The 47,303-nt window shown below is 39.3% G+C and carries 44 protein-coding genes and 1 pseudogene; 18 read left to right on the plus strand and 27 right to left on the minus strand.

The features are described from left to right. Positions 1 to 469: 469 nt before the first annotated feature. Positions 470 to 1,345 (minus strand): nucleotidyltransferase-like protein, encoded by an 876-nt coding sequence (locus tag F7888_RS19870; protein WP_191782681.1) that lies wholly within the window; start codon positions 1,343 to 1,345, stop codon positions 470 to 472. 167 nt (positions 1,346 to 1,512) lie between these two features. On the opposite strand from F7888_RS19870, the gene F7888_RS19875 reads away from it, so the two are divergent. Continuing rightward, a complete protein-coding gene (locus F7888_RS19875; protein WP_191782683.1) occupies positions 1,513 to 1,881 on the plus strand; it encodes a YgzB family protein in 369 nt (122 codons plus the stop codon). A 21-nt stretch (positions 1,882 to 1,902) separates the two neighbouring features. Here F7888_RS19875 and perR read toward each other — a convergent pair whose 3' ends face one another. The 4 genes from perR to F7888_RS19895 form a co-directional block, all read right to left on the minus strand. Then, positions 1,903 to 2,346, minus strand: coding sequence for a peroxide-responsive transcriptional repressor PerR (gene perR, locus F7888_RS19880; protein ID WP_225228919.1), 444 nt, complete (start codon positions 2,344 to 2,346; stop codon positions 1,903 to 1,905). A gap of 132 nt (positions 2,347 to 2,478) precedes the next feature. Then, complete coding sequence (locus F7888_RS19885; RefSeq protein WP_191782687.1) at positions 2,479 to 3,027, minus strand: cob(I)yrinic acid a,c-diamide adenosyltransferase; 549 nt, start codon at positions 3,025 to 3,027, stop codon at positions 2,479 to 2,481. A 3-nt stretch (positions 3,028 to 3,030) separates the two neighbouring features. Continuing rightward, positions 3,031 to 3,984 carry a D-2-hydroxyacid dehydrogenase gene (locus F7888_RS19890; RefSeq protein ID WP_191782689.1) on the minus strand — a complete coding sequence of 318 codons (954 nt, stop codon included), beginning with the start codon at positions 3,982 to 3,984 and terminating at the stop codon, positions 3,031 to 3,033. A gap of 416 nt (positions 3,985 to 4,400) precedes the next feature. After that, positions 4,401 to 5,657: an erythromycin esterase family protein gene (locus F7888_RS19895; RefSeq protein WP_191782691.1), complete on the minus strand. Its 1,257-nt coding sequence runs from the start codon at positions 5,655 to 5,657 to the stop codon at positions 4,401 to 4,403. 220 nt (positions 5,658 to 5,877) lie between these two features. On the opposite strand from F7888_RS19895, the gene F7888_RS19900 reads away from it, so the two are divergent. After that, positions 5,878 to 6,564, plus strand: a complete 687-nt coding sequence (locus F7888_RS19900; RefSeq protein ID WP_191782693.1) for a response regulator transcription factor — start codon at positions 5,878 to 5,880, stop codon at positions 6,562 to 6,564. After that, positions 6,539 to 8,641 (plus strand): HAMP domain-containing sensor histidine kinase, encoded by a 2,103-nt coding sequence (locus F7888_RS19905; RefSeq protein ID WP_191782696.1) that lies wholly within the window; start codon positions 6,539 to 6,541, stop codon positions 8,639 to 8,641. Before F7888_RS19900 ends, F7888_RS19905 begins: the two co-directional genes overlap by 26 nt. 77 nt (positions 8,642 to 8,718) lie before the next feature. On the opposite strand, the gene F7888_RS19910 is transcribed toward F7888_RS19905, so the two are convergent. The 7 genes from F7888_RS19910 to F7888_RS19940 form a co-directional block, all read right to left on the minus strand. Continuing rightward, positions 8,719 to 10,023 (minus strand): MFS transporter, encoded by a 1,305-nt coding sequence (locus F7888_RS19910; RefSeq protein ID WP_191782698.1) that lies wholly within the window; start codon positions 10,021 to 10,023, stop codon positions 8,719 to 8,721. Between the two features lie 102 nt (positions 10,024 to 10,125). Next, positions 10,126 to 11,514: an aminotransferase-like domain-containing protein gene (locus tag F7888_RS19915; RefSeq protein ID WP_191782760.1), complete on the minus strand. Its 1,389-nt coding sequence runs from the start codon at positions 11,512 to 11,514 to the stop codon at positions 10,126 to 10,128. A gap of 17 nt (positions 11,515 to 11,531) precedes the next feature. Further along, entirely contained in the window at positions 11,532 to 12,002 is a 471-nt protein-coding gene (gene bcp / locus F7888_RS19920) for a thioredoxin-dependent thiol peroxidase (protein WP_191782700.1), read from the minus strand. A gap of 58 nt (positions 12,003 to 12,060) precedes the next feature. Continuing rightward, positions 12,061 to 12,483 carry a potassium channel family protein gene (locus F7888_RS19925; RefSeq protein ID WP_318246329.1) on the minus strand — a complete coding sequence of 141 codons (423 nt, stop codon included), beginning with the start codon at positions 12,481 to 12,483 and terminating at the stop codon, positions 12,061 to 12,063. A 71-nt stretch (positions 12,484 to 12,554) separates the two neighbouring features. Then, the gene (locus tag F7888_RS19930; RefSeq protein WP_191782702.1) at positions 12,555 to 13,340 is read right to left on the minus strand and encodes an ABC transporter permease; all 786 of its coding nucleotides are present in this window, start codon (positions 13,338 to 13,340) and stop codon (positions 12,555 to 12,557) included. A gap of 3 nt (positions 13,341 to 13,343) precedes the next feature. Further along, a complete protein-coding gene (locus tag F7888_RS19935; RefSeq protein WP_191782705.1) occupies positions 13,344 to 14,135 on the minus strand; it encodes an ABC transporter permease in 792 nt (263 codons plus the stop codon). 37 nt (positions 14,136 to 14,172) lie between these two features. After that, the gene (locus tag F7888_RS19940) at positions 14,173 to 15,186 is read right to left on the minus strand and encodes an ABC transporter ATP-binding protein (protein WP_191782707.1); all 1,014 of its coding nucleotides are present in this window, start codon (positions 15,184 to 15,186) and stop codon (positions 14,173 to 14,175) included. A gap of 154 nt (positions 15,187 to 15,340) precedes the next feature. Here F7888_RS19940 and F7888_RS19945 point away from each other — a divergent pair, with 154 nt between their 5' ends. From F7888_RS19945 to F7888_RS19955, 3 genes are all read left to right on the plus strand, one after another. Beyond that, entirely contained in the window at positions 15,341 to 16,636 is a 1,296-nt protein-coding gene (locus F7888_RS19945; RefSeq protein WP_191782709.1) for a glutamate-1-semialdehyde 2,1-aminomutase, read from the plus strand. A 349-nt stretch (positions 16,637 to 16,985) separates the two neighbouring features. Then, complete coding sequence (locus tag F7888_RS19950) at positions 16,986 to 21,455, plus strand: glutamate synthase-related protein (RefSeq protein ID WP_191782711.1); 4,470 nt, start codon at positions 16,986 to 16,988, stop codon at positions 21,453 to 21,455. Between the two features lie 375 nt (positions 21,456 to 21,830). Next, positions 21,831 to 22,922 (plus strand): aromatic acid exporter family protein, encoded by a 1,092-nt coding sequence (locus F7888_RS19955; protein WP_191782713.1) that lies wholly within the window; start codon positions 21,831 to 21,833, stop codon positions 22,920 to 22,922. A gap of 442 nt (positions 22,923 to 23,364) precedes the next feature. Here the strand turns inward: F7888_RS19955 and F7888_RS19960 are convergent, their stop codons facing one another. The 10 genes from F7888_RS19960 to fabL form a co-directional block, all read right to left on the minus strand. After that, positions 23,365 to 24,909, minus strand: coding sequence for an AbgT family transporter (locus F7888_RS19960; protein ID WP_412096021.1), 1,545 nt, complete (start codon positions 24,907 to 24,909; stop codon positions 23,365 to 23,367). 181 nt (positions 24,910 to 25,090) lie between these two features. After that, on the minus strand, positions 25,091 to 26,404 hold the full coding sequence (locus F7888_RS19965) for a helix-turn-helix domain-containing protein (protein ID WP_191782717.1): 1,314 nt from the start codon (positions 26,402 to 26,404) through the stop codon (positions 25,091 to 25,093). Next, positions 26,373 to 27,644, minus strand: coding sequence for a M20 family metallo-hydrolase (locus F7888_RS19970; protein WP_318246330.1), 1,272 nt, complete (start codon positions 27,642 to 27,644; stop codon positions 26,373 to 26,375). Before F7888_RS19970 ends, F7888_RS19965 begins: the two co-directional genes overlap by 32 nt. A 3-nt stretch (positions 27,645 to 27,647) precedes the next feature. Then, positions 27,648 to 28,958 carry an amidohydrolase gene (locus F7888_RS19975; RefSeq protein ID WP_191782719.1) on the minus strand — a complete coding sequence of 437 codons (1,311 nt, stop codon included), beginning with the start codon at positions 28,956 to 28,958 and terminating at the stop codon, positions 27,648 to 27,650. Positions 28,959 to 28,960: 2 nt separating this feature from the next. Next, positions 28,961 to 30,160, minus strand: coding sequence for a M20 metallopeptidase family protein (locus F7888_RS19980; RefSeq protein WP_191782721.1), 1,200 nt, complete (start codon positions 30,158 to 30,160; stop codon positions 28,961 to 28,963). Between the two features lie 191 nt (positions 30,161 to 30,351). After that, the gene (locus F7888_RS19985; protein WP_412096022.1) at positions 30,352 to 32,097 is read right to left on the minus strand and encodes an ABC transporter ATP-binding protein; all 1,746 of its coding nucleotides are present in this window, start codon (positions 32,095 to 32,097) and stop codon (positions 30,352 to 30,354) included. An 88-nt stretch (positions 32,098 to 32,185) separates the two neighbouring features. Then, complete coding sequence (gene ntdP, locus F7888_RS19990) at positions 32,186 to 32,716, minus strand: nucleoside tri-diphosphate phosphatase (protein WP_191782725.1); 531 nt, start codon at positions 32,714 to 32,716, stop codon at positions 32,186 to 32,188. A gap of 217 nt (positions 32,717 to 32,933) precedes the next feature. After that, entirely contained in the window at positions 32,934 to 33,188 is a 255-nt protein-coding gene (locus tag F7888_RS19995) for a YgaB family protein (RefSeq protein ID WP_191782727.1), read from the minus strand. Positions 33,189 to 33,358: 170 nt separating this feature from the next. Beyond that, a complete protein-coding gene (locus F7888_RS20000) occupies positions 33,359 to 33,532 on the minus strand; it encodes a gamma-type small acid-soluble spore protein (protein ID WP_191782729.1) in 174 nt (57 codons plus the stop codon). Between the two features lie 256 nt (positions 33,533 to 33,788). Further along, positions 33,789 to 34,541 carry an enoyl-[acyl-carrier-protein] reductase FabL gene (gene fabL / locus F7888_RS20005; RefSeq protein ID WP_191782766.1) on the minus strand — a complete coding sequence of 251 codons (753 nt, stop codon included), beginning with the start codon at positions 34,539 to 34,541 and terminating at the stop codon, positions 33,789 to 33,791. A 107-nt stretch (positions 34,542 to 34,648) separates the two neighbouring features. Between fabL and F7888_RS20010 the strand changes: the two genes are divergently transcribed. Further along, positions 34,649 to 34,882 carry a cytosolic protein gene (locus F7888_RS20010; RefSeq protein ID WP_191782731.1) on the plus strand — a complete coding sequence of 78 codons (234 nt, stop codon included), beginning with the start codon at positions 34,649 to 34,651 and terminating at the stop codon, positions 34,880 to 34,882. 77 nt (positions 34,883 to 34,959) lie between these two features. Here the strand turns inward: F7888_RS20010 and mutY are convergent, their stop codons facing one another. Further along, positions 34,960 to 36,057, minus strand: a complete 1,098-nt coding sequence (mutY, locus tag F7888_RS20015; protein ID WP_191782733.1) for an A/G-specific adenine glycosylase — start codon at positions 36,055 to 36,057, stop codon at positions 34,960 to 34,962. Between the two features lie 232 nt (positions 36,058 to 36,289). Between mutY and F7888_RS20020 the strand changes: the two genes are divergently transcribed. Further along, positions 36,290 to 37,270: a metal-dependent hydrolase gene (locus F7888_RS20020; RefSeq protein ID WP_191782735.1), complete on the plus strand. Its 981-nt coding sequence runs from the start codon at positions 36,290 to 36,292 to the stop codon at positions 37,268 to 37,270. A gap of 45 nt (positions 37,271 to 37,315) precedes the next feature. Here F7888_RS20020 and F7888_RS20025 read toward each other — a convergent pair whose 3' ends face one another. Next, on the minus strand, positions 37,316 to 37,558 hold the full coding sequence (locus tag F7888_RS20025; RefSeq protein ID WP_191782737.1) for a YfhJ family protein: 243 nt from the start codon (positions 37,556 to 37,558) through the stop codon (positions 37,316 to 37,318). 147 nt (positions 37,559 to 37,705) lie between these two features. On the opposite strand from F7888_RS20025, the gene F7888_RS20030 reads away from it, so the two are divergent. Next, a complete protein-coding gene (locus F7888_RS20030; protein ID WP_090858046.1) occupies positions 37,706 to 37,864 on the plus strand; it encodes a small, acid-soluble spore protein K in 159 nt (52 codons plus the stop codon). Positions 37,865 to 37,902: 38 nt separating this feature from the next. Here the strand turns inward: F7888_RS20030 and F7888_RS20035 are convergent, their stop codons facing one another. Next, the gene (locus F7888_RS20035) at positions 37,903 to 38,223 is read right to left on the minus strand and encodes a YfhH family protein (protein WP_191782739.1); all 321 of its coding nucleotides are present in this window, start codon (positions 38,221 to 38,223) and stop codon (positions 37,903 to 37,905) included. 238 nt (positions 38,224 to 38,461) lie between these two features. Beyond that, entirely contained in the window at positions 38,462 to 39,280 is an 819-nt protein-coding gene (recX, locus tag F7888_RS20040; protein ID WP_191782741.1) for a recombination regulator RecX, read from the minus strand. Positions 39,281 to 39,440: 160 nt separating this feature from the next. On the opposite strand from recX, the gene F7888_RS20045 reads away from it, so the two are divergent. The 8 genes and pseudogenes from F7888_RS20045 (at position 39,441) to F7888_RS20075 (ending at position 45,417) form a co-directional block, all read left to right on the plus strand. Continuing rightward, positions 39,441 to 40,343, plus strand: a complete 903-nt coding sequence (locus tag F7888_RS20045) for a TIGR01777 family oxidoreductase (RefSeq protein WP_191782743.1) — start codon at positions 39,441 to 39,443, stop codon at positions 40,341 to 40,343. Positions 40,344 to 40,670: 327 nt separating this feature from the next. After that, on the plus strand, positions 40,671 to 41,234 hold the full coding sequence (locus F7888_RS20050; protein WP_191782745.1) for a GNAT family N-acetyltransferase: 564 nt from the start codon (positions 40,671 to 40,673) through the stop codon (positions 41,232 to 41,234). 98 nt (positions 41,235 to 41,332) lie between these two features. Continuing rightward, the gene (locus tag F7888_RS20055) at positions 41,333 to 41,455 is read left to right on the plus strand and encodes a YfhE family protein (protein ID WP_191782747.1); all 123 of its coding nucleotides are present in this window, start codon (positions 41,333 to 41,335) and stop codon (positions 41,453 to 41,455) included. Positions 41,456 to 41,551: 96 nt separating this feature from the next. Further along, positions 41,552 to 41,737, plus strand: a complete 186-nt coding sequence (locus F7888_RS20060; RefSeq protein WP_191782749.1) for a YfhD family protein — start codon at positions 41,552 to 41,554, stop codon at positions 41,735 to 41,737. Positions 41,738 to 42,907: 1,170 nt separating this feature from the next. Further along, positions 42,908 to 43,411, plus strand: a pseudogene (locus tag F7888_RS22740) (peptidoglycan recognition protein family protein); the annotation flags it as partial. Between the two features lie 138 nt (positions 43,412 to 43,549). Continuing rightward, a complete protein-coding gene (locus F7888_RS22745) occupies positions 43,550 to 43,981 on the plus strand; it encodes a peptidoglycan-binding domain-containing protein (RefSeq protein ID WP_318246331.1) in 432 nt (143 codons plus the stop codon). Between the two features lie 159 nt (positions 43,982 to 44,140). After that, entirely contained in the window at positions 44,141 to 44,362 is a 222-nt protein-coding gene (locus F7888_RS20070; RefSeq protein WP_191782752.1) for a hypothetical protein, read from the plus strand. A gap of 119 nt (positions 44,363 to 44,481) precedes the next feature. Continuing rightward, the gene (locus F7888_RS20075; RefSeq protein ID WP_191782754.1) at positions 44,482 to 45,417 is read left to right on the plus strand and encodes an acetamidase/formamidase family protein; all 936 of its coding nucleotides are present in this window, start codon (positions 44,482 to 44,484) and stop codon (positions 45,415 to 45,417) included. Between the two features lie 50 nt (positions 45,418 to 45,467). Here F7888_RS20075 and zupT read toward each other — a convergent pair whose 3' ends face one another. Beyond that, positions 45,468 to 46,271, minus strand: a complete 804-nt coding sequence (gene zupT, locus F7888_RS20080; protein WP_191782756.1) for a zinc transporter ZupT — start codon at positions 46,269 to 46,271, stop codon at positions 45,468 to 45,470. Positions 46,272 to 46,624: 353 nt separating this feature from the next. Between zupT and mntR the strand changes: the two genes are divergently transcribed. Beyond that, a complete protein-coding gene (gene mntR / locus F7888_RS20085) occupies positions 46,625 to 47,044 on the plus strand; it encodes a transcriptional regulator MntR (protein ID WP_191782758.1) in 420 nt (139 codons plus the stop codon). Positions 47,045 to 47,303 lie beyond the last annotated feature (259 nt).

Here is a 47,303-nt window from a genome sequence, read left to right on the forward strand (position 1 = left end):
TCATCCTGAGCCAGGATCAAACTCTCCAAAAAGAGTATTGATTGCTCAATAGTTTGTTACTTGATAAAACGTTGACGCTTGTTTATTGTGTTCAGTTTTCAAAGAACTTTTTCGTCATCGTCTCGTTGAGGCGACTTTATTAATATAACATGTATCATTATCTGAGTCAACATGTTTTTTCAAAAATAATCTCTGCTGGGATATCCCGCAGCGATGAAAATTAATATACCATGTATCTTAATAATGAGTCAACACTTTTTAAAATAAAAAAGCTATTACGCAATTGATTGTTCATTTAATAGAGAGTAAATACAGCCATGTGAAGTATATTTAGACGGCATCAACACAAAAACACAACTCACCAAAATCCAGGATAATAAAAAGAAGTGCTGCTCACACTTCTTCTCATCACGTTCAATTATATATTAATAAAGGAATCCATTTTCAATATACTACAATAACTTCTCTATCAATCATTCCGTACTATAGAATAGTTTCTATGATATAGATCCTTCCCCTTAGTTATCACCTTTTCAACATGAATCAGATTTTTCTCTATTAGAAACTCTAACATAAGCTCTAAATCCACAGCATAAATCTTCAGCTCCGGATGTTCAAGGATTTCACCAAATACCCACGCCTCACTTTTTTCGCCTAGCACCTCTAGTAGATGTTTGCCACCTTTCTTAGCTCGAGAATGAATGAGAAATTCGCTTGCTAGGAACAGGAGCTCAAGTCTTTTACCAAGAGCTTCTTCACTTTCTACTAATTCTTCATATAATTTGTAGATTTCTGGATCGATTTGGCGCACTTGATTCCAGACTGTTACCTCTGGATGTAACCCATTTTCGATCACTGCTAATCTTGCTAGATGATGAAGCGCGTGGATGACGTTGTTGTAGGCGTCCAAATAGTGACCCATTTCAAAAAACGCCTTGCCATCTTGATATCTTCTAATTAGCTTTCCGAATTCCATCCCCATTTTTATTTTCCGTTCTTGTTGAGGGAATTCTTCTAACTGGTTTTTTAGGTTACTTATGTATTCGTTACGGTCAAAGATGACTTTGCCATTAAGAATCCATTCGATCACCTTCCGATTGGAGCCCAGGAATAACCATTCTTTTAGCTTCGCTTCTTCAACAGTATATAAGCTTGCAATTCTACCTTCATAATCATAATGCTTAATCATTAACGGAACATCTAATTCCTTCACAATCACTAGTAGAATTGTGTCAAAGGTATCAGTTACAGGAAACGCATAACGCTTCTTCTCTATTATTATAATCCCTAACGTATTAGGTTGACTGGCTCTTTCTTGGTATACTGGACGAAGTATATTTTCCATACGGGTTCCTCCATTTAGGTAATTAAACTATAGTATTCGACAAAATCATACAAAAACCTTCTCATCCCATTATATTAATTGATTTTGAAAATTATCTTCTTTTTTTGAAATACTCTTTTCTATCAAGTGTGATGATATGCTATATTCTAGTGAGGAGGTTTTCTTTTATGGCAAAAAAATACTCAAATAAAATTAATAAAATTCGTACGTTTGCCTTAAGCTTGATTTTCATCGGGTTTGTGGTGATGTACGGTGGATTGTTCTTCAGATCTCATCCTTTAGTCATGACTCTATTTATGATATTCGGTTTACTATTTATTATCGCAAGTACAGTTGTTTATTTCTGGATTGGACTACTTTCAACAAGAACGGTGCAGGTTACATGTCCAACCTGTCATAAGCAAACGAAGGTATTAGGTAGAGTGGATATGTGTATGTATTGTAATGAACCGTTGACTCTTGATCCTGACTTAGAAGGTAAGGAATTTGATGAAAGCTACAATCGCAAATCATCTAAAAATAAAGCTGACAGCTAGAATTGCTGTCAGCATTTTATTTTAATGAACCTCGTTTTTTTGGCAATCTTGGCATGTACCGTAAATTTCCATACGATGATGACTAACCTTAAAGCCAGTAACATGCGCTGCTAGAGCTTCAACCTCATTTAATCCCGGGTAATGAAAGTCGACCATTTTTCCACATGATTCACAAATCACATGATAGTGGTCGGTAGTAACATAATCAAAGCGACTTGATGCATCACCATAATTCAATTCCTTCACTAGACCTACTTCTCGGAACACTCGTAAATTATTGTAGACTGTTGCGACACTCATATTCGGGAATTTCCCTTCCAACGCCTTATATATATCATCTGCGGTTGGATGGGCCATTGCATTAATTAGGTACTCTAAAATCGCATGACGTTGTGGAGTAATACGCACTCCTGTTTCTTTCAACGTATCAAGCGCATCCTTCAATTGATTGTTTGACACCGTCATGCACCTCTCTTCTAAAAATGTTCTTACTTTATAATGGTTATAAATAGTGTACATTGGTTTTCTTGATTTTGTCAACATATCTATCATTACTATATGAGAAATAATGCGTGTTTACGCATGTTTTTTTAATTTTTATGAATGAAGAATCGATTCTACTTCTCCAAGCTGCTGATTGACAAATCTTCCCGCAACAAATAAGAAGTCAGATAAACGATTTAAATAGGCAATGACCAGTGGATTCACATCTGGAATATCAACCGCAAGCCTTTCAGCTCTTCTTACAACAGTTCTCGCAACATGCAATGTCGCACCCACTTCATTCCCACCTGGTAAAATAAAATTCGTCAACCCTGGTAAAGCCGCATCCCATTCGTCTATTGTGTTTTCTAGGAATTCAATATTTGCTTCAGTTAACGTCCACTTCACGACCTTCCCAGCTGGTGTCGCCAATTCTGCCCCAACATGGAAGAGATCTGTTTGCACCTTATGAAACACCTTATAGACTTCTTCTTTTCCTTCGAACTCATGACTCTTCTTCAAATGACTTACTGCAAGACCAATAAATGAGTTTGCTTCATCACATGTTCCATAAGCATCGACACGAACATCAGATTTTGACACACGGTCTCCATACACCAACGACGTTGTCCCTTTGTCTCCAGTTTTCGTATAAATTTTCATCAGTTAATATCCCCTTTTCAAGTCAATTAAATTGATATACGTTCCTTCACCACTTGTAAATACCTTCATATTTTCTTTAAAAATGTCAAACGCTCGAGGCATATAGTTTTTTGTAATACTAGATATATGGGGAGTAACCGTCACATTATCCATTCCCCAGAAAGGATGTTCAGCAGAAAGTGGTTCATTCTCAAATACATCCAATACAGCATGAGCAATTCTCTGTTCCTTCATGACCTTTACCAACACTTCATCCTTCACCAAATCTCCACGACCAATATTTATAAAAATCGCTTCAGACTTCATCTGATGAAAATGCTCCTCTGTTAACAGGTATGTAGTTTCCTTTGTGCTTGGTAAAATGGAGACAACAAAGTCAGCTTCCTGTAATACTTCTTCTAATTGAGACATCGTATACATTTTATCAATGGATGGTTGGTCATTCCCACTACTGTTCACACCAATCACATTCAAATTGAACGCTTGACCAATACGTGCAATTTCCCCACCAATCGCTCCAACACCTAGAATGGCAAGTGTCTTTCCATGAAGTTCAAATGTCTGTACTGCCGTACGATCCCAGACCTTCTGTTGTTCAAGCTCATACAGCTCTTTGTTCTTCTTTGCTACCTGAAGAATCATTGAAAATGTGTACTCCGCCATTGGGATCTTATGAATTCCTCGGGCATTAGTTACGAAAATTCCCCGCTCATCAATCGCTGCAAACGGCATCTTCTCCATTCCAGCTGAAACAACCATAATCCACTTCAAATTCGTTGCTCGCTCAATTAATTCAGGAGTCAAATCCTCCCCAAGGGTAACCAATACATCAGCAACAGGCAAATCTTCCATCGCCACATCTATATTCTGACAAAATCGAAAGTCCGCCTCAGCAAACAACCCTCTCAATTCATCCATAATCCCATCCACAGGCCTCACAGTTGATAAAACAAACACCAAAAACCCCTCCCTTTTTTTTATACTTACTATCTTAGCAGAACAAGGTCAATTCTTGCGCCTCTTTTTTTGGCAGAGTGGGGACGGTTCTCACGCTTCTTTCAGTGTTCCAGAGCCCTAACTAAATAAACCGACACACCCCAGTATATTGATACACTCAAGACTCCTGCGGGAAGTGGCCAAAGTGAGACCCCACAAGACGCGGAGTGTATTCAGACTGGGTGTTCCAACGTACAAGCCATCATTCTCCAATTTTCCAGATAGATTTAGCACCTCCACTCCACAAAAAAATTGCGAGACTCTTACATCTCGCACATCCATTCGCTAACATCTGAGGAGGTATGCCCTACACTCATAACATACTCACCTACCTCCTAATTGGTATAGACACTCGCCTCTATCCAAGAAAAAAGGCTCTACACTAGCATCTGGATCTTCAGCGGCACCAACGCATGACTTCGGTCAACAAACACAAACGCATCATATCGACTCGAAACCACAGAAGGCACATAATTCCCTAAATGCTCATACTCAGGATGATACACCACCCCAATCGCACGGTGACCAATCACCTCTGAAAACTTCTCTCTATTTGACAAATCAAACAGAAGAATCTGATCAAACGCACCTGCCTGATGCAGACAATCCTCCCAGCTATCACCGGCCCCATTAGGAACCTCCATGACCTCCGGATCATCTCCCCAACGTTTTGCAGCAATCACTGGTCCACGATGAGTTCCAAAGCCAACTGCATATACCAGCTCTTCTCCATATCTTTCACGAACAATTTGACCCACATTCACAATGCCCTCGTTCTTCATATCCGTGTATCTCGCATCCCCAATATGGGTGTTATGCTCCCAAACAATCACCTTCGTATCTTGACCATAATACTCCACTAATTTATCAATCACATCTGACATATGATAATCCCTTACATTCCATGATTCCGTATCATTCTTAACCATGGCACGATAATATCTCTCTGCGTTAGCTGCCACAAGGGAATTAATATCTAGATTTAAATCTTCTTCTGCATGTGAATATTTATGCTTATTTCGTCTAACAGTCGTTAAAAGGTCAATCACTTCATCAATACAATCCTCTGAAAGAAACGAAGCTGACACACCATAATTATCTTCTCTTCTATTAAAAGGCTCAAAACAGCTATATGCTTTTTTAGCCACTTCCACATCTGGTGAGTTCGTCTTCTGCAAATACGAAATGACTTCCTCCATCGATTCCCACAAACTATACACATCAATCCCGTAGAATCCTACCTTCTGCTCCTGATCCCCGTTGTATTCCTTTAACCAATGACAAAGCTGAGCAATTTCCTCATTCGCCCACATCCAAGTCGGCCAGCGATTAAATCCTTTCAATAAAGCCTCCTCACTGCTTTTAAAATGGTTTTCATAGCCTTTAATATAGCGGTTCACTTCAAAACAAGACGGCCAATCCCCTTCAACAGCAATGACGTTAAACCCTTTTTGCTCAATTAACATTTTTGAAAGCTCTGCTCGAATCGAATAAAACTCAGAAGTGCCATGTGACGCTTCACCAAGTAATACAAACTGTTTACTCCCTATAGCATCAACAATTTTCTGCAAGTCACTTGCCGATTCAAATTTGATTGCTTCATCTCTAATGTCTTGAATGATGTTTCTGTTCATACATGATCTCCTTCAATTTAAAGAATAATTGAAGTTTCCCCATTCACCTTAAAACACATTCACAACCTTGATTATACGCAACACTTCCCATCAAAGAATATTAAGAAAATCTTAAGATTTACGTTCGGTGTTTGTTAAGATTTGATTGGTATTATTCTATTAATGCGAATACTAGAGAGGTGATGTAAGTGTTGAACGTCAGATGTAGGAGTGATTTCTCATGAATATTTTAGTTTGTGATGATGATATAGCGATTGTCGATGCGATTGGCATCTATTTAGAAAATGAAGGCTATCACGTATTCAAAGCTTTTAATGGAATAGAGGCAATAGAAGAAATCAGAGAACACGACATTCATCTCATTATCATGGATATCATGATGCCAAAGATGGATGGAATCAAAGCAACCATGGAGATTAGAAGAGAACATAATATCCCATTGATCATGCTTTCTGCCAAATCAGAGGACTATGACAAAATTTTAGGATTAAATATCGGTGCGGATGATTATCTCGTCAAGCCCTTCAACCCTTTAGAACTGATTGCGCGAGTGAAATCTCAGTTAAGAAGGTATACGACTCTTGGCGGACTGGAAACTAGAAGTAGCCACCTTCAGACAGGTGGACTCGTTATCGACGATGAAAGTAAATCAATCACCGTTGATGGTGAAGATGTTCATCTTACGCCTGTCCAATATAAGATTTTAAGGTTGCTGACAGCAAACGCTGGAAAAGTATTCACCATTGAAGAAATCTATGAAAAGGTATGGAACGAAACGTCCTTTAACCCAGAAAATACCGTAACTGTCCATATTCGAAAAATTAGAGAGAAAATCGAAATAAATCCGAAAGAACCAAAATATTTGAAGGTGGTGTGGGGAGTTGGATATAAAGTTGAAAAAATATAGCCATTCCATCGTAACAAAGCTAATCATATTTTTAATCGCAGCCCTGTGTTTAACAGGTATGATTCGGTCCTTTGTTGAGGTGGAGATTGTAAATGATGGAGAGTTTGGGAGCGTTACAGAGGAAATGTACTTAGATAGCAGTGCCTATATAGACGAAAGTGCACCTCTAATCCGTGACCTGACAACACTATTAGGAAAATATAAAAGTGAAGAACATATTTTAAGCGGCAGTTCGATTAACCAGGATGATTGGAAAGCAGTTGAAGAACAAATATACTACTCTGTATTCCCACATTCAAAAAGCTATCAACCAGAATTAGGGGAAGAAAAGAATTTCGAAAATTTCAGAGCTGAGTATGCAGACAAGCTGACTGAAGCGAAGGAGCAAATGATCAAACAAGACCTAAAGTCCTTTCATCAAATCGTACAAAATCTCGAGAATTATGAACCATTATTTTATGCGAATAATGGAAGCCAAGAGTTTGCAAACAGTTCTAATACAAAAAAAGAACAGTTTGTCGCCTTCCCTACTTATCTAATCTTTGAAGGTTATAAACAAGAAATTTATCCAAAAGAATCAGAAACAAACGAGCATTTGCACCGAATTACAGATCATATGAATGAAGTTGACATGGAAAACACCGTTATTTACGTCGCATTTACAGAACCATTATTAAGTAATAAAACGCAAGAGTGGCAAGAAGGAAAAGTCATTGCAACTAAAAGCCTTTATCAATTTTTAGGATTTTTAACAGGATTTATTCTTTCATTTATTTATCTTGTTCTCGTAGTCGGAAGAAAATCTTTTAAGGACAAAGAGGTACACTTCCTCCCGATTGATCGACTATATAACGATCTCAATATTGGATTATGTATTGTTCTAATGGGATTTTGGGTTGTATTAATTGATGATGTATTTGAACATATCGAGAAAATGATTATCCCTGTCACATTCCCGATTGTCTGCTTGGGGTTACTTCTAATTCTATCTCTCGTCAAGCATCGAAAAAATCGAACGCTAATCAAGCACACCTTACTTTTCACCTTGATCTATACAATTGTAAAATTTATTGGGGATGTCTATAAGAGCGGAGGAGTTGCAGTCAAGACTGTTCTCATCGTCATCGGCTACCCGCTATTGATTGCGTTAACGTTTTTCATGTTCCCGATTACAATCGGTATAGCAGCATGGTTTGCTTTTAAAAAGGTCAAGACATTCCAACAAATCCAAGAAGGAATTGAAGTCATTAAGGATGGAAACCTTCATCATCGCATTGATGTGAATGGCAAAGGAGAATTCGCAAAGCTCGCTTCTAATATCAATAGCATAACCGACGGACTGAAAAAAGCCGTAGATAGCGAGTTAAAGAGCGAACGGTTAAAAACCGAATTGATTACCAATGTGTCTCATGATATTCGCAATCCACTAACCTCAATTATCACATATGTTGATTTATTGAAAAACGAACAGGATCCAACAAAAACAAGCGAATACATTGAAGTGCTTGAGCAAAAGTCACAAAGACTCAAACTATTAACTGACGATTTATTCGAAGCCTCAAAGGCCTCAAGCGGAAATATTCCCGTTACTCTTGAAAAAATCGACCTCGTCTCCTTACTTACACAAGGACTTGGAGAATTAAATGACAAAATTGAAGCAGGAGGATTAGAAATCAAGCTCAACTCACCACCGAATAAGGTGTATGTGGCTGCAGATGGCAAATTATTGTGGAGATCTATTGAAAACTTATTATCGAATATCTTCAATTACTCTCTCGAACATTCAAGGGTCTACATCGATATAGAAGACTTAGGCAATGAAATGCGTCTCAGCTTCAAAAACATCTCAGCCTATGAATTAAACATCTCTGCTGATGAATTAATGGAACGATTCAAACGAGGCGATGAATCCAGAACCAGCACAGGCAGTGGTCTTGGTCTATCAATCGCCAAAAACCTAATCGAAATACAAAAAGGAACCTTCTCCATCCACGTCGACGGGGACCTATTCAAATCTATTATCCAGTTGCCAAAATGGGAAGAGAGAGAGACAGATAGACTAGAATTGAACGAATAGTGATAACACCAAAAACGACAATCCAAATTGTGATTGTCGTTTTTACTTCAAAATGTATATATCTTATGACTCCGACGCTAAGACACTCTCTTCTTACTTCCAATCCAAAGAACAACCGGTATAAGCAATAATGAAAGCACTGCCCCAGCAATTGAAAGGACTGCATAGCTTGAATGTGCTACAACCACACCAGAAATCCCTCCACCTAAAGCACCAGCCAATGCGATAAACACATCTACTGACCCCTGCGTCTTTGCTCGAGTTGAGGATGGAGTCGAATCTACAAGAATAGCAGTACCACTAATTAACCCAAAATTCCAACCCAGTCCTAACAAACCAAGAGCTATGATCAGGAGAACCATTGAATCAGCAGGACCGAGCGCTGATAACATACCTGCAACAAGTAACGTTACAGCTGAAGCAATTGCCATAACTGTACGACCTAATTTATCAACAAGGTAACCTGTGACTAAGGATGGCAGAAACATTGCACCAATATGAATGCCAATAACAAGTCCAACATCATTCAAACCATGCCCATGGTGTCCCATATGGATAGGAGTCATCGTCATAATCGCCATCATCACGAACTGAGTGAGCACCATCATTGTTGCTCCAATAGTTACACCTTGCTTGTTTCTTGACAGCACCGCTGCATCTTCTTTTAACGGTAAATCACTTGTAGTTGATTGGGCACCAGCTATAGCTCTTACCACAATAAATGGATCAGGACGGAGAAAAAGAAAGAAGACAAGACCAGCAAGTAGATACGCAGCAGCCGCTAAGATAAACGGACCAGCCAATGGTGGAATACCTATCGAACTAGCAAAACCACCCATCACATCAACTAGATTTGGTCCAGCAACTGCCCCAAGTGTCGTCGTAACCATTGCCAGACTAATCGCCTTTGCTCGTTGTGTTGAGTTCGCCAAATCAGTCCCAGCATAGCGTGCTTGTAGGTTTGTAGCCGTTCCAGCCCCATAAATCACCAAAGAAGCAAATAATAGCAGAATACTACCCATCAGAGCAGCAAGAACAACGCCAATCGCACCAATTCCTCCTGCCAAGAAACCTAGCGTAAGACCAAAACGACGTCCAAACCTTTGAGAATATCGTCCCACAAGTAGTGCCGCCCCTGCTGACCCTAAAGTAAAGAGCGCCGTTGGAATTCCCGTAACACTATCTGTCCCTAGGATACTTTGTGCCAAAAGTGCCCCTACCGTAATTCCTGCTGCAAGTCCTGCACCACCAAAAATTTGCGAAATCACAACAACAATTAACGTTCTCTTATAAAGTTGCTGCTGTTTTTCCTCAGAATGAATATAGCTTTGAATCAAAGCTGATTGACTGTCCAACGCTTCTGCCTTTTCTTGTGGCATCATTAGCAAACCTCCCCTTTTCTTTTCTGAAGCTCCAAGTAGATTTGCATCATCATAACACGCGCAAAAAAACCATACAATATAATTATTGTATGGCAAACAATATTAACTAAGTTCGTCAAGCAACCTTTTGAGGATCCTCACGCCTTGTTCTAGCTCTTCAATTGTTTTTGGTGCACAGACGGAAATCCTTACCGCCCTGTCTGGACAACTATTTCCAACAACAAAGCGTTCAGCAGCATATACTTGAACACCCTGCTTTGCAGCTATTGCTTCGAATTCAGCACCTGTTATCTTCTCAGGTAAAAGCAACCAACGAAAAATGCCTGTTTCTACACCTAGACAAGAATAATCATCCAAATAGCAGTTAACAACTTGGTTTCTTTGAATAGATTGTTCTCGATGCCCTTCGATAAGACGTTCAAACTGATTCGATACAATTGTACGTGCTGTCAATTCTGCTAATAACGGAGACACTGTTATGTTTAAGTTATAAAGCGCTTTTGAAATTGGCTCCTTGTATTGACTTGGCACAGCTACATAAGCTAGTCGTAATCCTGGTGCGAACGATTTAGACAAACTCGCAATATAGATCGTCTGCTCTGGCGCAAATGCCGCAAGTGCTGGTAGTGGTTCTTTGGCCATTAAATGATATGAGCCATCCTCAATGATGAACTGGTTATATTTTTTAGCAATGGCTGCTATCCTTTTTCTATGCTCAACCGGCATATAGGAAGCTGTTGGATTATGGTAATCTGGAATTAAGTAGATTCCTTTTATATGTTCATTTTTACACGCATTTTCAAAAGAAGTTGGACTCATCGTATAGTTCTCAGCTTTAATCGGTACAATTTGCACATTCAACATCGCTGCCACAGTCTTCAAACCCGGGTATGTGTGCTGATCTACACCAATGCGATCCCCAGGCTTACAAAGACTTGCTAATGTAGCTGCAATCGCATTTTGACCTCCATTAGCAAATAAAACGTGATCAACAGTTGTTTCAAATCCACTTCGTCGGATCAATTTAATCGCTGCATCCTTTTGCCATAGACTATCGCCTGCTCGACCATACCCAAACCACTTTTCATAACTTGTCTCCTGCAGCATACTTTTCAACTGAAGGACAAGTGGCTCATATGAAGCATCGTCTGGAAGGGTTGCCCCCATTTCAATTAAGTGCTTCGGCTTTGATTCTTCAAGTAAATACGAATTGGACAATGCACCATATGATACAAAAGTTCCACTTCCTACTGCCGCACTTAACAAACCCTTTAACTCACATACTTTAAAGGCCTTCGAAATGGTACTCAAATTCAAATCCAAATAATCTGCTAGCTCTCTTTGTGGAGGTAGCTTTGTTCCAGGCAGCAAGACTCCGTTTACGATATCCTGCTCTAATTTCCTTGCGAGCACTTGATAAATCGGTTTTTCAGTTCTATCAATTGCTGGCTTCCAGCTCATCGGATAGTTATCAAAGGAATTAACTGGCATCATCTTCAGCCTTCATGTCACAAAAGATTCTCTTTCACATAATTCAAAGCCTCTTCCACATGTCCTTTCACCCTAACCTTACGCCACTCCTTCACAAGATTACCTTCTTTATCAATCACAAAGGTAGACCTCTCAATCCCCATATACTCAATCCCGAAGTTTTTCTTTAACTTCCAAACTCCATACTTCTCCGCCACTTGATGCTCATCATCCACTAATAGTAAAAACGGCAGATTGTACTTGTCCCTAAATTTCTCATGCTTCGCTACTGGATCTGGGCTAACCCCCAAAATGACACAATCTAATTCTGAGAAATCCTGATAAAAATCCCTGAAATCACATGCTTGTGTTGTACACCCTGGTGTCATATCTTTTGGATAAAAATACATCACGACATGTTTACCTTGAAAATCTGATAACTTCACCTTTTCACCATTATTTGCCACCAACTCAAAATCAGGCGCCTTTTGTCCCACTTCAATCGTCATCTATCTCTCTCCATTCTGTTTCCTTTTATTTAAAGCGTACAGAACTTATCCTCATTTTTCAACTTTCATTGCGATCTATATTAATCACTGTCTTCACAACAAATGCCATTGGAATTGTGTAGCCAATCAACGCCTCAACAATCGCCACCCATCTTCCAACACCAACCGGAGTAATATCCCCATATCCCACAGACAATAACGTAATCGCACTAAAGTACATCGAAGACTCAAGTCGCTCTGAGAAGCCTCCTGTAAAGGCCGCACCATTTTGATTCAACACCGGAAAGCTATTTAAATCTAGGACCACATATATAATTCCAAACCCCATTAATACTGTCACATAAATTAATAGTAGAAAGACGACATTTTCAATCGATATATACTGTTTTTTACTAAACTTCGCCATGAATAATGAACGAATACTAGATATAAGACCGATAATCGTAACACTAAGCAAAAATAAAGGGACCAGTTGTCTCACCTCTCACCAATTCATTTCTACATGTATACGAAGAGGTTGGCCAACTTATCCCTTTAATAAAGAAAACTTATTTAATTCCCAGCACCACGATATTTCGTGACCCCATGATTCCATAAAACTAACGCGACTCCAAAGAAGGCAACACCAACCACTGGCGTCATAAACGCATAGACATACCAATCCGTTTTACCAAGAAAATACGAAGCTGGGTACACACCAACAAAGGCAAATGGAAGAATCCATGTTAATGTGAAACGGATCACCTTATTATAGATATCAACTGGGTATCTTCCGTAGTTCCCGATGTTATACATCATCGGCATAATGGACGTTCTCGCATCAGACCAAAAACCAATGCTCGCAATCATAATGAAAATCGCCGCATACACTAATGCTCCACCTAACACCAAGACAATAAAGATAAATGGATCATACCAAGAAATCGTTAGCCCAAGATTGGCCCCTGCATAGAACATCACCACTAATCCTGTGATTACACCAAATAAGGACTCCAGCTCCATACGCTCCAAAATGATTTGAAACAGACTATGAATCGGCCGAGTTAATATCCGGTCCATCTCCCCTTTGACGATATAACGATCGTTAAAATCCCAAATATTAAAGAACGATGAAAAGAGAGCATACGGGACAAGGAAAAAGCCATAGATAAAAATAATCTCATCTCGGACCCAGCCATTTAGAAACTGGGTATGACCAAAGACCACAAGGATGAAGATAAGGTTCACCCCTTGAAATAGCAGATCAGAAAGAATCTCGACCACTAAATCAGCACGGTATTGCATCCGCGTCTTCATATATTGACCAACATATTGGAAAAACATAGACATATAGAACATTCCTTACCCTCCTTGAACAATCAGTTGTTTTTTCGCAAGGACCCATAATGCCTGTATAGGGAGGATTAACACCACAACCCAAACCAATTGAATGAGAAGTGCATGAACAATTTCTTGCCCCTGAAAGCCCTCAGTGAAAATCATGCTTGGAATATAACTAATTGCTTGAAACGGAAGGAAATTCATCACATTCTGTGCCCATAATGGATAGAAGCTAATCGGAAGCAATAATCCTGAGAACAAATCAATCACGACTCGTTTCGCACGAATTAACCCATCATTATTAAATAAAAAGAATGTCATTATGCCTGTTAATAGATTAATTTGCGTATTCACGATAAAACTCAACATAATCGAAAACGCGAAATAACACCATGTAATGAAACTAGTCGCAAAGCTAAGCGGAAAAATAAAGCTCACAATCACCATCCCTGGCAAAGAGAAAAATAACAGTCTAAAGATTCCTTCCCCTAACCCCTGCATCGTTTTCATTCCAAGGTAATTATAGGGGCGAATCAATTCAATTGCGACCTTCCCTTCCTTAATCTCCTGCGCAATTTCCCGATCGATATTATTAAAATAAAATGCCCGTGCCATCCACGAAACAGCAATATAGGTAGTCATTTGAATCACTGATAATCCCTGAATTTCCTCCTGCCCACCATAAATAGCAGTCCACAAAAAGTAATAGGCGCCAATATTGATACTATAAATGAGAATCCCACTATAGTAATTCGTCCGATACGCAAGCATCATTAAAAAACGGATTCGAATCATTTCTAAATACTTATCCATTGAGTATTCCCTTTCTGATTATGACTGACATGGAATGCTAGCGAACAGCCATGCCTTCTTCATAAATATTTCTAATAATCTCCTCAGTAGACACCTCATTAATGCTGATGTCTTTAATTTTATAAGAAGAAACGACCTTAGCAATTAACTCTGACATCAAATTCTCATCATTTCTGACATAGGCAACCCAGACCCCTTTACGTTCCGCTTGTACCCAGTCCACATCCAACCCACTTGTTTTTGTTTCGAGATCCTGACGACTGACCTCTTGACTGAACTGGAATTGAACTTGTTTCCCCTCTCCCCAATTTCTTCTCAGTTGATCTAATTGCCCGTCATAAATAATTTTCCCTTCATCTAACATCACAACCCTCTCACATAATGCTTCAATATCTGAGAGGTCATGGGTTGTTAAGAGAATCGTTGTTTTATAACGCTCATTCATTTCCTTTAAGAACTTACGAATTTTCAATTTCACTAGAACGTCCAGGCCAATCGTCGGCTCATCTAGAAATAACAATGGCGGATTATGTAATAAGGCGGCAGCTAGCTCACATCTCATTCTTTGACCTAGCGAAAGCTTCCTCACCGGCTTATCAAGCAAGGGACCGATATCCAACGACTCAATTACATGCTCCATATGCCTTTTATAATCTTCATCAGACACCTTATATACTTTTTTCAATAATCGGAAGGATTCCTGAACCGCAATATCCCACCAAAGCTGGGACCGCTGTCCAAACACAACTCCGATTGTTTGTGCAAACTTCTCTCGTTCCTTATGTGGATTCATCCCGTTAACCGTTACAAAACCAGATGTTGGTGTTAAAATTCCCGTAAGCATCTTAATCGTCGTTGATTTACCAGCCCCATTTTCGCCGATATAACCGACCATCTCACCTTCTTTAATGGTCAGTGATATATCATCTACGGCTCTAAGCACCTTATAATTTCTTGTGAATAAATCACGAAAGGCACCTTTTAACCCCTGTCTACTAGAATATGATTTAAATTCTTTCCTAAGTGACTCTACCTCTATGACATTCTTCACTTTTCTTACCTCCACTTTTTTAACCATAACAACTAGTGTAATCAACCTACAAAGATGTTTCAAATGATATCATTTAATATCTCTCAAAGTTTTAACTACTAGCCTTTCAATGATAAAATAGAAAAAGTGATGTTACTAAGGAGGACAAATCGAAATGAATTTTACAAAATCAACAGAATTACATAATGAAGCATTAGAACATATAGTTGGAGGCGTGAACAGCCCTTCAAGATCATACAAAGCCGTCGGTGGCGGTGCACCTGTTGTGATGGAACGAGCAAAAGGAGCCTATTTCTGGGATGTTGATGGCAACAAATACATCGATTATTTAGCTGCATATGGTCCAATCATTACTGGACATGCCCACCCCCATATTACAAATGCGATTAAAGAAGCTGCGGAAAATGGAGTCCTTTACGGAACACCAACTCCACACGAAATCAAATTCGCGAAAATGATCAAAGAAGCAATGCCAAATATGGATAAGGTCCGCTTTGTCAACTCGGGGACTGAAGCCGTCATGACGACGATCCGTGTTGCTCGTGCTTATACAAAACGAGATAAAATCATTAAATTCGCTGGCTGCTATCACGGTCATTCAGACTTAGTGCTTGTTGCAGCAGGATCTGGACCATCTACACTTGGAACACCCGATTCAGCTGGAGTTCCAAAAAGTATTGCTAAAGAAGTAATCACAGTTCCATTTAACGAAATTGAGCCATTCAAGGAAGCCTTGGACAAATGGGGTCATGAAGTAGCAGCAGTTCTTGTTGAACCTATCGTCGGGAATTTCGGAATCGTTGAACCAAAAGAAGGATTTCTTGAGCAAATCAATGAGCTAACACATCAAGCTGGCGCACTTGTCATCTATGATGAAGTGATTACAGCGTTCCGCTTCATGTATGGTGGTGCACAGGATTTACTAGGTGTGAAGCCAGACTTAACCGCTCTTGGAAAAATCATCGGGGGCGGACTACCAATCGGCGCTTATGGTGGGAAACAAGAAATCATGGAACAAGTCGCTCCACTTGGACCAGCCTATCAAGCCGGAACAATGGCCGGAAATCCTGCATCGATCCTCTCAGGAATCGCTTGCTTAGAGGTTCTTCAAGAGGAAGGCTTATATGATCGCTTAGATCGTCTTGGTGCAATCTTAGAAGAAGGCATTCTCGCACATGCAAATACACATGGTATTCCCATCACCATTAATCGACTAAAAGGTGCTTTGACCATTTATTTCACCACTGAAACGATTGTGAATTATGAACAAGCTGAAAATACAGATGGCGAAATGTTTGCCAAATTCTTCAAGCTCATGCTACAACAAGGTGTGAATCTTGCTCCATCGAAATATGAGGCTTGGTTCTTAACATTAGCACACACTGAAGAAGACATCACTCAAACACTAAAAGCAGTTGACCATGCATTTAATATACTAAAAAATTCATAAATATACACTCAACAAACGGTTGAGAGGGTTTCTCCTCTCAACCTTTGTTATATAGATACAGAAAACGCTTACAATATTGTGTTATTAGTACTTACCTATAAAACCGAAAATGAATACCATATCCAACCAATTGAATATTAAATTGATTTTGTATAGTTAATATGTTAAGATAGATTATACATTTCTGAAAATTTGTTCTTTTTCGCTTTAAATGGTTAATAACAAAAAATAGAGATAGAGAGAAAAAAATCTTTTTAGGAGGTGGAGGCTATATAGTGGGGGAATTACAGCTAAGATACAGTAAGTTTGTATACAATGTAGAAAAAAGCCCTTCCTAAAAGCCACTTAAATGGAAAACAACTGGAGTCCAAGTCTATTTAAAGAATTTCACCGTCAAGAGCACGATGCATGTGGAATCGTTTCTGCGATTGAAAAGAAACGAATCCCAACAAAAGCAAATATTGATGCTGTCATCGATGCGCTTGTCAAAATGAATCACCGCGCTGGATTTATTAATGGAGAAGGCGACGGAGTAGGAATTCATATCGATATTCCTACAGCTCTATGGAAAGTAAAGCTTCAAGGGGTAGGTCAAAATCCTGAATTAGTGGACCAAGAAGAATTTACAGTCGGTCATTTCTTTATTAACAGAAATGCTAACTTTGAACAAATCAAAGAAACATTACTACAGCTTTTCACTGAAAAAGGCCTGTCTGTTATCTATTCTTCAACCAATGTCACTTCTTCAAATGCTTTAGGTCCTATTGCTTCCCAGGAAGAACCTGTTTTTTGGCAAGTAGCTTTACTACCGAATCAATCTCTTAATCTAACAAAAACTCTATTTGATCTAACAATAGAGGCTGAAAAAGACACAAATGTCCATGTTGCTTCATTAAGTAACCACCATGCTGTCTACAAGGTACTTGGTGCAGGAGACATATTACCAAAATTCTATCACGATTTAGCAAATCCTCTTGTCGCATCAACGATGACTTTAGGACATAATCGTTATTCTACAAACACATTATCAAACTTCTTCCGTGTACAACCATTTAGTGTCCTAGGTCACAATGGAGAAATTAACACGATTTCTAAGCTACGTGATGAAGCAAGAATGATTAATGTTCCACTAACTGATGGTGGTAGTGACTCGCAAGATTTAAGCCGTACCATTGAAACACTTATTTCTCGTGATGGTTATAGCTTATTCGAAGCGATGGATGTTTTATTCCCACCTATCGTCAATGAAATCAAAGCATATCCTGATCATTTACAGGATTTATATACGTATATTCGTGAGGCTTGGGGGCACTTTGCCCAAGGTCCTGCAGGAATTATCTCAAGATTTGCAGATGAAGCTGTATTTAGTGTGGATGCACTCGGCTTACGCCCTCTTTGGAAGATTGAAACAGAAACAACCTATCTGTTCTCATCTGAGCCTGGAATCATTCCTTCAACTGAATATGTAGCAGAACCAAAGCCACTTTCACCTGGTGAAAAAATGGGATTGAAATGGTCAAATGATGATTACATCAAGGTCTATGAATATGCTTCATATCAAGAAGAAGTATTCAATCGTTTTTCTAAGAAAGTAAGTCTTGAAGACTATCGTTCTCGTTTAGCTACTCCTACTCTGGATAAAACAATTACGATGTCAGCTTCTACGAAGGTGCATAACGGACAATACGCTGCATTTGGCTGGGATCGTGAGCACATTCAACTGCTTGAGCAAATGGCAGAAAAAGGAGCAGAGCCAATCCGTTCTCTTGGTCATGATGCTCCATTAGCAGCGATCGATACAGGCAGAAGAAATATTGCTGATTTCATTAAGGAAAGCGTCGCAGTTGTTACAAATCCAGCAATTGACCGTGACCGTGAAACAGAGCATTTCTCTACCCGTACGATTATTGGAAAGCGCCCTTCTCTTGTTGAGAATGCGGAAAAAGACTTAGTAATGGAGCTTACTTCTCCATTATTAATCGAGGGAAATTTAGGCTATGAATGCTCTAGCACTACTGGCCAGCCATCTTATGATCAGGTCGTAGAAGAGTTTACTAAGCATAAGCTAGTACACTATTTAACGGCAACATTCACAGAGGATGAGACTCTTAATGATGCACTAATCAGGTTGTCAAACGAAGCAAAAGAAGCGGTTGAACAAGGTAAGACATTGATTGTGATTGATGATGCAGCTGCTCATAAGAACGGACAGCTATGGATTGATCCTCACTTAATTATCTCTGCTGTGGATCAAGCATTAGTACAATCACAACTAAGACGTAATTGTTCATTATTATTACGCTCTGGTGCGATTCGTTCATTACACGATATCATTCTAGCTTACGGATTAGGTGCAAACATTATCAGTCCATACCTACTATTTGCTACCGTTTCTGAGGATACTATCCAACCAGCATCAAACCTATATAGCTCAATCATTAAAGGTCTAGAGAAAGTCATTTCAACAATCGGGATTCATGAATTACGCGGATATTCACGCCTATTCTCAAGTATCGGATTAAACGAAGAAATTTCTAACTACCTTAAAATTGTGAACTTCTTAGGTTCTGAGTCTGTTGACTTTAACTTTGAAACTCTGAAAAAGGACGCTATCGAGCGTGCTGTTGATTTTGAAAATGAGAAAGCTCGCCCAGGAAAGAGCTTCCACCTCTTCCCTCGTATTTGGAAGGCAATCGGTGAAGTTGCTCAATCTGGTTCATATGACGGCTATCGTGAAAAATTAACAGAACAAGAGGAAAATAATCCAACAACGATTCGTCACTTAACAGATCTTAAGAAAGCAGATAAGCCTGTATCTGCTGATAAGGTAAATATTTCGGTTGGTGAGCATAGCCTTCCATTCATTATTTCGTCGATGTCATTTGGTTCTCAGAACGAGATTGCTTTCCGTGCCTACGCTGAAGGTGCTGACCGCTTAAATATGGTTAGTTTAAATGGTGAAGGTGGAGAGATCAAAGATATGCTTGGCAAATACCCACGTACTCGTGGCCAACAGGTCGCTTCAGGACGTTTCGGTGTCAATGCTGAGTTAATCAACTCTTCTAATCTATTAGAAATCAAGATTGGTCAAGGGGCTAAGCCTGGTGAAGGTGGTCACTTACCTGGATCGAAGGTTACAGCAAAGGTAGCGGAAGCTCGTAACGCAACGCTAGGTTCAGATTTAATCTCACCATCTAATAACCATGACATCTACTCAATCGAAGACTTAGCACAAATGATTGCAGAATTGAAGACGGCTAACGATCAAGCAAAAGTAGCGGTTAAAGTACCAGTAGTTCCTAACATCGGTACAATTGCCGTTGGTATTGCAAAAGCTGGAGCTGACATCATTACTCTAAGTGGATTTGATGGTGGAACAGGGGCAGCAAGAATTCATGCATTACAATATGTTGGTCTTCCAGTTGAAATTGGTGTAAAAGCAGCACATAATGCTCTATTAGAGGCTGGACTTCGTAATCAAGTCGAGCTTTGGGCAGACGGTGGAATCAAGAGTGCTCTTGATGTTGTCAAGGTTATGCTCCTTGGTGCAAACCGAATTGGTTTCGGAACTTTATCAATGATTGCCATTGGTTGTACAACATGTCGTGGCTGTCACCTTGATACATGTCATGTTGGTATCGCAACTCAAATCGAATCTGAGGCTCAAGCGAAGGAGCATGGCTTACGTCGCTTCGTCCCTCGTCAATTAGAGGGGGCAGTCCAAAACCTAGTGAACTTCTTTACTGCTTTTGGTGAAGAATTAAAAGCTATTACTGCTTCATTAGGTCATGACAATCTTCAAGATCTAGTTGGACGCTCAGATTTACTAGAACAAACAAGAGGACTTAATGCAATGGATTTAAGCAATCTATTACAGCCTCTTGAAGTGAAGCAATTTGCACAAAAAGAAGTAGCTGCAAGTGTTGAAGAGCAACAATTATTAGTAGCTGCTGGCGCAGAATACCTTGATCTAAATGTAGATGACCTACAAATGTCAAGAGACTTCACAACGGTTACCTCAGAACAACGTGTGTTAGCAAGTCGTGTATCTTGTCACCGTGTAAGAGGACGTTTAGATGGATCATATAAGAAGCTTCCTGAAGTGAAATTACGCTACAAGGATGGTTCAATTCCTGGTAATGGATTAGGTGCCTATAATACAACGGGTATCGACATTCAGGTTGACGGTGGCGCACAAGACGGCATCGGAAAAACGGCATTTGGTGGAAGCATCCAGATCTTCAAATCGAAAGGAAAAGACGGCAACTACTATAACGGTTCTGTCGGAAAAGGCTTTGGATATGGAGCACAGCAAGGACTTCTACTCGTTCAAGGAAATGCCGATGCACGTGCTGGTATTCGTCTATCAGGTGCTGATATGATTATCGGTGGTCAATTAACAACACCTATCCCTGAGCATGAAAATGGAAACATTGGAGTTCATTCAAATATTAAAGGCTTTGCCTTTGAATATATGACAAATGGTCGTGGTCTTGTCCTTGGGGACGCTGGTCCGTGGATTTGTGCAGGTATGACTGGTGGAGTTGTCTACCTTCGTCACCAGCCTGAAATGGGTCTAACAAAAGCAGCGATCGAACGTCGTATTGCAAAAGGTGCAAAGGTTTCAATCCAAGCCCTTTCTGAAAAAGGAAAGCAAGATGTACAAGAGCTATTAGGCAAATATATTGATGGTCTCGTTGAACACGGACAACAGCAAGAAGCAGACGAATTAAAAGTCCTACTTGCTAATCCTGAGCAACATTTCTTCCAAGTCATTCCGACAAAAGAACAAGCAGACCCATCGGTGTCTACTGAGTGATCAAATACTGACTATAGAAAGCATCCCTATTCTTCATTGAATCGGGATGCTTTTTTTGCAGTTGTCTATCTCAATGTTTATTTAGATTTCTAGCATCCTGAATACACGTAGATTCCCGTGGGATGCGTGACCAAAAGTAAAACCCCGCAGGAGCATCGCGACGAGGAGGCTCACCAGTCACCCCACAGGACGCGGAGTGTATTCAGGCTGCGACTTTAAAAGCAGCAATTGATACAAAAACAATTTTGTTGAAAAATGTTGGTGAGATACCCCTTGTAAAGAATGCAAAACCAATGTATAGTACAGTATTGTTTCACTGTTTTTGAACAGGATAATTATATAACGATGTTCGTTTAGAAAGGAAACTTTATCAATATGAAAATTGGTGCCCGTATTTTAAAAACAGGGATTGCCATCACATTAGCGCTTATTCTCGCAAATAGTCTCAATTTATCTGCCCCGGTGTTCGCTGGAATTGCTGCAGTCTTTGCGATCCAACCTTCCATCTATCGGTCTTATTTATCGGTAATCGAGCAAGTTCAAGCCAATGTGATTGGTGCAATGTTTGCCATTATTTTTGTGCTTGTCTTTGGGAATGATCCTTTTATTATCGGATTAACTGCCATCCTTGTGATCGGTATTAATATTAAGCTGAAGATTGAAAATACCATTCCCGTTGCAATTGTAACGGTCATTGCGATTATGGAGAGCCCTGGAGAAGACTTTATCCAATTTGCTCTTCTCAGATTTTCGACCATTATGCTCGGTGTCTTATCAGCATTTATCGTTAATTTAGTCTTTCTTCCACCGAAATATGAAAAGAAATTATACAGCAAAATCGAAGAAATCACTGAATCCATCTTCAAATGGGTCCGCCTCAATACAAGGCAGGTCGTGGAGCATCATACCCTCAAAGGAGAGATTGAGGACATCAAGGATCAGCTGAACAAGCTTGATCAGTTGTACTTACTATATAAAGAGGAACGAATTTATTTCCAAAAATATAAAAAGGCAAAAGCACGAAAGCTCGTTTTATTCCGTCAAATGATTACATCTACTAAGTACTCACTTGAAACCTTAAAAAAACTACATCGCTGCGAAAACGAGCTACATCGCATGCCGATTGAATTTCAACAAACGCTCATTAAAGAGCTTGATGATATGATTCATTTTCACGAGCAGCTTAACCTTAAGGTACTAGGAAAAACAAAGATTCAGCAACCCACCCATGAAATAGTCAAAGACTTTGAATTTGATCGTAATGCCGTCATAGAGACATTCGTCAACCATCAGAGACTGTTAGATGAAAAATCTCAAAAAGACTGGTATCAACTACTCTCCCTCGTGTCTTCCATGATTGATTACTATGATCAATTACATCACTTAAACGTCTTAATCGACAGCTATCACAGCTACCACAAAGACGACGACCGCCTAGCCGGTCAACAAAAAAAAGGGCGTCCTTAAATTAGTGCTTTGCACTGATAGGACGCTTTTTTTAAGTCATTCATTTATCCTATTCTTTTGTTCCTATATTTAACCATTTTTATAAAAAGATGGTAGATTTAATTAAGTGGTAATTTGAGCTGTATATTGCGTTTCATCGTGTTAAATAATCCCCCTGCTTTTCGCTTGGCTGTTATAAATATTAGTAACAATAACAGAGTAAGATATCTTCTTCTAGATCCCTTTTTGGTAGCTTAAGACATAAATATAGCTTCTTTTTTATAGATTATTTTCTCAATATATGTTGTTTTTTATTTATAGATAACCTAGCAGCATGAATACACCGAGACTCCCGTGGGACGCGTGTATCCCCACAGGACGCGGAGTAGTGTATTCAGGTTGCGGCTTCAAAACTAAAAAAACCCTGTGCAACCACACGCACAGGGTTTTTCATTTCTATAGATTATAAGTACATTCCAACACCAGGTCCAAATGGAATTCCTAGTAAAGCAAATCCGATTAACATAATCACCCAAATCGTGTAGAAAATGATCGTGTACGGAAGCATTAATGAAATCAATGTTCCAAGACCCGCTTTCTTGTCATACTCTCTCATAAAGGCAAGAACAATCAGGATGTACGGATTAAGTGGTGTAATGATGTTTGTTGATGAATCCGCAATTCTATATGCTGCTTGAATAAATGCTGGATGATAATCAAGTAACATCAACATTGGTATGAAGATTGGTGCTTCAAGTGCCCATTGTGCTGATCCACTGAAGATGATCATATTTAAGAACGCTGAAAGCACTGAGAAACCAATAATAACCGGTAATCCAGTTAGATTCATAGATGTTAAGAAATCAGCTCCATTTACTGCTAACCAAGTACCAAGATTACTCCAGTTGAAATAAGCAATAAAGTTTGCCGCTGCAAAGATTAACACGATATAAGCTGACATATCCTTCATAGATTCAGACATGAACTTTGGAATGTCACTCTTAGATGTAATTTTCTTTGTTGTTACCCCAAATGTAACACCGACAACAATAAAGAAAAATAACACAATCGGAACAATTCCAGATAAGAATGGTGAAGGAATAATTCCACCCTCTTCGTTACGTAAAGGTGAATCTGGCCAGAATATACCTAGTAGAATAATTGCAATATAGATAAGACCTGCAATGGCACTGTTACGTAACCCTTTCGTTTCCAAAGGATTCGCTTGTTCCAATTCCTTCTTTACATCGCCTGTATATTTTCCTAATCTAGGCTCAACGAGTTTTTCCGTAATTAGCGCACCCACTATCGATAGAACAACAACTGACGCACTCATGAAGTACCAGTTATCAACCGGTGTAACAATGATATCTGGATTCACTGTTTTAGCAGCTTCTGTTGAAATCCCTGCCAATAAAGCGTCTGTTCCAGCTACTAGGAAGTTCGCTGTGAAACCAGCTCCAACTCCGGCAAATCCTGCTGCAAGACCTGCTAATGGATGGCGTCCTACTGTAAGGAAGACCATTGCTGCTAAAGGTGGAACTAGTACAAACGCCGCATCAGAAGCAATATTACCTAGAATACCAATAAATATAACTGCATAAGTAACAAGTGACTTCGGAGCATTTAAGATTGACTTCTTGATCGCCGTTTCTAATAATCCTACCTTATCTGCTAACCCAATACCAAGCATCATTGCAAGCACAAGTCCTAGTGGTGCAAAGCCAGTAAAGTTCGTTAACATCGATGATAAAATATACTGCAAGCCTTCTCCGGAAATTAAGCTCTTAATAGGAAGCTCTTCTCCTGTCCCCGGATGGACAACCGTTGTTCCAAAGCTACTAACTAGCCATGAAAGGAGCATTACAAATACCGCTAAATAAACAAATAAGAAAAATGGGTCTGGGAGCTTGTTACCGATTCGCTCAATTCCGTTTAAAAACCGTTCCATCCCCTTCTTAGATTTATTGGCTTTCACACTTGACTGCGGTTGAACCATTTTTTTCATCTCCTTTTCTTTTCGGAATTAGATTAACGGAATTATTCCTTTTTTATACCGTTAATTGGTATTATACAACATTTTTAGACACATTTCCTTAACAAATTTCAATTTTTTATAAAATTCTTATAATACTCTCTCCTTTAAATCTAGTTTATTGTTCAACCTAAAAAAATAGCCCAAAACTGGGCTATTTTCCTTGATTAAATTTCAATTCATAGATTTTCCTTGGTCGTCCTCGTTGACCTGATTCTTCCCCTTTGACAGAGGCAAGTCCAATTCGTTCCATTTCGGCAAGGATACGTCTTGCGTTCCTCTCCGTACTTTTTAACCAGCGAGCTAATTCAATCGAAGTAATTGCCTTCTGGCCGTAATGACTTGATAATGATTCAATCTTAGAAGCAAGTGATGGACTGATGCTGGCATCCTTGAACACCTTTTCCCATTCATCCCCTAAATGACGTCGTTGGTACGTAAGTAGCTCATTCTCCGCTACTAGCTCAATGACTTCCTTATCTTCCGTAATGGTGATCACTACACTACCTTGGTGAACTCTAGCGTGCTCAAAGGCGACTCTTACATTTTGCTCCGCTTCTAATACCGTCTTTCCATAACCCACGCCGACTCTAGCGTGAAGCTTACTATTTACATAGATTTTATCTAATTGGGTTTGGATCGAATTTTGTTTTAAGAATAAGTCCAATTCTCCTCTTGTCGTATAAATGTAATAAAGTCCATTTCCAATTTCGGCAAGAGAACCGTTTATTTTTTCAACAAAGCCTAAGAGCACTCGGTTAAGTTCAAGCTCTTGGTGCTTAATCTTAAAGGATAATTGCTGACCCTCTGATGAAGATGGATAGATGACCTCTATTCCCACAATCACGAGCTGGGATTTACGATACCAGCTTGTTTGTCCTCGTTCCTTAATAGATCCTAATACTCGGTGAGTCGATATTTCTGATTGGACGACACGATACGTTGGAACACCAAGCTTTTTGAGGGCTTGATAGACCGAATTAATACAGGTTATCGCTACATCAATTTTCTGCGCGTCATACAGATCCTTATGGAATTGAATAATATCCTCAGCTGGCATGTATCCAGGATAGGCGTTCGTATACATCGTTAAGTCATTCAGTGAAAATGACTCTTGTACATCCTCTATTTCATCCACCTGAATCGTATCAAAGCTTAAGCGATAGAGAATTCTTCCTTCCTTCACAAATGCCTCAAGTAATGTTCCGAGAAGACTTGAGCCTTGTAATGGTGTATAGCTCGCCTCTTCTTCAGTAATAACTCCCTTTGATAAGGCATAATAGTATGGTGCCTGACCAGAAAAGAACCATTGATCAATCCATTCCTTATTACGGCAAATGAGATCAACCGTTTCTTCTGTCCTCTCATATACATATGGGATCAGATTTAACTCTTTAAATTGTTGCCCTGCTTTCATAATCTGATAGACAGAATCTTCAGGACCTACTACTCCTACTCGAATTTGCATTCTTGTCACTCGCTTCCAATTCTAAAAAACTAGCAATGATACGGACACCCATTTCTAAATCCTCAATTGATGCATGCTCTGCAGGGTGATGACTCACCCCATCAAGGCAAGGAATAAAAATCAAGCCTGATGGCCATTTCTTTGCCATATTCATCACATCATGACCAGCTCCACTGTCGAGCTCATGATATGTTAGGTTTAATTCATCTCCAACCGTCTTTAGCTGTGCTGCTACGGTATCACTTAGTAATACAGAAGGATTATCTACTAGTTTATCTACTTGAATTGTAACATGAAATTCTTCTGCAAGCTCGATACACTTTTGGCGAATTTCTTGTTCCACTTCTTTTTTTAAGCTGTCATCTACACTACGAATATCAATTCCTAGTTCAACATTTCCTGGAATGACCGTTAATACATTAGGAAATGCTTCAATCTTACTTACAGTTGCCACCACTGGCTTAGTGTTGACCTGACTTTTTTGCAGGGCCGTTTCTGAAACAAAAGAGATGAGTGGTGCAATCGCAACTAGGGCATCCTGTCTCTTCGCCATCGGTGTCGTTCCTGTATGACCTGCTTTTCCCTCAACCGTTAACTTCAAGCGAATCGGACAAGCAACTCCATCCACAACTCCAAATTGCTTCTGGTGATCTTCAATCACAGTTCCTTGCTCAATATGAAGCTCTACAAAGCATTTGATTTCATCAGAACCACGTTCAGCCTGAGAGAAGTGCTCCCATTCAAACCCTAACGCTTCCACAGCATCCTTAATCGTCACACCCTCTGGATCAGCGACATCTCCAATCGCTAAATCTAGTAAACCTGACATCGCCTTACTTCCTAAAGTTGAGATTCCAAATCTAGACGATTCCTCACTGCGGAAATTAATGACCTCAATTGAATGCTTTGGTGTAAATCCTTTTTCTTTCAAAAGCTTAATCGCACCTAGAGCACAAAGGACCCCCGCTACTCCATCATAGCCACCACCACTTGCAACGGTATCGACATGAGAACCTGTTGCAACCGCAGGTAACTCAGGATTGCTACCCTCCCAACGAGCAATAACATTCCCCGCTTGATCTGTACGGAGAGAAAGTCCAAGCTCAGTTGCCACTCGTTTGAATACAGCAATCGACTCATTTTCAAGGACAGTATATCCTAATCTCGTAAATCCTTCAGGCTGATTCATTGTATCAACAAGGTTTAAGTCTAATAGGGTCGTTTCAAGCCACTGCTTCACCTGTTAGTTCCCTCCTTCATTTAATTCTAGAATCGTTCTAGCAAACGTATCAACAGCTGTTACTAATACTTTTTCGTCGTAATCAAAGCGTGGATGATGATGTCCTGCTGGTAATGGTGATGGGAAGAGCATAAAGGTTGCTAACCCGCCCTTATCTTGAACATGATTCACCATATAGGTTGCATCCTCAGAAGCCCCTAATGGAAGACAAGGAATCACATTGTTCACATAGCCACTCGTTTCACAAGCCTTAGAGACAATCTCTACCCACTCTTCATCACATGTCGCACTTGGTGCTTTCCCGACAATTTCATATTCTAGCTCGACATCAAATAGAGCTGCGCTCGCTTTTAAGATTCGTAATGCTTCAGTATTCATATATTCGTTCAAATCAGTCGTTTCACCGCGTGTTTCAATCTCCATTTTAGCAAGGTCTGCGATTATATTACGTCCGCTACCTGCATTAAGCTTTCCAATGTTCACTCTTGTGGCCCCGTCAGCATGTCTTGTAATTCCATTGAGATGAAGACTTGCAGAAGCAGCTGCTAAAAGCGCATTTCGACCAGCATTTGGTTCAAGTCCTGCATGAGCACTCTTCCCTTTGTAAGTTACATTAAATTTCGTGCTTGCAAAGAATTTAGAGGTTGTCGCAGAAATCTCACCGACAGGAAGGTTTTGAACACCAATATGCCCGCTCATGAACGCATCAATGTCATCTAACCAACCCTTTGCAACCATTGGCTTCGCACCTCTTCCACCTTCCTCTGCTGCTTGAAACAGAAGGGTGAAGCTGCCTGAGAGCTCTTCCTGAAAGTGGTGGATAAATTTCGCGACTCCAAGCCCAATTGTCGCATGACCATCATGACCACATGCATGCATGACACCGTCCCGAGTCGATCTAAATCCTGTTGCTGCTGGAGTATGTTCTTCATCACTTGCTTCAATAATCGGTAAAGCATCTATATCAAACCGAAGTGCGATGTTCTTACCAGGTCTTCCTGTATCAAATTGAGCAACAAGACCTGTGTGTCCACCAAGCATTTTTTCAAGAAATGCTTCTGGCACACCTTGCTTACGTGCACGTTCTTCATTTTCACGAAGCTCTTCTGGATGTGGCAAACCAACTCGTTCTGAACTCACCACAGCCTCTTTCCCCACTGTTGTCGTAAAGCCAAGCTCTCTTAACTCTTGGTCAAGCTTATACGTTGTAACATATTCAGTGAAGCCTAATTCTGGTTGCTCGTGAAGCTCACGTCTTTTCGTTGTAAGATAAGGAGTTAACATCTCAAGAAATTGATGTAACTTGTCTGCCATACTTACTCACCAGCCTTTTCATTTAATGTGTAGATAATATCTAACGCAGCCTGAGCCATCCCTTCTATCCCATAGGCCAACGCCTCTTCGTTAAAAATAAAACGCGGATCGTGCAATGGTTTTTGATTTTCTCCAACAGATGAACCTAACCAATAATAAGCACCAGGGTACTTCAATAAGAATCGTCCAAAGTCTTCTCCACCAAGAGAAGGTGATACCGCTGGAACACTTGATTCACCAAACTGATTAGCTAATGAATTCTTGATTACCTCTACCCACTCTGGTGTATTCACAGTTGCAGGATAACCATCCATATATTCGATTTCAACCCCAGCATCCATCGCTTCAGTCACACCTTCAACAATCGAGAAGAATCTTGATTTCACTTTTCCTTTCACTTCATTTGAGAGAGTACGAACCGTTCCTTCAAGTGTCACTTGGTCTGCCACAACATTATGACGAACTCCACCTTCAATTTTTCCAATCGTAATGACAGCAGAATCAATCGGATCCACGTTTCGACTAACAATCGTTTGCAATGCTGTGATAACTTGGTTTGCGACAATGATGGCATCAATCGTTTGATGTGGCATACTCGCATGTCCACCAGATCCATTAATCACAATTCGAAATTTATCTGAATTTCCCATCATTGGACCAGGAAGGATCCCGAATTGTCCAACTGGAAGGTCTGGCCACACGTGTTGTCCGATCATGACATCTGGCTTGTAGTCATCAAAGACACCATCCTCCATCATTTGCTGTGCTCCACCTTTTGGAGAATCTTCTTCTGCAGGTTGGAATACAAGAAGCACCGTTCCTTCCATCTCTTCTCTTACTTGATTAAGAAGAATTCCGGCACCTAACAGCATCGCGTTATGGGCATCATGGCCACATGCATGCATCTTACCTTCTACTTTTGAGGAAAATGGTAAATCGGTCTTTTCTGTAATCGGTAGAGCATCAATATCAGCTCTTAAAGCTACAGTTTTCCCTGGTTTTCCACCTTGAATGATTCCTAGAACACCAGTGTCTGCAAATCCAGTTTTATAGGGGATCCCATTAAGCGTTAATTGTTCTTGAATTCGCTTTGATGTTTCCACTTCTTCTCCACTCAATTCAGGCTGTTCATGTAACTCTCTTCGATACTGCTTGATGTAATCTACTATATTACTTACTTTTCCTTTAATGCTAATCTTCATTATTTCGCTTCCTTTCAACTAAGCCAAACCTATGCTGCTATTCAAAATTGATCATTATATTTAAGGAAAACTTCCCTTTTAGTTCCGTTAATGATTAGTATAATACAAATTTACATAAATTTCATGTTATTTTCAAAACTTTCTCAAAAATCATCCAAAAAACTAGATGCTCACACATCTAGTTCCTTGGTTTATTCTAATTGTTGTACTTGGAACAAATCATAGTAATGACCTTTTTTGTTCATTAATTCTTCATGGCTTCCGACTTCAATGATTTTTCCATGCTCAATCATCACAATTCGATTAGCATGTGTAATCGTTGAAAGTCGATGGGCCACAATGAAGGTCGTACGGTTTTCAGCTAGCTTCTCTAACGCGATCTGAATGATATGCTCACTCTCTAAATCTAATGCAGAGGTCGCTTCATCTAGTACAAGCAGTGGTGGATTCTTTAAGAACACACGAGCAATCGCAATCCGCTGCTTCTGTCCACCTGAGAGCTTCACACCTCTTTCGCCTACCTCCGTATCATACCCCTTCGGTAGCTGCATGATAAAATCATGAGCATTGGCAGCCATCGCAGCTGCAGTAATCTCCTCATCAGTCGCATCAGGCTTTCCTATCAAGATATTCTCTTTTATGGATTCACTGAAAAGAAACGGATCCTGAAGCACCATTCCGATTTTGTCTCGAAGACTTCTTGCCTTGAACTGCCTTATATCCGTCCCATCAATTAGAATTCTACCGCCTGTTACATCATAAAAGCGCGGAATCAAGCTCACTAAGCTCGACTTTCCTCCACCACTCATCCCAACTAAGGCAATCGTTTCTCCTTTATCGACATGCAGATGGATGTCACGGAGGACCTCTTGTTCATCCTCATTATACTTAAATGACACATGGTCAAAGGTGACATTCCCTTCAATTGACGGACATTCAATCGCATCCTTCTTATCCTTGATATCATATTTCTCATCAATGAATTCAAAGACACGGTCCATCGAAGCTAGAGCCTGTGTCATCGTTGTTGACGAATTGATTAAGCGTCTTAATGGATTATACAAACGATCGATGAAGGCAATGAAAGCAACCATAGTCCCTACTGTTAAGTCTTCTTGAACCACTTTCAAACCGGCATAACCTATAACTAGTAATGGCGCTACATCCGTAATCGTATTCACAACTGCAAAGGTCTTCGCATTCCAATTGGTATGATCCAATGCCTTTGTTAGAAATTTATGATTCGTCTGATTGAATTTCTTTTGCTCTTCATCTTCAATCGCAAAGCTTCTGATAACAGGAATCCCTTGTACTCTCTCGTGTAAAAACCCTTGTACCTCTGCCAATGCCTGTGAGCGATCTCTCGTCAGCTTCCGTAATCGGGAATAAAAATACTTCACTGAAATTCCGTAGAATGGGAATAGCAAGATCGATACAATCGTCAAAGGAATATCCATTGCAAACATAAATCCTAGTACAATAAAAATCGTGATGACATCTAACCAAAGATTCATTAATCCTGTAATGACAAAGTTTTTTGTTTGCTCCACATCATTAATGACCCTTGATATAATTTCTCCCGCTCTTGTATTGGCATAATATTTTAAGCTTAGCTTCTGTATATGAGTATACAGCTGATCTCTAATATCGAATAAAATCTTCGTACCGACCCACTGTGCAAAATATTGGCGATAATACTCAATTGGTGGTCGTAATACGATAAAAATAAATAGCATAATCCCCATAACAATCATTAATTTAGATGTTTTATCATCTGCTGTTAACACGTTATTCCCAATAATATCATCGACCACGTATTTCAATAGAAGAGGGATCAATAATGGAATTCCAAATTTAAAAATCCCGATGATAATCGTTCCAATGATTTGTAGCCGATAAGGCTTAACAAATTTCATATACCTCTTAATACTGTCCAGAATAAAACCTCCATTGTGCATAAGTCTCTGTAGTTACGAATGAAAGAAACCTGTTGTTATGAACAACAGGTGATTAAGTGAAGAGACCTTATTGACGATATGTTAAATATCTTTCATACCAGATATCAATGAAATCTGGGGCAAAAGGGCCTTTTCGTTGGCGAATCCATTGAATGAGCTTGTCCACATTATCCTTCAAGATTCCATCAATCACTTCAGGATAGTTCATTTCCACTCGATGTCTTTCATATTCATCTTCATCTAATAAAATAAATGTCATATCCGGAAATACCTTAATATCTAAATCATAATCAATGTATTTTAATGCTTCATCATCCCAGATAAATGGAGAGCTAATATTGCAATAATAATACACTCCGTCCTCACGTATCATTGCAATGATATTAAACCAATATTGAGAATGAAAATAACAAATGGCAGGCTCCCTCGTAATCCAGGTTCTCCCATCGGACTCTGTTACGATTGTTCGATCATTTCCCCCGATGACTAAGCCATGTGTCCCCTTCAAAACGGTTGTTTCTTCCCATATACGATGGATTTTACCGTTATGCTTATAGCTATGTATTTGAATTCTGTCTCCTTCCATGGGAACACCCATGCTCTCTCCCCTTCTTTCTATCTGGACGCTTTGTCAGCTAGCGTTTAGTCAACAAAGATTGACCTCTTTTCTACTATTATAACGGTTCAGTCCATAATTTAAAACAAATGAGCCATCAGTTTTCTGATGACTCATAAAAAATACATTTTTTATAACGAGAGAAAACTCACATGAACTTACCTGGAGTGATTAAAATCAAACGGTATATGTAATTTAGTTATGCAATGGGCTGGACCTTACTTTGATAGGATTTAACAACTTCTTCTGTTTGTCTTTCAAACATTTGATGAATGACCTTCAGTTCTATTTTCATCTTCATTATTTCCTCTTGAATCGATTGAAGCTCAGTTTCTCTTTCTAAGGCTTGAAGCTCTTCTTCTAACTCCTGGCATCGTTCAATTTCTGATTGAATAAATAGAAGCTTATCCATTGTTTTTAATTGCTCACTAACAAGCTCTTCAAAGTGATTCATAGACGTTCTCCTTCCAGTAATAAATACATTAAATAAGCCATTGAAGAGTATTTCGTGAAGGACCCGCTAATTCCTTTGACTTAATCTGTTGACATATAAGAAGTTTTGTCGAGAGGAGAAAAAACGCACTAAAAAACACTCCCTACGTATGAAGGGAGTGCTTTGTTCAATTATGAGTTTTGACCTTTGTTTTGTTGAGATTGTTGGTTTTGACGTCTAACTTCTTGTGCATTTGTTTCGCTAGCGAATTCAGTACCGAATTGACCAGCGCCACCTTGTGCAGAGTTAGCGTTTTGTTGTCTCACTTGTTGTACGTTAGTACCAGATTGTGTTCTCTTTGCCATTGTAATCACCTCCACGAAAATTAATTTGTCCAAGAGGTGAGTTGATTATCCTAAAAAGTTTTTAGTTTTTTTGTGAATATTTTATTAAGTACTGGCATAGGTGAAAACAGGATCTTAAACTAAGGCTGTTTTCGTATAGATTGTTGCTTTTAATACCCGCAGCCTGAATACACGGAGACTCCCGTGTATTCAGGCTAGTAGAAATCTCATTCTCAATAATTCATCTCAAAACAACAACAAACTTTGAGAAAACAGCCTAAACTAATAGTGATCTTCCTCCATCAACGATTAGCGTTTGTCCTCTAATCATTGAAGCTTGATCAGAAATCAGGAACAGAACTGCATTCACTAAATCCTCTGGCTCAACCATTCTTCCAGCAGGTGTTAATTTCTTTGCATCCTCAAGAAGTTCTTCTCTGTTTGGAAAATGCTTCAATGCATCAGTATCAACCGCTCCACCTGAAACCGCATTGACATTAATATTCTTTGAAGCAAGCTCAACTGCCAAATATCTTGTTAATGCTTCGACTGCCGCCTTTGATACACCTACAGTTGTATAATTTTCTAAATAGCGAATCGATCCAAGAGAGCTTAAGCTGATGATGTTTCCTCCCCCATTTTTCTCCATGCGTTTTGCTGCTTCTTGTGCACAGAAAAGGAGCGCTTTACTATTAATATCCATTGTCCAGTCCCAATGTGTTTCTTCAAGCTCCATCGCTGGTCGTAATACACCTGATGCTGCATTGTTAATAAATACATCTAGTCGACCGAATGCTGCGTCTACTTCCTGGAATAACTCTTTGATTTTTTCAATTTTGCCTACATTGGCTTTGACAACGATCGCTTTTCTGCCAAGTGCTTCAATCTCGGCTGCTGTTTCTAATGCCGCTGTCTTACTTCTCGCATAATTGACGACAATATCATACCCGTTTTCTGCAAGTCTGAGCGCAATTGCTTTTCCTATTCCTCGACTACTTCCTGTTACTAATGCTACTTTGTTTGCCATTATGAACAACTCCTTCTATTTCCTTATCAATCGTGATAAATTTTTCTTGTAATGGATAAGCTTATTGTATCAGAAACTAAGTAAGAGAGATAACTAAGGAGGAAAAAAGGATGTATACTGGTCGTGATATGACGGAGCTGTCCATGATTTCCAAGCATGAATGGACAGATGCTGAGCTTGAATTTCATCATCGTTCATTGCAGCAAATGGTACCTTATTTAAATGTGGAGGGTCAAACGATTCACCGTAGCATTGTTGAAGAAATTGAAGCACGTGGAGGACTAAAACAAATGGAAGAAGTGAATTACTCACAAGGTATAGATACAGATGATATCTTTTTTTAACTATTAGGGACGGTTCTCATGCTTCTTCTTCATATTATTATATGAAGAAGCACAAGAACCGTCCCCACTCCACCCAATTAGTCTTTCAAGAAAGCTTTTAATATGTTTTGATGTGAGACTGGAAAGGCTAGTTCGTTTAAGTCCGTCAACGATAAGGTTTTCAAATCTTCACGCTCGGAAACTTCAGTCTTGATGGTTCCTTTATAAACTGTAATATTCCACACTATATGCGAGAAGACATGTTGAATGGTTGTGAAAGCTCCACCTAGATCTACATCCACCTCGTATTCTTTTTCTAGAAATTGCTTCAAGGTTTCTTTCGGTGACTGATAATCAGGCTGAGATTCTACATTTGGGAATTCCCAAAGATTTGCGAGCAACCCCTTATTTGGTCTTTTATGAACCAATAACTTTTCATTTTCATCAACTAGGACGGCTGCAACCATTGATAATGGTTTTGGCGCTTTTTTCTTACTCTTCACAGGAAGCTCTGCTTGAACTCCCTCTTCAAAAGCCTTACAATGCTCCCGAACCGGACAAAGTAGACAAGAAGGACTTGTAGGCGTACAAATTAATGCACCTAACTCCATCAGAGCTTGATTAAAATAGGACGGATTCTCAATAGAAATGGCCTCTCGAACAATCTCTTCAAATAGCACCCTTGTCTTACTCTTTGCGATATCTTCCCAAATCGAACAAATTCTCGAGAATACTCTCATGACATTCCCATCAACAGCAGGCTCAGGGATTCCATAGGCAATACTTAAGATCGCACCAGTTGTATACGGACCCACACCTTTTAATGATGAAATCTCCTTAGGCGTGTTAGGAACCACTCCTTTATACTGCTCGTGAACCTCCTTAACAGCTGACTGAAGATTTCTGACTCTTGAATAATAGCCCAAACCCTCCCATGCTTTGAGCACTTCCTCTTCCTTGGCTGAAGCAAGTGCCTCAATTGTTGGAAATTTCTCTATAAACCGGGTAAAATATGGAATAACCGTATCTACTCTTGTTTGTTGTAGCATGATTTCAGAAACCCAAATTTTATAAGGATCCCTGTCCTCACGCCAAGGGAGACTCCTCATCTCTTCTTCGAACCAGCTTATTAAATCATGTTGAAATTCAGTTTTATCAAAATGTAGTAGGTTATTATTACCGTTGTTGTTAGACATATTTGCTCCCCCAAGTTGTTAAACTATGATTAAAGTGGATATATATATATTGATGAGCACTTTTTTTACACCCTATTTTTATAAAAATCAGTTAAAAAACCTAGTCACTCTCAACTAATTTTTCATATCAAATAAATATCTGTCGTTTTACATTATCTTAAAAATATTTTTCCGAAATTCTCAATATAATCCGGTTATATAGATTTGTTTCTTTTTTAAGGAGGTTTATTTATTGGATACTGGTACACATGTTGTTATGGGACTTGCTTTAGGTGGCATCGCTACCTTAGATCCTGTTGTGGCGATGGACCCTATAACAGCAAAGAGCATTGTCATCGGAACATTAATTGGATCACAAGCTCCTGACCTTGATACCGCACTAAAATTAAGAAATAATGCGAAATATATACGAAATCACCGTGGAATCACACATTCCATTCCAGCTGTTTTACTTTGGCCAATCCTTATAACAGGAGGAATCTACTTCTTTTTACCTGAAGTGAGTTTACTTCATTTATGGATGTGGACATTTATTGCAGTCATCCTACACGTATTTGTCGATATCTTCAACGCCTATGGAACACAAGCATTAAGGCCCTTTTCAAAAAAATGGATTGCATTAGGTGTAATCAATACCTTCGACCCGTTTATTTTCTTCATGCATATCGTTGGATTAATTATTTGGGGATACGGAGCACATCCTGGCTACACGTTTTTATTGATTTATGGAGTGTTAATCGTTTATTATTTACTCCGTTTTGCCGCTCGACGAAAAGTGCATAATCACATTTTGGAAAAAATACCGGAAGCAACTGAAATCATTATTTCTCCAACATTTAGGTTTCACAATTGGCATGTCGCTGTTACAACTAACACACACTTTTATGTGGCAAAATCAAAGGATCATGAGATCACCATTCACGATGTCTTTGAGAAATGTCCTATTCCAGATACACCGGTTATAAACAAAGCTCGAAAAGACGAAAACATTTCGGCATTCTTGTCTTTCTCCCCTGTCTACCGTTGGGAAGTGGACGAATATACTGACCACTATGAGGTTCGTTTCATTGATCTTCGTTATCGTAGTAAGGGATATTATCCTTTTGTGGCAATTGTTCAGCTTGACCAGGATCTGAACATCATTAGCTCATATACTGGATGGATCTTCAGTGAAGAAAAACTCCGACGAAAGCTAGAGCTCTTACCAAGTTAAAGGTTGACTCATATAACAGTGTCTCTTACTGTCATATGAGTCAACCTATTTTAATAAGTGCTTATATTTAGGGTTTTTTGCAACAAATTCATGTAGGTTCTCTCCGTAATTCTCAATCATTTGTCTTACGATTTTTTCAGTTAATTGTCTTCCTTGATACTCGTATCCGGCCTTTGCATAAGTTGTTTCAAAATCATCCCACAGCAGCTCGACCCATACTTGTGCTTGCTCATATGAAAGCTGTTTGTTTTTTTCTAATAGTAGCTCGATTAATCCCTCTTGTTCCATAATTATCACCTTCTTTACCAGAATTTCACGGACGTACATTCTACATAACAAATAGAAATAACCTCATACTATAAATACGTGTTTGAAAGTGGCATTGACCCTTTCCTTACACGACTATTTATGCTTTTTTAGGAGGTTTTTATTCGTATGAGAAATAAAGATCGTGGTTTCCCAAATCAAAACAGTCAAAAGTTTGAAGGAGAACCAAGAGCAAAAGCAGAATATGCCTCAAAAAGAGCAAATGGTACCATTAATACTCATCCTCAGGAACGTATGAGAGCCTCTGGTGAGCGTCACGATTTTTAACACTCACTTCTCTTCACTTTGAAGCTGACGAGATTTCGTCAGCTTTTCTTTATAAGCAAGGAAATGGGTAGTGCCTCTTCATGATCAGGCGAATCCACTCTACTTCCCCATGCAAAAATCCCATTCATATAATCAATTTTAAATAGAGACTCAGGGTCTTCTACAATTTCATATACCTCACCTGGATGAAACGTTGTAGGGTCTAGTAAATAGGCCTTTGCCATCGCAATTTTGCGTTCAAGCACTGCAAATTCATTCACAATCCCAAGCTGCTCCGCTTTCCTAGCTTTCTCAGTTAATACAGCAATCTCTTGCTTTAATTCATATTCCTTCATCTGACTATAACGTTTCTCCTGCATTTGCATACGATCCTCTCTGTTAGATCTAATTACATTATTATAATAAACACCAGTTGAAAAAGAAAAGGCTATATTTTCAAAGTGTGTTTTTTAGCAGACTGAATACACGAAGACTCCCGTGAGATGCGTGTCAAAAGTGAGACCCCGCAATGAGGAGGCTCACCAGACACCCCACAGGACGCGGAGTATATTCAGGCTGCGGTTCAACAATTCATAACGATTATTTATGTGATTGCATTCAGTCAAACATTTCTTCTTTAAGATGGTCCATGTAGCGTTCAATTTGATCCAGGGTAAATCCCTTACGATAAAGAGCTTGCTTCATTTTCTGTTCAAAAACGTAGCCTTCAAATTTTTGATATTTCTTAAACGCCTTTTCCCCTTGATATTTCAGCGCTTCCCACTCAGTGTCCTCATCAACTGAGTCTTCAATGCCTTTTATGACCTGCTCAATAATATTCCAAGTGAACCCTTTACGAATGAGGGCTTGTTCGATTTTTTGTTTTTGCTCAAGTGGCGATACTTTTGTGTTTTTGGTAGCCAGCTTTTCAGTGATGCTTCTTGCAGCCGTAACCTGTAGTTCTTCTTCATATTCCTCTAGACTCGTTTGGATAATGTGTTTGGCAATTCCTTTATCTTCTAACTCTCTTTTAATCACTTCTGGGCCTTTAACTGTTGTCCTTATTTGAGTTCTTACATAAGCAGTAGCAAACTCTTCATCATTTATATAGTTATACTCGGCAAGCTTATGAAGAATTTCCTGGATGATTGGTGTGTCTAGCTCTTTCTTCTTTAAATGATCAACGACCTCTTTTTCGGATCTCATTCTATAAGAAAGAAATTGAATCGCAGTGTTTGTCCCTTTTTTTACCTCGTCATCAAATTTGATTTCACTCATGTCTAATTCATCAAGTTCGAGGCCTTTTTTTAAATTAAATTTAATCAGTACATTTTGATCGACGCTAAATGCATATTCTGCTTTGCCGTTTTTATCAAGAAAGATATTGTACCGCTCTTTATTTTTCTGTTGTGTTGTTATTTTTGCGATAACTGCCATTTCGTCACCTTCTTTTTTTCGTACGTTTTCCACCTGAAATTTCATCTAATTGTATTAGTCAGACAGAAAGTAAAGTAAACTGAAGTATATACTTGTATGTATTGATTATATACGAAATGCGTCGTGATTTTTAGGAAAACATTTTGAATGGGGGAGTCAGATGTTTATCGCAATTGCAGGTGGAACTGGTTTCATTGGGTCAGCTCTAACAACACATTTTTTACAGCATGGACATACGGTTTATATTTTTTCTAGAGGCAACAGTGAAACGTCAGATCACCCTAACTTAATTTATGTGAAATGGTTGGGTCCTGATGACCACCCGGAAAACCAAATCGATCGACTTGATGTGTTTATTAATCTGGCTGGTGAATCGATTAATAGTGGCAGGTGGACGACCGAACGCAAAGCAAGAATTATGGAGACGAGAATTGTTGCTACGAACGCTGTGATTGATTTGCTGCGTCATTTACCTAATAAGCCTTCTCTCTTAATTAATGCCAGCGCAATCGGGATTTACGGCACGTCACTAAATGAGACTTTTGACGAGCAAACAACGACATACGGGAATGATTTTTTAGCTGAGACTGTCGTTGCTTGGGAAGCACATGCGAAGAAAGCAGAAGATCTCGGTATTCGAGTTGCATTTGTGAGGTTTGGTATCGTGTTAGATAAGCATGGTGGCGCACTTCCCAAAATGGTTATGCCATATCGCTTCATGGTTGGTGGGAATGTTGGTTCAGGTGAGCAATGGCTCTCATGGATCCATATCGACGATGTTGTAAGAAGCATCCAATTCATCATTACTGAACAGCTTTCAGGTCCTTTTAACATCACTGCCCCTACTCCCGAGAAGATGGAGTCATTTGGAAAATCCATCGGAAGAAATGCAAACAAGCCTCATTGGATCCCAGTTCCTTCTTTTGCCTTAAAAATACTTCTTGGTGAAATGAGCACCCTAGTTTTAGAAGGACAAAGAGTCCTACCGAAAAGGTTGATGGATAGCGGTTTTCAGTTTAAATATGAGAAGTTAGATGAGGCTCTAAAAAGCATTCTAGGATGAACATTCGACATGAATCTACAGTATGTTGTAGATTCGTCGAAAATCGTAAAAAAGTTTCAATATTTTCCTTAAAAAATTTACAAAAAAGTAGTATCTTTTTCGTTTTCTTTCGAGTAATATACGTAGAGTAACTATAAAAAAATAATATACTTAAATAAATCCAGCAGCGATGATGTTGTTGTATATATTTAGGGAAGGCAAATGGTGCGCCACCAGTGATCACTGGTTCTAGTGGGTTCGATTCCCACCCCGAAATTTTTTTTAACACTAAAAAATTTCGAGGTGGGACGACGTCACGAGTCTGTCCTCGAGTTGGAGGGGATTTTGATGCTGAAAAAACGTGATCTACAAGATTGTCAGGCTCTTTATGAGTTGATGGTGCACCCAGAGGTCTTCCCTTTTGTGCGTCATAAAGCATATTCTTATGAGGAATTTCTATTTTTAACGAAACAAACCATCGAAGCTGAAGAGCGTGGTGAATTGATTTCACGTACCATTTTAGACGAATGGGGCTCTCCAATTGGAACAATTAATTTATTTGATATTCAAGATCAAGCAGGATTCCTAGGAACGTGGTTAGGCAAGCCATATCACGGAAAAGGATACAATAAGCCTGCAAAGGACGCTTTCTTTAATGAGCTGTTCTATGAATTATCGATTCAAACAATTTTTATGAGAATCCGCAAAATCAACACGCGTTCCCAGATGGCTGCTGAAAAATTACCGTACGTCACTCTTGCTAATGAGACACGTTCATCATTACTTCAAGAAATTAACGGTGGTCAAGACATCTATAACTTATATGAAGTATCAAAGGATTTATACACATTACACACACTCCGCACAGGTCTTACTGTGGTGGAAGAAGATAACCATTTAAAAGAGGCTTAGTATAGAGAGGTACCCCAATGGTATGCCTCTTTTTTGTGGTTTGAAAATGAAGATTATGGACAAAATAGAAATAAATACTTGAAAGCGAGGAATCCCTAATGAAAGAAAAACGTCGCGATAAATCGAAAAGTACATTAAGCAGCTCACAAGAGGTTACCTATTCAAGAGAATTTAAAATGGCAGATCGCGCTGGTGGATACACTGAAAAGAGATCAAGATAAATACGAAAATACTTCCACTTATGAATCCTATTCAAACGTGACAATCTAGATATGAAGGTTTAACTTCGCGATATTATCTAGAGGAGGAGTTCAACAATGGGAAGAGCACAAGGACATAAAACGAGAGATAAAAACAAAGCTAAATTACCACAGGTTCCAAAGAACATGAAATCTGATGGTATTGATGTAGAGTATTCTGCAGAGCTTGCTGACCATGACGATTTAGAAGCACAAGCAAGATCAAAGGCTGCTGATGCTCGTGTAAAGAATAGTAAAAAATAAATATCCACAATTGACGATGATCCTAACTGAGACTTTCTCTGTTAGAATCATCTTTTTTTGTGGATAATTCAGATGTTTTCCGCAATTTATCCCCAATCGCATTCCTATCTATAGGTTGTGCACAACTTTATCCACAATAATGTGGATATTGTGAATAACATCGGATAACTCTTATTTTGTCAGTTGCTCAGAATTTTCTTACTTATCCAGATGGAGTTGTGGATAATGTTGATAAGTTGGATAATGTCATTGATGACGATAATTTGGTGTGTGCATAACATTTCAGTAGATAAGGCCGTTAGTGATTCTGGGCACCCATGCTCCCTACGGTCACTCTTTCGGGACCTTTCTTTGGGGCGCTAGTGTCCTCTTCATCTCTTCGACCTACATTTTGGGGTGCTTACTTTGCACGACTAGTGCCCTCATCAGCAACCCAACCCGCACTTCAGGTACTTACTTCGCACAACTAGTGCCCTCATCAACAACCCTACCTCCATCAGGTACTTACTTCGCACGACTAGTGCCGTCATCAACAACCCAACCTCCACTTCAGGTACTTACTTCGCACGACTAGTGCCCCCAACACCAACCCAACCTCCACTTCAGGTACTTACTTCCCGTGACTAGTGTCTCCATCATGCATACTACCTCCACTTCAGGTACTTACTTCGCGCGACTAGTGCCCTCATCAACCCGAACGTCCCCACTTCAGGTACTTACTTCGCACGACTAGTGCCCCCAACACCACTCCTACCTCCACTTCAGGTACTTACTTCACACGACTAGTGCCCTCATCACCAACCCAACCTCCACTTCAGGTACTTACTTCGCACGACTAGTGCCCCCAACACCAACCCAACCTCCACTTCAGGTACTTACTTCGCACAACTAGTGCCGTCATCAACAACCCAACCTCCACTTCAGGTACTTACTTCGCACAACTAGTGCCCCCAACACCAACCCAACCTCCACTTCAGCTACTTACACCACTCACTCACCCGCCCAACTCACATCCCCCAAAAAGCATAAGAACCGTCCCAATTTACCCATTCCACCAAGTTCCCTCCACCACATGTTTCACGCCCAAGGGCTATCTTACATAGGATAGACAGAGTATGTTCATTTTTGTATGTATATGCTTTTTATTCTTACTACTTTATTAGGAGGAAAATAATGAGATATACGATAACAAGAGATTATATTCGAAAAGGTAACGCACGATCTGGGGACCGAATTTCTAAAGTGCGTTTCATCGTTAGTCATGATACTGGAAATCCAGGTTCAACAGCATATAATAATCGAAATTATTTTGACCGTAGTCAGCCTTCCGCTTCAGCTCATACGTTTATCGATGATAAATATATTTTAGAAATTATTCCATTAAACGAAAAGGCGTGGCATGTGAGATATGATCAGCCTGTAGATAATCGTTTATTTGGCGCAGATTCCAATGATGCTGCAATTGGGGTTGAACTTTGTCATGGAGGTTCAATAGATTTCAATGAAGCCTATAAGCGATATGTTTGGTATCATGCTTATTTATGTGATCGCTTTGACCTCAATCCTAGAGAACACATTGTTGCTCATAGTAGACTCGACCCTAACAGAAGAAGTGATCCACAAAACGCATTAACTCCAAGGGGAATTACTTGGAATAAATTCATTTCAGATGTTGTCTCATCTCTTGCAAACGACTTCAAAGGAACGAGTAAAGTTTCTTCAGCAGCACCAGCTTCTACTGTAGAGCCAATCCCGCAAGTTAAGGGTGTGTCAGTAAGCCTCCCATTGAAAAAAGGAGATAACGGACAATTTGTGAAAGAGGTTCAACAGGATTTAATCAGAGCTGGCATCCGTCTCCCTCGTTTCGGTGCTGATGGTGATTTTGGGGATGAAACTGAAAAAGGTGTAAGAGAATTTCAAAGAAAGCACGGATTAAGCGTTGATGGGTTAGTTGGAACACAAACCTTAAGTAAGCTCGACGAAGTCATTAAAGCTAAAAAAACAACGACAAGCATTAAGCTCCCTTCAGGTACGCTTAGAAGAGGTGACCGTGGTGAAAATGTGCGTAAGGTTCAACAAGCACTCAAACAGCTTAACTTTAATCCAGGTACTGTTGATGGTGTCTATGGTGCACGAACGCAAGACGCAGTAAGGAGATTTCAATCCACATTTGCAGCCTTAACAAATGATGGAGTATATGGACCTAACACAAGAAGTTATATGGAAAGACAATTAAGTAAATAACAAGCCTGACAGTTCACACTTTCGTAATAGAAGTGTGAACTTTTTTTGACTTCACAATTTATCTATTGCATTTTTACAAATCTCTTTAATATTCTTCAGTTTTATGGTAATCTGAAAATATTCAGAATAATGTTCGGATCAACATAGGAGGAGATTCATTTGCTACGATTTTCTATTTCATTCATAATGGGGTTTGTCCTAATTGTTCTCGAGTCTATGATTGTCATGAAGCTAAAAGGCTATTCTGGCATTGATTTAAGCAATATCCAACTAATGGTTGGGGTGTATGCAATGAATTTCTTTCTTGTATTCTGTATTTTAACAGATGTAAAAAGATGGCTTGAGAAACAAGAGGAAACGACTACACAATTAGATAATTAATTCTTTCAATCAAAACGTAAGTTCACGCTTACGTTTTTCTTTTTCTCTAGGATAAATTCGTGAAAATTGTTACTATTTAATTAATATCCAAAACCAACATTAAAAGGAGCATCTTACATATGATACATAAGCTAGGATTAGAAGAAAGTTATTTCCACGGTTCTTTCAGCAAAGATTATCAGCCCATCTTAACAGTTTCTTCCGGCGATACGGTCCAATTAACAACCCTTGATATTCAATGGGGCTATTCTCCATCTCCAGATCAAAAAATCAAGAAATATCAATCTAGAGAAAAAGAAGGCAAGCCTGGCCATCCAATCCTTGGACCAATCGCCGTCAAAGAAGCAAAGCCAGGCATGGTGCTAGAGGTTAGAATTAATGACCTTGTGCCAGGCTGGTATGGTCGTAACTGGGCTGGTGGTGTGTCAAACTGGCAAAATGACAAACTAGGACTTTCCGATGCAAAACGAGTTCAGCTAGATTGGGAGCTAAATGCGAAAACCATGACAGGAAGCTGCTCCATTGGTGAACGCACATTTCAAGTTGGTCTAGATCCATTTATCGGGCTCATGGGTGTTGCTCCTGGAGAAGATGGGGTACACTCAACTCCCCCACCTCGTTATTGTGGAGGAAATATAGACTGTAAAGAGCTAGGTCGTGGAAGCAGCTTGTTCCTACCTATTTCTGTAGAAGGAGCATTATTCTCAATTGGAGATGGACATGCCCTGCAAGGAGATGGTGAAGTTTCTGGTACAGCGATTGAATGTCCACTTGATTTAGTTGACTTAACACTTACAGTTAGAGATGACCTCACTCTAACAATGCCAAGAGCTTGGACACCTTCTAGCTGGATTACATTTGGCTTTAATGAGGACCTAAATGAAGCAACCGCTGTTGCTCTAGACCAAATGGTGGAGCTCATTGCTGAATTACACCAGATTGAAAAAGCAGAAGCTTTAGCACTAGCGAGCGTAGCTGTAGATTTAAGAATTACACAGGTTGTTAACGGAGTGAAAGGTGTACATGCCGTCTTACCGCATGGGGCTATTCGCTAAAACTACAAAAAAAGCAAGAGCACCCGCTCTTGCTTTTTCTATTTCACAAACTATATAAATAACAACAAACTTAACGCCATCACGGCCATTCCAGCGATTAGTCCATAAATCGGTAAATGTGTTTCATCATATTTCTTCGCCGCTGGCAGTAATTCATCTAATGAAATAAAGACCATGATTCCCGCTACAGCTGCGAAAATAATGCCGAACATTACATCATTCAAGTATGGCATTAACACTAAGTAAGCAACAATCGCTCCTAAAGGCTCTGACAATCCAGATAAAAATGACAGCTTAAATGCCTTTTTCTTATCACCTGTCGCAAAGTAAATTGGCACAGATACTGCAATCCCCTCTGGAATATTATGAATCGCAATAGCAACGGCAATCGCAATACCAAGAGTTGGATCTTGTAGGGCTGCAGTAAAGGTAGCAATACCTTCCGGGAAATTATGAATCGCGATCGCTAATGCTGTGAATGTCCCCATTTTTAACAAAGCTGGGTCAACAGCTGGGGCTCCCCCCTTCATCTCTTCAACCTTCTTGATTTCATGCGGATTCCCTTGCTTTGGAATAAATTTATCAATCATCGCAATTAACAGCATACCACCAAAAAAGCCAATCGCAGTCATCCAATGTCCAAATTCCCCGAGCGACGATACTAGTGCATCCTGAGCCTTAACAAAAATCTCAACCATCGATACATAAATCATTACCCCAGCCGAAAACCCTAATGCGACCGAAAGGAATTTCGTATTTGTTCTTGAAGTAAAAAATGCTAATAAGCTACCAATCCCTGTAGCAAGACCTGCTAATAAAGTCAGACCAAATGCAAATAACAAATTTTCAGCCATGCTTCTCTCTCCTTTTAAAAAGTTCCAAATTTATATTTACATTGTTATTTACTTTTTCATCTCTTACTATTATGAGTAAAATGTTCTCATTTGTAGATTCACTACTACAATGTTTTCCTCTGCCACGAATGTTTCCCCAGGGAAACATTCGGGTAAAAAAATAGTTTATTTACCAATATGCTATGCTATCCATTTTGTGAATATTATCAAAAAAGAAAAATTTTAACTTATACCTAATTTATGGGGGAATCAAGTTTTTGTCAATCATTTTTTTCAATTGTGTTACTATGTTGTTCTAATGCTTATTTTCAACTATACTTTAAAGTAAAGGTTTAGATGTAAGGGGACAAATAATGAAAACAACACCCAGTATGGAAGATTATATTGAACAAATTTACATTTTAATTAAGAAAAAGGGCTATGCTCGGGTTTCAGATATCGCTGACAACCTATCTGTCCTTCCTTCATCTGTGACAAAAATGGTGCAAAAGTTAGATGAAGATGACTACTTAATATATGAGAAATATAGAGGACTGAAGCTTACTCCTAAAGGGGAAAAGCTTGGGCATCGATTAGTGTATCGTCATGATTTATTGGAGCAATTTCTTGAAATCATTGGTGTGAAGAACGAGAATATTTACAATGATGTTGAAGGTATTGAGCATCATCTAAGCTGGGACGCTATTGATCGAATTGGTGACTTAGTCCAATACTTTAACGACGATGAAACCCGAATTGATGAATTGCGTAAATTAAATTGCAAAGAGAATTAAATGATTTAATCAAAAAAACCTGATGAATAATTCTAAGTAGTTCCGATAAGGTGGAGAAAATCCAAAATCAATGGTTAAATAACATACGAAATAGCAATACACATAACAATGTAAATTGCACACAAAAAAGCTTGAGGAAATTCAAGCGTTTTTTCACATTAAAGTGGAATGTTGCATTAATGCTCCTATTTGTTGAAGGGGGCAAATCAATTTTTGCTAAAGAACGTCCCTGACTTATTAAATAAAATGTCTTGTCCTT

It is taken from the genome of Litchfieldia stipae (assembly GCF_014837155.1).
Classification (GTDB): Bacteria; Bacillota; Bacilli; order Bacillales; family Bacillaceae_L; genus Litchfieldia.

Coding starts and splice junctions, on each gene's coding strand:
- recX (WP_191782741.1), bottom strand. CDS start 39,280: ATGGCAGTTATCGCAAAAATAACAACACAACAGAAAAATAAAGAGCGG.
- F7888_RS19895 (WP_191782691.1), bottom strand. CDS start 5,657: ATGAACAGAAACATCATTCAAGACATTAGAGATGAAGCAATCAAATTT.
- F7888_RS19960 (WP_412096021.1), bottom strand. CDS start 24,909: ATGAAAAAAATGGTTCAACCGCAGTCAAGTGTGAAAGCCAATAAATCT.
- F7888_RS19950 (WP_191782711.1), top strand. CDS start 16,986: ATGGAAAACAACTGGAGTCCAAGTCTATTTAAAGAATTTCACCGTCAA.
- F7888_RS19930 (WP_191782702.1), bottom strand. CDS start 13,340: ATGTTCTATATGTCTATGTTTTTCCAATATGTTGGTCAATATATGAAG.
- F7888_RS19870 (WP_191782681.1), bottom strand. CDS start 1,345: ATGGAAAATATACTTCGTCCAGTATACCAAGAAAGAGCCAGTCAACCT.
- F7888_RS20045 (WP_191782743.1), top strand. CDS start 39,441: ATGTTTATCGCAATTGCAGGTGGAACTGGTTTCATTGGGTCAGCTCTA.
- F7888_RS20035 (WP_191782739.1), bottom strand. CDS start 38,223: ATGCAGGAGAAACGTTATAGTCAGATGAAGGAATATGAATTAAAGCAA.
- F7888_RS19965 (WP_191782717.1), bottom strand. CDS start 26,404: ATGCAAATTCGAGTAGGAGTAGTAGGTCCTGAAGATTCTGTCTATCAG.
- F7888_RS19900 (WP_191782693.1), top strand. CDS start 5,878: ATGAATATTTTAGTTTGTGATGATGATATAGCGATTGTCGATGCGATT.
- F7888_RS19885 (WP_191782687.1), bottom strand. CDS start 3,027: ATGAAAATTTATACGAAAACTGGAGACAAAGGGACAACGTCGTTGGTG.
- F7888_RS20075 (WP_191782754.1), top strand. CDS start 44,482: ATGATACATAAGCTAGGATTAGAAGAAAGTTATTTCCACGGTTCTTTC.
- F7888_RS19910 (WP_191782698.1), bottom strand. CDS start 10,023: ATGATGCCACAAGAAAAGGCAGAAGCGTTGGACAGTCAATCAGCTTTG.
- F7888_RS20010 (WP_191782731.1), top strand. CDS start 34,649: ATGTATACTGGTCGTGATATGACGGAGCTGTCCATGATTTCCAAGCAT.
- F7888_RS19980 (WP_191782721.1), bottom strand. CDS start 30,160: ATGAAGATTAGCATTAAAGGAAAAGTAAGTAATATAGTAGATTACATC.
- F7888_RS20055 (WP_191782747.1), top strand. CDS start 41,333: ATGAAAGAAAAACGTCGCGATAAATCGAAAAGTACATTAAGCAGCTCA.
- F7888_RS20025 (WP_191782737.1), bottom strand. CDS start 37,558: ATGGAACAAGAGGGATTAATCGAGCTACTATTAGAAAAAAACAAACAG.
- ntdP (WP_191782725.1), bottom strand. CDS start 32,716: ATGGGTGTTCCCATGGAAGGAGACAGAATTCAAATACATAGCTATAAG.
- F7888_RS19915 (WP_191782760.1), bottom strand. CDS start 11,514: ATGCCAGTTAATTCCTTTGATAACTATCCGATGAGCTGGAAGCCAGCA.
- F7888_RS20050 (WP_191782745.1), top strand. CDS start 40,671: ATGCTGAAAAAACGTGATCTACAAGATTGTCAGGCTCTTTATGAGTTG.
- bcp (WP_191782700.1), bottom strand. CDS start 12,002: ATGACGATTGAAGTGGGACAAAAGGCGCCTGATTTTGAGTTGGTGGCA.
- F7888_RS19945 (WP_191782709.1), top strand. CDS start 15,341: ATGAATTTTACAAAATCAACAGAATTACATAATGAAGCATTAGAACAT.
- mntR (WP_191782758.1), top strand. CDS start 46,625: ATGAAAACAACACCCAGTATGGAAGATTATATTGAACAAATTTACATT.
- F7888_RS19995 (WP_191782727.1), bottom strand. CDS start 33,188: ATGAATCACTTTGAAGAGCTTGTTAGTGAGCAATTAAAAACAATGGAT.
- mutY (WP_191782733.1), bottom strand. CDS start 36,057: ATGTCTAACAACAACGGTAATAATAACCTACTACATTTTGATAAAACT.
- zupT (WP_191782756.1), bottom strand. CDS start 46,271: ATGGCTGAAAATTTGTTATTTGCATTTGGTCTGACTTTATTAGCAGGT.
- F7888_RS19975 (WP_191782719.1), bottom strand. CDS start 28,958: ATGGCAGACAAGTTACATCAATTTCTTGAGATGTTAACTCCTTATCTT.
- F7888_RS19955 (WP_191782713.1), top strand. CDS start 21,831: ATGAAAATTGGTGCCCGTATTTTAAAAACAGGGATTGCCATCACATTA.
- F7888_RS20030 (WP_090858046.1), top strand. CDS start 37,706: ATGAGAAATAAAGATCGTGGTTTCCCAAATCAAAACAGTCAAAAGTTT.
- F7888_RS19935 (WP_191782705.1), bottom strand. CDS start 14,135: ATGGATAAGTATTTAGAAATGATTCGAATCCGTTTTTTAATGATGCTT.
- F7888_RS20060 (WP_191782749.1), top strand. CDS start 41,552: ATGGGAAGAGCACAAGGACATAAAACGAGAGATAAAAACAAAGCTAAA.
- F7888_RS20000 (WP_191782729.1), bottom strand. CDS start 33,532: ATGGCAAAGAGAACACAATCTGGTACTAACGTACAACAAGTGAGACAA.
- perR (WP_225228919.1), bottom strand. CDS start 2,346: ATGACGGTGTCAAACAATCAATTGAAGGATGCGCTTGATACGTTGAAA.
- F7888_RS19875 (WP_191782683.1), top strand. CDS start 1,513: ATGGCAAAAAAATACTCAAATAAAATTAATAAAATTCGTACGTTTGCC.